The 47,608-nt window shown below is 69.4% G+C and carries 42 protein-coding genes (1 of these 42 running past the window's edge); 16 read left to right on the forward strand and 26 right to left on the reverse strand.

The window, feature by feature from the left end; genetic code table 11:
- The 3 genes in view from ACXMYJ_RS10895 to ACXMYJ_RS10905 are tightly spaced (each overlapping or abutting the next) and all read right to left on the reverse strand, a layout consistent with a single transcriptional unit that may run on beyond the window.
- Positions 1-197, reverse strand: the start of a protein-coding gene (locus ACXMYJ_RS10895) for a beta-ketoacyl [acyl carrier protein] synthase domain-containing protein (RefSeq protein WP_460356037.1). The gene continues 1,114 nt to the left of window position 1, outside the view; only the first 197 of its 1,311 coding nucleotides appear in the window; the start codon lies at positions 195-197; its stop codon lies off the left edge, out of view.
- Entirely contained in the window at positions 194-937 is a 744-nt protein-coding gene (locus tag ACXMYJ_RS10900; protein WP_460356040.1) for a thioesterase II family protein, read from the reverse strand. Before ACXMYJ_RS10900 ends, ACXMYJ_RS10895 begins: the two co-directional genes overlap by 4 nt.
- Positions 934-4,395 carry a non-ribosomal peptide synthetase gene (locus tag ACXMYJ_RS10905; RefSeq protein ID WP_460356042.1) on the reverse strand — a complete coding sequence of 1,154 codons (3,462 nt, stop codon included), beginning with the start codon at positions 4,393-4,395 and terminating at the stop codon, positions 934-936. Before ACXMYJ_RS10905 ends, ACXMYJ_RS10900 begins: the two co-directional genes overlap by 4 nt.
- 109 nt (positions 4,396-4,504) lie before the next feature.
- On the opposite strand from ACXMYJ_RS10905, the gene ACXMYJ_RS10910 reads away from it, so the two are divergent.
- Positions 4,505-6,166 carry a (2,3-dihydroxybenzoyl)adenylate synthase gene (locus ACXMYJ_RS10910; RefSeq protein ID WP_460356044.1) on the forward strand — a complete coding sequence of 554 codons (1,662 nt, stop codon included), beginning with the start codon at positions 4,505-4,507 and terminating at the stop codon, positions 6,164-6,166.
- Between the two features lie 55 nt (positions 6,167-6,221).
- On the opposite strand, the gene ACXMYJ_RS10915 is transcribed toward ACXMYJ_RS10910, so the two are convergent.
- The gene (locus ACXMYJ_RS10915) at positions 6,222-6,728 is read right to left on the reverse strand and encodes a putative immunity protein (protein WP_260758185.1); all 507 of its coding nucleotides are present in this window, start codon (positions 6,726-6,728) and stop codon (positions 6,222-6,224) included.
- 217 nt (positions 6,729-6,945) lie between these two features.
- On the opposite strand from ACXMYJ_RS10915, the gene ACXMYJ_RS10920 reads away from it, so the two are divergent.
- The gene (locus ACXMYJ_RS10920; RefSeq protein ID WP_460356046.1) at positions 6,946-8,346 is read left to right on the forward strand and encodes an HNH endonuclease signature motif containing protein; all 1,401 of its coding nucleotides are present in this window, start codon (positions 6,946-6,948) and stop codon (positions 8,344-8,346) included.
- Between the two features lie 58 nt (positions 8,347-8,404).
- Here the strand turns inward: ACXMYJ_RS10920 and ACXMYJ_RS10925 are convergent, their stop codons facing one another.
- Positions 8,405-13,585, reverse strand: a complete 5,181-nt coding sequence (locus tag ACXMYJ_RS10925) for a type I polyketide synthase (protein WP_460356048.1) — start codon at positions 13,583-13,585, stop codon at positions 8,405-8,407.
- Between the two features lie 78 nt (positions 13,586-13,663).
- Entirely contained in the window at positions 13,664-14,047 is a 384-nt protein-coding gene (locus ACXMYJ_RS10930; RefSeq protein WP_443187933.1) for a nuclear transport factor 2 family protein, read from the reverse strand.
- A gap of 48 nt (positions 14,048-14,095) precedes the next feature.
- On the opposite strand from ACXMYJ_RS10930, the gene ACXMYJ_RS10935 reads away from it, so the two are divergent.
- Positions 14,096-14,956 (forward strand): LLM class F420-dependent oxidoreductase, encoded by an 861-nt coding sequence (locus ACXMYJ_RS10935; protein WP_260754147.1) that lies wholly within the window; start codon positions 14,096-14,098, stop codon positions 14,954-14,956.
- Here the strand turns inward: ACXMYJ_RS10935 and hemW are convergent, their stop codons facing one another.
- Positions 14,957-16,096, reverse strand: a complete 1,140-nt coding sequence (gene hemW, locus ACXMYJ_RS10940) for a radical SAM family heme chaperone HemW (protein WP_443187960.1) — start codon at positions 16,094-16,096, stop codon at positions 14,957-14,959. It lies immediately after the preceding gene.
- Between the two features lie 351 nt (positions 16,097-16,447).
- Between hemW and ACXMYJ_RS10945 the strand changes: the two genes are divergently transcribed.
- The 5 genes from ACXMYJ_RS10945 to ACXMYJ_RS10965 all read left to right on the forward strand — a co-directional run bounded on the left by ACXMYJ_RS10945 (position 16,448) and on the right by ACXMYJ_RS10965 (position 22,041).
- The gene (locus ACXMYJ_RS10945; RefSeq protein ID WP_260754148.1) at positions 16,448-18,154 is read left to right on the forward strand and encodes a nitrite/sulfite reductase; all 1,707 of its coding nucleotides are present in this window, start codon (positions 16,448-16,450) and stop codon (positions 18,152-18,154) included.
- 6 nt (positions 18,155-18,160) lie between these two features.
- A complete protein-coding gene (locus tag ACXMYJ_RS10950) occupies positions 18,161-18,892 on the forward strand; it encodes a phosphoadenylyl-sulfate reductase (protein WP_260754149.1) in 732 nt (243 codons plus the stop codon).
- A 7-nt stretch (positions 18,893-18,899) separates the two neighbouring features.
- Positions 18,900-19,601, forward strand: coding sequence for a sirohydrochlorin chelatase (locus ACXMYJ_RS10955; RefSeq protein WP_260754150.1), 702 nt, complete (start codon positions 18,900-18,902; stop codon positions 19,599-19,601).
- Positions 19,602-19,691: 90 nt separating this feature from the next.
- A complete protein-coding gene (locus ACXMYJ_RS10960) occupies positions 19,692-21,053 on the forward strand; it encodes a hemolysin family protein (protein ID WP_260754151.1) in 1,362 nt (453 codons plus the stop codon).
- Complete coding sequence (locus ACXMYJ_RS10965) at positions 21,046-22,041, forward strand: CNNM domain-containing protein (RefSeq protein WP_260754152.1); 996 nt, start codon at positions 21,046-21,048, stop codon at positions 22,039-22,041. The genes ACXMYJ_RS10960 and ACXMYJ_RS10965 overlap by 8 nt, the downstream gene beginning before the upstream one ends.
- A 4-nt stretch (positions 22,042-22,045) precedes the next feature.
- On the opposite strand, the gene ACXMYJ_RS10970 is transcribed toward ACXMYJ_RS10965, so the two are convergent.
- The 7 genes from ACXMYJ_RS10970 to ACXMYJ_RS11000 all read right to left on the reverse strand — a co-directional run bounded on the left by ACXMYJ_RS10970 (position 22,046) and on the right by ACXMYJ_RS11000 (position 27,612).
- Positions 22,046-23,143, reverse strand: a complete 1,098-nt coding sequence (locus ACXMYJ_RS10970; protein WP_260754153.1) for a class I SAM-dependent methyltransferase — start codon at positions 23,141-23,143, stop codon at positions 22,046-22,048.
- Between the two features lie 148 nt (positions 23,144-23,291).
- Complete coding sequence (locus ACXMYJ_RS10975) at positions 23,292-24,314, reverse strand: sulfate/molybdate ABC transporter ATP-binding protein (protein WP_260754154.1); 1,023 nt, start codon at positions 24,312-24,314, stop codon at positions 23,292-23,294.
- Between the two features lie 19 nt (positions 24,315-24,333).
- Positions 24,334-25,146: a sulfate ABC transporter permease subunit CysW gene (gene cysW / locus ACXMYJ_RS10980; protein ID WP_260754156.1), complete on the reverse strand. Its 813-nt coding sequence runs from the start codon at positions 25,144-25,146 to the stop codon at positions 24,334-24,336.
- Complete coding sequence (gene cysT, locus ACXMYJ_RS10985) at positions 25,143-26,036, reverse strand: sulfate ABC transporter permease subunit CysT (protein WP_443187931.1); 894 nt, start codon at positions 26,034-26,036, stop codon at positions 25,143-25,145. Before cysT ends, cysW begins: the two co-directional genes overlap by 4 nt.
- Positions 26,033-27,058 (reverse strand): sulfate ABC transporter substrate-binding protein, encoded by a 1,026-nt coding sequence (locus tag ACXMYJ_RS10990; protein WP_443187930.1) that lies wholly within the window; start codon positions 27,056-27,058, stop codon positions 26,033-26,035. Before ACXMYJ_RS10990 ends, cysT begins: the two co-directional genes overlap by 4 nt.
- 114 nt (positions 27,059-27,172) lie before the next feature.
- A complete protein-coding gene (locus ACXMYJ_RS10995) occupies positions 27,173-27,265 on the reverse strand; it encodes an Ms4533A family Cys-rich leader peptide (RefSeq protein WP_356948658.1) in 93 nt (30 codons plus the stop codon).
- A 140-nt stretch (positions 27,266-27,405) separates the two neighbouring features.
- A complete protein-coding gene (locus ACXMYJ_RS11000; protein ID WP_443187929.1) occupies positions 27,406-27,612 on the reverse strand; it encodes a hypothetical protein in 207 nt (68 codons plus the stop codon).
- 85 nt (positions 27,613-27,697) lie between these two features.
- On the opposite strand from ACXMYJ_RS11000, the gene ACXMYJ_RS11005 reads away from it, so the two are divergent.
- Both ACXMYJ_RS11005 and ACXMYJ_RS11010 read left to right on the forward strand, forming a co-directional pair.
- Positions 27,698-29,704 carry a glycoside hydrolase family 15 protein gene (locus ACXMYJ_RS11005; RefSeq protein WP_443187928.1) on the forward strand — a complete coding sequence of 669 codons (2,007 nt, stop codon included), beginning with the start codon at positions 27,698-27,700 and terminating at the stop codon, positions 29,702-29,704.
- Positions 29,705-29,779: 75 nt separating this feature from the next.
- Positions 29,780-30,046, forward strand: a complete 267-nt coding sequence (locus tag ACXMYJ_RS11010) for an ANTAR domain-containing protein (protein ID WP_460356059.1) — start codon at positions 29,780-29,782, stop codon at positions 30,044-30,046.
- Between the two features lie 3 nt (positions 30,047-30,049).
- Here ACXMYJ_RS11010 and ACXMYJ_RS11015 read toward each other — a convergent pair whose 3' ends face one another.
- From ACXMYJ_RS11015 to lepA, 3 genes are all read right to left on the reverse strand, one after another.
- Positions 30,050-30,775, reverse strand: coding sequence for a sensor domain-containing protein (locus tag ACXMYJ_RS11015; protein ID WP_460356062.1), 726 nt, complete (start codon positions 30,773-30,775; stop codon positions 30,050-30,052).
- Between the two features lie 30 nt (positions 30,776-30,805).
- Positions 30,806-31,546: a sensor domain-containing protein gene (locus ACXMYJ_RS11020; protein WP_460356064.1), complete on the reverse strand. Its 741-nt coding sequence runs from the start codon at positions 31,544-31,546 to the stop codon at positions 30,806-30,808.
- Positions 31,547-31,655: 109 nt separating this feature from the next.
- The gene (gene lepA / locus ACXMYJ_RS11025; protein ID WP_260758187.1) at positions 31,656-33,560 is read right to left on the reverse strand and encodes a translation elongation factor 4; all 1,905 of its coding nucleotides are present in this window, start codon (positions 33,558-33,560) and stop codon (positions 31,656-31,658) included.
- Positions 33,561-33,620: 60 nt separating this feature from the next.
- Here lepA and ACXMYJ_RS11030 point away from each other — a divergent pair, with 60 nt between their 5' ends.
- Positions 33,621-34,232, forward strand: a complete 612-nt coding sequence (locus ACXMYJ_RS11030) for a type II toxin-antitoxin system PemK/MazF family toxin (RefSeq protein ID WP_260754165.1) — start codon at positions 33,621-33,623, stop codon at positions 34,230-34,232.
- A 7-nt stretch (positions 34,233-34,239) separates the two neighbouring features.
- Here ACXMYJ_RS11030 and ACXMYJ_RS11035 read toward each other — a convergent pair whose 3' ends face one another.
- On the reverse strand, positions 34,240-34,848 hold the full coding sequence (locus ACXMYJ_RS11035) for a GNAT family N-acetyltransferase (protein WP_260754166.1): 609 nt from the start codon (positions 34,846-34,848) through the stop codon (positions 34,240-34,242).
- A 5-nt stretch (positions 34,849-34,853) separates the two neighbouring features.
- Positions 34,854-35,282: a CBS domain-containing protein gene (locus ACXMYJ_RS11040; RefSeq protein WP_260754167.1), complete on the reverse strand. Its 429-nt coding sequence runs from the start codon at positions 35,280-35,282 to the stop codon at positions 34,854-34,856.
- A gap of 160 nt (positions 35,283-35,442) precedes the next feature.
- Between ACXMYJ_RS11040 and ACXMYJ_RS11045 the strand changes: the two genes are divergently transcribed.
- Complete coding sequence (locus ACXMYJ_RS11045) at positions 35,443-36,303, forward strand: ribonuclease Z (RefSeq protein WP_460356068.1); 861 nt, start codon at positions 35,443-35,445, stop codon at positions 36,301-36,303.
- Here the strand turns inward: ACXMYJ_RS11045 and ACXMYJ_RS11050 are convergent.
- From ACXMYJ_RS11050 to ACXMYJ_RS11060, 3 genes are read right to left on the reverse strand one after another with little or no spacing between them, the layout of a single operon-like run.
- A complete protein-coding gene (locus ACXMYJ_RS11050) occupies positions 36,287-37,126 on the reverse strand; it encodes a transglutaminase family protein (RefSeq protein WP_460356071.1) in 840 nt (279 codons plus the stop codon). The two genes, ACXMYJ_RS11045 and ACXMYJ_RS11050, sit on opposite strands and share 17 nt — an antisense overlap.
- Before the next feature lies 1 nt (position 37,127).
- Positions 37,128-38,102, reverse strand: coding sequence for an alpha-E domain-containing protein (locus ACXMYJ_RS11055; protein ID WP_260754172.1), 975 nt, complete (start codon positions 38,100-38,102; stop codon positions 37,128-37,130).
- 12 nt (positions 38,103-38,114) lie between these two features.
- A complete protein-coding gene (locus ACXMYJ_RS11060) occupies positions 38,115-39,746 on the reverse strand; it encodes a circularly permuted type 2 ATP-grasp protein (RefSeq protein WP_260754173.1) in 1,632 nt (543 codons plus the stop codon).
- A 197-nt stretch (positions 39,747-39,943) separates the two neighbouring features.
- On the opposite strand from ACXMYJ_RS11060, the gene rpsT reads away from it, so the two are divergent.
- Entirely contained in the window at positions 39,944-40,204 is a 261-nt protein-coding gene (gene rpsT / locus ACXMYJ_RS11065) for a 30S ribosomal protein S20 (protein WP_260754174.1), read from the forward strand.
- Between the two features lie 143 nt (positions 40,205-40,347).
- Here the strand turns inward: rpsT and holA are convergent, their stop codons facing one another.
- The 3 genes from holA to ACXMYJ_RS11080 are packed head-to-tail and all read right to left on the reverse strand — an operon-like array spanning position 40,348 to position 43,611.
- Positions 40,348-41,289: a DNA polymerase III subunit delta gene (gene holA / locus ACXMYJ_RS11070; RefSeq protein WP_260758188.1), complete on the reverse strand. Its 942-nt coding sequence runs from the start codon at positions 41,287-41,289 to the stop codon at positions 40,348-40,350.
- Between the two features lie 14 nt (positions 41,290-41,303).
- On the reverse strand, positions 41,304-42,761 hold the full coding sequence (locus ACXMYJ_RS11075; protein ID WP_460356074.1) for a ComEC/Rec2 family competence protein: 1,458 nt from the start codon (positions 42,759-42,761) through the stop codon (positions 41,304-41,306).
- Positions 42,762-42,765: 4 nt separating this feature from the next.
- A complete protein-coding gene (locus ACXMYJ_RS11080) occupies positions 42,766-43,611 on the reverse strand; it encodes a ComEA family DNA-binding protein (protein WP_260754176.1) in 846 nt (281 codons plus the stop codon).
- 113 nt (positions 43,612-43,724) lie between these two features.
- On the opposite strand from ACXMYJ_RS11080, the gene ACXMYJ_RS11085 reads away from it, so the two are divergent.
- The 3 genes from ACXMYJ_RS11085 to ACXMYJ_RS11095 are packed head-to-tail and all read left to right on the forward strand — an operon-like array spanning position 43,725 to position 46,494.
- Entirely contained in the window at positions 43,725-44,360 is a 636-nt protein-coding gene (locus ACXMYJ_RS11085) for a hypothetical protein (RefSeq protein WP_460356078.1), read from the forward strand.
- On the forward strand, positions 44,360-45,505 hold the full coding sequence (locus tag ACXMYJ_RS11090) for an acyl-CoA dehydrogenase family protein (protein ID WP_460356081.1): 1,146 nt from the start codon (positions 44,360-44,362) through the stop codon (positions 45,503-45,505). The genes ACXMYJ_RS11085 and ACXMYJ_RS11090 overlap by 1 nt, the downstream gene beginning before the upstream one ends.
- Positions 45,502-46,494 (forward strand): acyl-CoA dehydrogenase family protein, encoded by a 993-nt coding sequence (locus ACXMYJ_RS11095; protein WP_460356084.1) that lies wholly within the window; start codon positions 45,502-45,504, stop codon positions 46,492-46,494. Before ACXMYJ_RS11090 ends, ACXMYJ_RS11095 begins: the two co-directional genes overlap by 4 nt.
- A gap of 3 nt (positions 46,495-46,497) precedes the next feature.
- Here the strand turns inward: ACXMYJ_RS11095 and ACXMYJ_RS11100 are convergent, their stop codons facing one another.
- Positions 46,498-47,304 carry an SDR family NAD(P)-dependent oxidoreductase gene (locus tag ACXMYJ_RS11100; protein WP_460356087.1) on the reverse strand — a complete coding sequence of 269 codons (807 nt, stop codon included), beginning with the start codon at positions 47,302-47,304 and terminating at the stop codon, positions 46,498-46,500.
- Between the last annotated feature and the right edge of the window lie 304 nt (positions 47,305-47,608).

Genomic DNA, 47,608 nt, shown 5'->3' on the forward strand with positions numbered 1-47,608 from the left:
CCCAGATTGTGAATCGGTTTGAAGCCGTCCCGCCGCGAGCCGGCCAGCAGCGTCGGCAACGACCAGCCCCGGTCGGTCGGGAACGGGGTCAGCGCCTCCCGCTGTTCGGCGAGCAGGCTCCAGTAGTCGTCTGTGTCCTGCACACCGCCCGGCGCCTCGACCGCCATCCCGACGATGACGACGGGGTCATCGGTCATGTGCAGCTCACCAGCTCGGCGACCTCGTCCCGATGCTCGTCGAGGTAGAAGTGCCCGCCGTCGAACATCGTGAAGGTGTACGCGGCCGTGGTGTGAACCTCCCACTGCCGCAACAGGTTCTGTTCGACTCGATGATCGTCGTGGCCGCCGAGCACGTGGATGTCGGCGTCGATGCGCACGCCACGGCCGCAGGTGTAGCGGTTGAAAGCCTGGTAGTCCGCGCGCACCGCGGGCAGCAGCAGCTCGAGGAAGTCTTCGTCCTCCAGCAGTCGCGCGTCGGTGCCGCCGAGGTCGATGATGTCGGCCAGCATCTCCCGGTCGGTGGTGGGCACCGGTCGCGAACCTTCGACGGTCGACGGCGCCTGGCTCGCCGAGGCCCACAACTCGCGGACGGTGACGCCGCGCCGCGCAGCCAGTTGCGCGAACTCGAAGCCGACCAGAGCGCCCATGCAGTGCCCGAACAGCCGCACCTGCCCGAGCCGGGACCAGTCGGCGGCGCCCAGGACGTCCGCCGCCAGGTCGGTGATCGTCTCCGGCGCCGGATGGGCGAGCCGCTCGCCGCGCTGCGGATACTGCACGAGGTAGGTGTCGATGCCCCGGGCGGACAACGCCGACGCGAAACCGCGGTAGTCCGCCGCGGCGCCGCCCGCATGCGGAAACACGATCGTCGCGGTGCCGGTCTCCCCCGGGAACCTTTTGATCCACGGCGTGAGATCCAGCTGGTGGCGCTCGCCGATCATCGCCCGGAGTCCAGCGCGGAAAGCACCTCGGCACCGTCCATCCCGGAGATCTCCAGATAGAGCTCGGCTACTTCAGTCAGCCGCGTGCTGTCGTTCTCGCCGGCGATCAGCCTTGCCGCCAGTGCCGCGGCGGTGCGGGCCGCGAAGATGTCGGCGACCGCGACCGACGGGGTGTCGAGCCAGGTGCGGACGCGCGCGACCACCTGGGTCGCCAGCACGGAATCACCGCCCGAGGCGAAGAAGTCGTCGTCGGCGCCCACGGTGTCGCGCCCGAGGACCGACCCGATGAGCGCGCACAGCGCTGTCTCCAGCGAGGTGGCCGGCGCACGGAACCCGGCGCCGCCGTGCACCTCGGCTTCCCTGAGCCGACGCGTCACCGCTGCCCGGTCGATCTTGCCGCCGAGGGTGTAGGGGATTTCACCGGCGCCGACCACGATCTGCGGGATCATGTGCGGCGGAACGAGTTCGGCCATCGCCGCGGTGACCTTGGCCGGATCCGGCACGGCGTGGCCGGAGTCGGCGCTCACGAGTGCGGCGAGCATGTCCCGGCCGCCGTCGGCGGTCACGACGGCCGCCACCGCGGAGTCGACGCCCGGGACGCAGCGCAGAGCGGACTCCACCTCGCCGAGTTCGACACGGTAACCGCTGATCTTGATCCGGTGGTCGGCCCGGCCGACGAACTCGATGAGGCCGCCGGTTCGGTAGCGCACGAGATCGCCGGTGCGGTACCAGAGCGTGCCGTCATGGCGAACGAACCGCTCGGCGGTCAGATCGGGCCGCGCGCAATAGCCGCGGGCCACACCGCGGCCGCCGACCCAAAGTTCGCCGGGCACCCAGTCTGGGCAGTCCCGGCCGTCCGGTCCGACAACCCGGCAGGCGTTGTTGGGCAGCGGCACGCCGAGCGGAATGGACGCCCAGTCCGCCGGGATGTCGCCGACGACCTCGAAGATGGTGTTGTGCGTGGCCGTTTCGGTGGCACCGCCCAGGCCGGCGAACCGCATGTGCGGGGCCCGGTTCCGCAGCGCCCGCACCATGTCGGGTCGCACCCAGTCGCCGCCGGTGGGAACCACCCGCACCGAGGACAGGTCGCCGTCGACCTCCGAGAGCATCTCCAGCCAGCCCGGCATGAAGTGCAGAACGGTCACGCCATGCTCGGAGATGAGGCGGGCCCACGCGTCGGGATCGCGACGCTGGTCTTCGTCGACGACGACGATCGATCCCCCGGCCCGCAGCATGCCGAAGACGTCGAGTACGGACAGATCGCATTCCAGCGTCGACAGCGCCAGGCAGCGGTCGGCGGGGCCGATCTCGAAGTGGCCGTTGATGAACTCGACGGTGTTCATCGCCGCATCGTGGGTCATCTCGACACTCTTGGGTTCACCCGTCGAACCGGAGGTGAACAGGATGTAGGCCAGATCCGCCGGTTCGACGGCGGGCGGCGTGAACCCGGTTTCCCGGCGCCCCACCCGCAGGGCTTCCGTGATCGTCAAGGCCGGCAATGTGGTCGGCGGTTCGCCACCGCACACCAGCGCCATCCGCACCCGGCCGTTGGCCAGCATGCGGGCCGCGCGGTCGGCCGGATGATCCACGCCGACCGGCACATAGACCCCTCCGACGGCCGATATCGCGAGCAGCGCAATGACCTGTTCGTGGTTCTTGGGTCCCATCACCGCGACGGTGTCGCCGTGCCGGATGCCGGCGACGTGCAGCGCGGCCGCGACGGCGAGCACCTGTTCGCACAGTTGCCCGTAGGTGAGGTCGCCCGCTCTGGAGCACACCGCCGGCGCGTCGGGGTGGGTCTGGGCACGACGGAAGAAGCCGTCGTGCAGCACCTCCCCGCTCGGCGCGACGGAGACCGCGTTCACCCTGTCGCGCGCGGCCTGTTGTTCGGCCGTCACCGCGGCTACATCGACTGCTTCCCAGGCAGATTCGTCGGCGGCAAGGCGCGCGAGCTCGGCGACGTGATGGGCGAACATCGCGTCGGCCACACCGGGCCGAAACGCGTCCTCGCGTGTGTCCCAGTTGATCATCAGGCCTTCGGCCACGGGAGTGGCCTGCGCGTCGAGCAGCACCTGCGGCCCCTGCGAGATCGTCCACACCGGCTTGCCGAAGTGCTCGGTGACCTTGCCCGCGAACAGATCTCCGAGCCCCAGCGCACTGGTGTACACGATCGGGGCCAGCACGGGCGTGCCGTGGTGGCGGGTCAGGTCGCGCAGCACCGACAGACCCGAGTAGGAGGAATGGCGCGCCGTGGCGTGCAGCGTCTCCTGCAGCACTCGGCAGCGCGCGATCGGGGTGTCGGCGCAGGTGAGATCGACATCGAGCAGCAGCGACGACGTGAAGTCCCCGACGAGTTTGTCGACGTCGGGGTGGAACTGCTCGCGACCGAACATGGGCAGGTTGAGCAGGAAGCGCCGACTGGTCGACCACCGGGCCAGCGTGCCGGCGTAGGACGCGGCCACCGCCATCGCCGGCGTGATCCCCCGCCGTCGCGCAGCCGCGAAGAGAGCGTCCCGGGTGTCGACATCGAAGATGTGCCAGCGGCGCCGGGCGCGTTTCGGGTCGGCCTGTTCGGCGCGCGGCACCAGCGGCAGCGCGGGACCCTCCGGCAGCTCGGGCACGCGTTCGGCCCACCAGCGGCGGTCGTCCTCCGATTCCGCCGTCGTCGAGGTGAGCGCCGCGCGGTACTCGCGGTAGGTATAGCCGAGGTCGGGAAGGTTTCCGCCGCTGTAGAACTCGGCAAGATCAGCCATGAAGTTGCGGTAACTCACCGCGTCCGCGGCCTGCATGTCCATGTCGACGTGCAACCGGGACCGACCATCCGCGAGCAGCGACAGCGAGAGCTGCAGCACCTCGTCGTGCATCATCTGATGCGACTTCTCCTGCCGGATCTCTTCGAGACGTCGTTCGGCCGCCGGCACGTCGAGCGCGCGCAGGTCGTACACGGTGACGGGCAGACCGCGATCGCCGATGCGCTGGGTGCCGTCGGGCAGGATCTCGACGCGCAGCATCGGATGCCGTGCCGCGAGTTTGGCCGCCGCCTCGCGCAGCCGGTCCGGATCGACTCCGGCACCGTCGAATTCGACGTAGAGATGCGCGGCGACGCCACCGAGTTGCTGGTCGTCGTTGCGGCCCACCCACATCGCGTGCTGGATCGGCGCGAGCGGGAAGGTGTCGTCCATCGCGGGCTCCGCGGCCGGGGCCGTGTCCTGGCGGCCTCCGCCGGCGCCACCGGTCACCAACTCCGTCCACGCGGCCACGGTGGGATTCGCCGCCAGCGCCGCGAAACCGACGTCGATCCCCTGTCGGCGCCAGCGACCGGACAACGACATCATCCGGATCGAGTCCAGGCCGGACGCGATCAGATCGGCCTGCGGGTCGAGGTCAGCCGGGTTCACACCGAGCAGTTCGGCAACCTCGTCGCGGACAGACTGTGCAGTCGTCGACGCCAAACTCACCGAACCTCCTCGAACCACGCCGGATTAAGTGCAGGCTGCCCTAACTTAGTGGAGGCTACCTTATATTCGGGTCACCGAAAACTCCTACCCAGAGCGGCGATTTTGACTGATGAGCACCGGATTCTCGACCGAGCAGGGCGACAACCTCACGGACCTGGCGTACGGCTTCGTGCCGTTCCCCGAGGACAGAGCCGAGACCTACCGCAACGCCGGGTACTGGACGGGTCGGTCCCTGGACTCGATCCTGACCGACGCCGCGGCCTCGTGGCCCGACAAACCGGCGATCATCGACTCCGCCGAGAGCTATACGTTCGCCGAGCTCGACGCGATCGCCGACCGAGCCGCCGCCGGTTTGTCCGCTCTGGGCGTCCGTCCGGGCGACCGCGTGCTGCTGCAACTGCCGAATTCGTGCCAGTTCGCCGTCGCCCTGTTCGCCCTGTTGCGTGCCGGGGCGGTGCCGGTGATGTGCCTGACCGGCCATCGCACCGCCGAACTGGGTCACTTCGCGGAGGTCAGTGGCGCCGTCGCGATCATCGTCGGAGACCAGGCCGGCGGATTCGACTACCGGGGGATGGCCGCCGCCCTGGCCGCCGAACACCCGGCGTGGCGGCATGTGATCGTCGACGGCGCATCCGGACCGTTCGTCTCGTGGGCGGCGATCCGCGACCATGCCGGCCCACTGCTCGAGCGTCCGCGGATCGACCCCGGCCTGCCCGCGCTGCTGCTGGTCTCCGGCGGCACCACCGGCCTACCGAAACTCATCGCGCGCACCCACGACGACTACGTCTACAACGCCACCGCCTGCGCCCAGGCCTGCCAGATGAACGGGGACGACGCCTATCTGGTCGCGCTGCCCGCCGGACACAATTTTCCGCTGGCCTGCCCCGGCCTGCTCGGCTCGATGACGGTCGGCGCGCCGACGGTGTTTACCGCCGACCCCAGCCCCGAAAACGCGTTCGCGTTGATCGACAAGTACCGGATCACCGTCACCGGACTGGTCAACGCGCTGGCCAAGCTGTGGGCGCAGGCATGTGAGTGGGAGCCGGTACTGCCGAGTTCGCTGCGGTTCGTCCAGGTCGGCGGATCCCGCATGAGCCCGGAAGAGGCCCGATTCATCCTCGACCGGCTGACCCCTGGCATGTCGCAGATCTTCGGGATGGCCGAGGGGATGCTGAACTTCACCCGGCCCGGAGACCCGGAGGACGTCGTCGTCCACACCCAGGGCCGGCCGATGTCCCCACACGACGAGATGCGCGTCGTCGACGAGAACGGCGACGAGGTGGCACCCGGGGAGGAGGGCGAGCTACTGGTCCGCGGACCGTACACGCTCAACGGTTACTACCGGGCCGACGACGCCAACGCCCGCTCGTTCTCCCCGGACGGCTTCTACCGCACCGGCGACCGGGTTCGGATCTTCTCCGAGGGCGCACGCGCCGGGTACGTGGAGGTGACCGGCCGGGTCAAAGACGTGATCCACCGCGGTGGCGAGACAGTGTCGGCGACCGACCTCGAAGACCACCTGCACACCCACCCGGCGATCTACACGGCTGCCGCCGTGGCGCTCCCCGACGAGTATCTCGGCGAGAAGATCTGTGCGGCAGTGGTTTTCCTCGGTGCGCCGATCACGCTGGCCGAGCTGAACGCGTTTCTCGACGGGCGCGGTGCGTCCAAGCACGCACGCCCCGACGTGCTGACCCCGGTGCGATCGTTGCCGATGACGGCGGTGGGCAAGGTCGACAAGAAGCAGTTGGTCGCGCAGTTGACGTCCTGACACACACGTCGGCCCGGCATTTCTGGCCGTGCCAGGCCGCATCCGGCCGTGTCGTTCAGCGCGGGGCCCGCAGCGTCGCGTCCAAACTCGACATCAGCTGGGCGACGCGGCTCCTGCCGGCCGGCGCCGGAGGGTAACGACACAGGACGTCAATCAGCTCGGGCGTCGCACGCTGCCGCGCTCTCCGGATCGCGGAGATGGCAGCGTCAGGGTCGCCGCCGGCGTTGATCTCGGCTACCCGTGCGGCGTTCGCGGCGGCACGCAGAATGTGGCCCACCTGATGCGGTCGGGCGATGGGATGAAGATAGGCAGCGGATGCGGCGTCCCCTGCTGCCTGTGCGGCCAGGCGCGCCACCTCCTCGGATGCCTCCCGGCCCGCGCGGTGGGCTTCCAGCGAGGCGACGCGCTGCTGCTTCGTCCTGGGCGCGCCATGAACGAAGCGCCAGGCGGCAGCGATGGCGTTCCTCGGCCTGCAGTCGCGGGGATCGGCGTCCTCGAACATCGGCAGGAGCTCTTCGGCGGTCTCGGCGACGAAGCGAGCCACGCTACGCAATTCGCTCATCGACAGTTCGAAGTCGCCCGATGCCACGCCCGCGCCTTCCCCCACTTGCTACTTGTGACGTCCCGTCACCAGGACAATGCCACGTGGCGGTCCGTGGAACGGCTTTTCGTCGCCGATGATCACGGTTGCCGTAAGCGGCGCAAGAATCCTCCATGGATCTCTTTTTCGCACCCTGCCGGGACGTTTTTTGTCGGTGGTTCGCACTAGTGTTCGATATATGGAGCTGGTGTCCGAGGCAGTGGGGGCGATCGCTGAGCAGGTCGCCATCCTGTCGAAAGCCGCCGAGGAGCTGACCCATCGTGAGTTGGTCGGGCTGCTGGCCGAGCTGACCACGGTGCTGCGCACCGTGCCGGCCCTCGAGCACAAGGTGTTGGCCCGGTTGATCGACGAGACCGAACCCCACCGACTCGGGGAATCGTCGTGGAAGGGCGTGCTGACCACCGCGCTGCGGGTCAGTGGCGCCGAAGCGGGACGGCGGCTGCGACGGGCCAAAATGCTGGGGCCGCGGCGGGCGATGACGGGCCAGCCTCTTGCGCCGCTGTGGGAAGCCACCGCTGCCGCCCAGGCCCAGGGCCTGTTGGACGAAGAGCACATCACGGTGATCGCGAAGTTTCACCAGAAGCTACCCGCCTGGGTGGATGTGGACACCCGCGCCGCCGCCGATGCCCACCTGGCCGGCCTGGGCTCGGGTCTAGGCCCTGAGGAGCTCGATGCGGCCGCGGGGCGGTTGTTGATGATGATCGATCAGGACGGCCCCGAACCCACCGACGACGAGGTGGCCCGGAAACGGTGGGTGAGGATCGGCAAGCAGCAGCGTGACGGATTCAGCACAATCTCGGGCTACCTCGACGCCGAAACCCGCGCCTACCTGGAGGCCACCCTGGCCAAAGAAGCCGCCCCCGGGGCCAACATGCCCGACCCGCAGCCGGGCGAGGAGCCGGCCGAGGGGCCCGGCGAGGACGAGCCGGGCGGGGCCGGGGCGGGCCCGGAGACGGGTCGGGATACCCGCACCGAAGGGCAGCGCAATCACGACGGCCTCAAAGCCCTGCTGCGCCGCACCCTGGAATCCGGGACACTCGGCAGCCATAACGGGTTACCAGTGACCGTGATCGTCTCGACCAGCTTGCAGGAGCTGGAAAAGGGGGCCGGGGTGGCGGTCACCGGCGGCGGCTCGCTGCTGCCGATGCCCGATCTGATCCACATGGCCGCCCAGGCCCACCACTATCTGTACGTCTTTGACGAGCACACCGGTCAAAGCCTGTATCTGGGTCGGGCCAAACGGTTCGCCAACGCCGCCCAGCGGATCGTCCTGCACGGCCGTGATCGTGGCTGCACCCGGCCCGGCTGCACCGTGCCGGGGTACTGGTGTCAGGTCCACCACGCGGTCGCGGACTGGAAGAACGACGGCCAGACCGACATCGACGACCTCACCTTCGCCTGCGGGCCGCACAACCGGATGATCGAAACCACCGGCTGGACCACCACCAAAAACGCCGAGAACCAGACCGAATGGCACCCACCACCAGGGCTCGATACAGGCCGGCACCGCACGCAGCTGATCAATGGCTACCACCACCCCGAACGCCACCTACTCCCCGAAGACGACCAGGGACCGTAGCGCTCACCGAGGCAGGAGCCGAGCCTTGGTGCGACGGGATGATCTCGCTGCCGAAAGATCAGGCGACGTCGGCTTTTTCGGTGTGCGGCGCGAGCAGCTCGACGATCCGGTCGATCACAGCCGCTGCCGTCGGGTGCTCCCAGAGCAGTGTCGGAGGCAGCGACAGACCCGTGCGTTTCTCCAGCGCCCGCCGCAGCGCAACGGTCATGATCGAGTCGACACCGGCCTCCACCAACGGAACCCGTAGATCCACATCGGTGTCAGGCAGCCCGAGTTCAACGGCCACCGCTTCGACGACCTGCTCTGCCACCCACTCGCCCAGATCGGCTTCGCCGGGCCCGACCGGTACGGCATCACGTGTTTCCGCGACCCCGGTCGGTGCGACATCGGCCAGGATCGGCACCGCGGCGGCCTCGGGAAGCAGGGGTAGCACAACCACATTCGGGTCGTCGCCCCGCATGGCCGAATCCAGCGCCCGCATCGCGTCGTCGGCGCCGACAGTCCCCATACCGAGCGCTTCGAGCTGTGCTGCGACGAATCCCGACGTCGATCCCATACCCAGACCGCGCCACGCCGTCCACGCGACGCTGACCGTGTTGTCCCCGAGGCTGCGGCGATGTCTGGCCATAGCGTCCAGGAACGCGTTGGCGCACGCATACGCACCCTGCCCGGGGAAGCCGGCCAGGTAGCCGCACGACGAGTACAGCACCATCCAGTCCAACTGCTCGGGCGGGAACAACTCGTGCAACGCCAGAGTGCCCGACACCTTCGGGCGCATCGCGGTCCGCAAATCATCTGCAGACGTATTCAGCAGCAGCGCACCGGCTTCCACACCGGCCGCATGGACCACGCCCCGTACGGGCGGCAGGTCGGCCAGCACCGCACGCAGCTGATCGACGGCGCCCGAAGCCCCGATGTCGATCGAGGCGACGTGCACGGACACGCCGCGCTCCTCCAGCGCGGACACCGCGCGAACCGCTTCCGTCGGCGTCTTGGCCCACATTCTGCGATGCGGCATCCCTGAGCGCGACAACAACACCAGCCGGCGTGCGCCGAGGTCGGCGAGGCGTTGCGCGACCCGCAGCCCCAACGCCCCGGTGCCGCCGGTCACCAGATATGTTCCGCCGGGCGTGCACGTCATCGGCGCTCCGCCGGGCATGGACGTCTTCGGTGCACCGTTGGCCCGCGCATGCGTCAGTCGGGCGGTCAACGCGACACCATCGCGGACCACCACGACGCCGTGGCCGGGCAGCGACGCCAGCACACCGAGCGGCACCTTCCCGTCGGCGAGGTCGAGTACGCCGCCCCACAGATGCGGATGTTCGGCCGCGGCAACGCGCGACATGCCCCACAACGGTGCGTGCACCAGGTTGGTACCCTCGTGCACGTTTCGGGTGAGAACCCACAGACGCGCCTGAGAACCGTTGCCGTTGAGTCGTTTCACGGTGTCGAGCACCTGCTCGGCCGCAGCCTCCGGCGAATCTGCTCGCGGCAGCAGCAGCACCACCGAGCGCGGGCCGGCGTCGCCGGGCACCTGCTCGACGCTGTCGTAGACGCGATGCGCAACCCCGGCGTCATTGAGGGACCGCAGCACCGCGTCGCATTCGGAGCCCACGACGGCGACCTCAGCCGGTCGGTCGCCGACGTCGAACGCGGTTTCGTGCCATGCGATGTGGTGCAGCATCCGGGACGTGTCCGCACCCCCGGCGTTTTCCAGCTCCTCGAACGTCATCGCCGTCAGCGACGCACGCACCGCTCCCGACTCGTCGGCGATCGCGACGTCGGTCGTGGTGCCCTCCCGTCGACGCACATGCAGCAGGGCCACGGCCGGTGGCTCGCCACAGACGTGGACGCGGTCGATGCGTGCCGGCATCCGCAGCCGGGGCGGGCCGTCGAATACCGTGGATGCCGCCGACGTCGCCGCGTCCAGCAGCGCAGCCCAGGAACGCGGCGCCGAGCCGTCTGAGGTGGCGCTCACACGCACGAGCAGTTCGCCTGCACCACAGCGCATCTCGTGCACCTGCCAGTCGAAGCCCATCGCCGCCACACCGAGTGTCCCGAGCGTGTCGACGACGTGGCCGGGCGGCAGCTGCTCGGAACAGCGGTCCCAGGTGGCGGTGTGGATGCCGCCGCTCATCAACTCGTTGAGCTCGCCGGCGAAGTCCTCGTCGGTCGCCACGACGGCGCTGCTGTGGGTGAGCCATCCGGACTCGTCGCCGCTGTCGTCGTCGGTGAGTCGCGAGGAGATCCGCAGCGAGCGGTCCTGGAGCACCACCTGGATGTCGCGGGCCCGCCCCGGCGGCACGGGGGTGCGCAGCCGCACGTCGGTGAGGCCCGATCCCGCCGCGGTCAGGAAGGTGTTCAACAGCACGGCGGCGGGGATGATCTCGGTGTTCTGTACCGGATGGTCACCGGGGTAGGGCCGGTTGTCCATGTCGAGCCGGGTCTGCCACACCCGAGCAGGCACCTCCCCGGTCACGTCGACGGCGCCGCCGAGCAGCGTGTGGGACGCGGGATCGTGCAGCGCCCGGGTATTGGGCGGCGGAGTCGGAGTGCGCCAGAACCGGCGGTGCTGCCACTGCGTGCCCGGAAGGTCGGCCCACCGCATGGCCGGCGTGAACCCGTGCGCGATCGGTGCTCCGTGGCAGTACAGCGCGCCGACCGCGGCGCCGACGGCCTGCCGCTCGGGGTGATCACGCCGCATCATCGGCACCACGGCGTGGTCGTCCATGCCCAGGCTGGTCAGTGTCTCGACGATCGAGTGGGCGACCACCGGATGGGCCGACACCTCGAGGAACAGACGGTGCCCGTCCTGGCCGGCCGCCTGCACGGCTTCTGCGAAGCGCACCCGCCCGCGCAGGTTGGCCACCCAATAATCCGGATCACGCGCCGCATCCGAGCGGGGGTCCGGCAGCGCCGTCGTGTACAGCGGCACCCGGGCCCGGTCCGGCTCGGGCAGCGTCGCGACCAGTCGCGCGAGCTCACCGGTGAGAGCGTCCATCGCCGGGCTGTGGAACGCCACGTCGGTGTTGACTCGGCGCACCGTCATCCCTTCGGCCGTCCACGCCTCGACGATCTCGTCCACCGCGGCCACCGTCCCGGAGATCACGGTGGTCTCCGTCGACGCGCTGATCGCCGCAACCACATCGGTGCGTCTCGCCAGCCGGCGGTCGGCTTCACCGAAAGGCAAGCGCACCAACGCCATTGCGCCCTGCCCCGCGACCGCCCGGAATCCCCGGGCGCGGTAGCACGCGATCGACGCGCCGTGTGCCAGGCCGAACACCCCGGCGACGACACACGCCGCCACCTCACCCACCGAATGGCCGATCACCGCGGCCGGTTCGACCCCGCGCTTGCGCAGCAGCGCCGCGAGCCCGACCTGCATCGCGAACGTGAGCGCCTGCACCCGCGCGGTGTCCCCCAGCACTCCGGTGGTCAGCGCCTCGCGCGCGGAGAAGCCGAGTTCCCGGCCGAACACCCGGTCGACCTCGTCGACTGTCGCTGCGAAAACCGGTTCGGTGGCGATCAACTCGCGGCCCATGCCGGCCCAGTGCGATCCGTGCCCGGAGAACACCCACACCGCACCGTCCTGCGCATTGGGCACGACCGATCCCGTCACGACCCGCGGATCCCGCTGCTGGGCGGCCAGCGCATCCAGTGCGTCGACGGGCGCGTGCACGTCCTCGGTGAGCACCGCAGCCCTGACTTGTTCGTGGGCTCGACGGGTCCACAACGTGGCGGCCACTTCGTCGGTCGGGATCTGCGCGGTGCGCAGGTGCTCTGCCAGGGCTCCTGCCTGGGCGTGCAGACGCGGCTCCGAGCGCGCTGACAGCGGGATGAACTCCGCTGTGCCGCCGCTGGTTTCGCCGTCGGCAGCGGCGGGCGCCTCTTCGAGCAGGACGTGTGCGATGGTGCCGCCATAGCCGTAGCTGCACACCGCGGCGCGCCGCGGCTCGGGCCCCCGTGGCCACGGTTCGGCTTCGATGGGCACCCGCAATCCGCTGCTGCCCCAGTCGACGGCGGTGGTGAGCGTACGGACCCCTGCGGTGGGCGGCAGTTCTTCGTGGTGCAGCGCCAGCGTCGCCTTGATCAACCCGACGACGCCGGCCCCGCCCTCGAGGTGTCCGGTGTTGGGTTTGACCGAACCGATTGCGCATGGACGCTCACCCCGGCCTCGGCCGTAGACGGCCGACAGTGCCGAGATCTCGACGGGATCGCCGGTGGGCGTGCCGGTCCCGTGCGCCTCCAGGTAGTCGACACTGGCGGGGTCGATGCCGGCGGCGCGGCAGGCGAGCCGGAACAGGTCCGCCTGGGCCTGCCCGTTGGGCGACATGATGCCGACGGTCCTGCCGTCCTGGGCGACCGCGCCGCCGCGCACCACCGCGAGCACCCGGTCGCCGTCGCGGACGGCGTCGGACAGTCGCTTGAGCACGACCACCGCGGCGCCCTCGCCGCGGCCGTAACCGTCGGCGGAGTAGTCGAAGGTCTTGCAGCGTCCGTCGGGTGCGGTGGCGCCGGCGACGTCGAGCACCCGCGTCAGGCCGGGACCGATGAGGGCGCTCACCCCACCGGCGAGCGCCAGCGAGGTCTCCCCGTCGCGCAGTAGCTGGCAGGCCTGATGCACCGCCACCAGCGACGCCGCGCACGCCGCATCGAGCGCGACGCTGGGCCCGCGCAGATCCAGCAGATGGGACACCCGGTTGGCCACCCCGCACAGCGATGTGCCGATCCCGGTCCACGCCTCGATACCGGCGATGTCTTCCATCAGCAGCTTGCCGTAGTCGTCGGAGTTGACACCCATCAGCACCGCGGTGTCGCTGCCCGCCAGCGAACGCGGTGGGATGCCGGCATGTTCGAGCGCCTCCCATGACACCTCGAGGGCCAGACGTTGCTGCGGATCCATCAGCTCGGCTTCGCGCGGCGAGACGCCGAAAAACTCGGCGTCGAAGCCGGGGAGGTCGTCGAGGAAGGTCCCCCATCGCGTGGTCTCCCTCAGCAGCGCGGCGTTGCGCGGGTCGCGGTGCAGATAGGGCTCCCAGCGTTCGGCAGGCACCTCGGTGACCTTGCTGCCTCCTGCGAGCAGGAACGACCAGAAGTCCCGCGCCGTGGTGATGTCACCCGCAAGCCGGCAGCCGATGCCGACCACGGCGATCGGCGCGGGTGCAGCGGTCCCGTTCGGCGCCGCGGCCGGACTGGGGGCATAGGTGTGGGTAGCCTGCCCTAACCCTGGCGTCGACATGCCGGACATCCTGGCACAGCAGGTTTGCTCCCAGGGAGGTACCCGGACGTTTCGAGGCGATTCCCGGGGCGGGCTCGATCACCGATGCGGTGGTGGCTGCGCTCCCGGGTCCTCGGGATCGACCTCGACCGCGTACGACGTGATCGTCGTGATCTGCTCGCCGGCGAACTCGTAAACCGCGCAGCTGGCCACCGCGGTCACGCCGTCGGGCCTCACGTAGCGGGCGATGGTGTCGACGGCGACGACGTCACCACCGGCGGCCGTGACGCGGCGGTCGAACTCCACCGCCGTGCCCTTCAGGCTCTCCAGGGTGTCCTGGCAGGTGCGCCGGACCGCGTCGGCGCCTTCGAGCACCATGCCGCCGACGATCGTCCACCTGACGTCCCGGGCCAGGTGCTTGAGCGCGTGCTCGAAACGGTGCTCGGAGAACGCACGGGCCACCGCGGCGGAGTCGAAAGCCATGCGCACGACCGTAGCGGCCCGGGCAGTCGGCACGGTATGACTGGAGCTATGAAACTGTCCGGCGTCGGCCTGTGGAGTTCGCAACTGCGGTACGGAAATCCGGACGAGGCGGCCGAAGCCGCCGCCGAGCTCGACGAGCTCGGTTTCACGGCCCTGTGGATCCCCGACGTCGGTGGACCGGTGTTCGACTCGGTGGAGAATCTGCTGTCGGCCACCCAGAAGACGGTCATCGCCACCGGCATCCTGAACCTCTGGATGCACGAACCCGCCGAGGTCGCGGACCGCTACGCCACGCTCACCGAGGCCCACGGCGAGCGGTTCCTGCTCGGCATCGGTGTCAGCCACGCACCGCTGATCGACTCGAAAGAGCCGGGCCGGTACCGCAAGCCGCTGGCCGCCACCAAGGCCTTCCTCGACGGCATCGACGCCTCGCCGCGGCCGGTGCCGACGGCCAACCGGGTGCTGGCCGCGCTCGGCCCGAAGATGCTGCAGCTCTCTGCGACGCGTGCCGGCGGCGCGCACCCCTACCTGACCACGCCCGAGCACACCCGGCAGGCCCGCGGGGTGCTGGGCGCCGGGCCGATGCTGTTGCCCGAGCAGACCGTGATGCTGACCGAGGACCGCGACCAGGCCCGCGAGGTGGGCACCCAGTGGCTCACGTCGTACCTGGCGCTGCCGAACTACGCGAACAACCTGCTGCGGCTCGGCTTCACCGAGGAGGACCTGACCTCGGTGAGTGACCGGGTGTTCGACGCGCTGATCGCCTGGGGTGACGAGGACGCGGTGCGCCGGCGGGTGCGGGAGCATATGGATGCCGGCGCCGACCACGTCTGCGTGCAGGTGCTGACCGCGGATCCGCGGGAGTTCCCGCGCGAGCAGTGGCGCAGGCTCGCCGACGCGCTGCTGTAGTCAGCTCAGCAGGTCCCGCACCACCGCATCGGCCAGCAGCCGTCCCCGGTCGGTGAGCACCAGCGCCTCCCCGTCGGCGCGCAGCAACCCGTCCGCGACGGCGCGTTCGGCGCGGTCGCGTTCCTCGGCAGACAGCACGTGCACCGGCAGACCGGTGCGCAACCGCGCCCGCAGCATCACGTCCTCGACGTGCGAGGTGTCCGTGTCCAAGCGCTCGAAGTCCGCGACCGGCAGGCCGCCGTCGTCGAGCACGGCCGCATAAGCGTTGGGGTGCTTGACGTTCCACCATCTGGTGGAGTCGACGTAGCCGTGCGCGCCGGGGCCGGCACCCCACCACTGGCCGCCGGCCCAGTAGCCGATGTTGTGCCTGCACTCCCCGCCCGGGCGGCTCCAGTTCGACACCTCGTACCAGTCGAAACCGGCGTCGGCCAGCCGCCGGTCGAGTAGTTCGTAGCGGCGGGCAAGCACGTCGTCGTCGGGGGCCGGGAGTTCACCGCGACGCACCCGGCGGGCCAGCGCGGTGCCGTCCTCGACGATCAGCGAATAGGCCGACACGTGGTCGACGCCGGCCTGGACCGCCGCGTCGACCGAGTGCAGCAGGTCGTCGTCGGTCTCCCCCGGCGTGCCGTAGATCAGATCCAGGTTGACGTGGTCGAAACCCGCCTCGCGGGCCTCCCGGGCGGCGTCGAGCGCACGGCCCGGGGAATGCACCCGGTCAAGCGCGGCCAGGACGTGCGGCGCGGTGGACTGCATGCCCAGCGAGATGCGCGTGTAGCCGGCGCGGCGCAGGCCGGCGAAGAACGCCGGCGACGTGGACTCCGGGTTCGACTCGGTGGTGACCTCGGCCCCGGACGCCAGCGTGAACTGGTCGCGCACCGCGTCGAGCACGGCGCTCAGTCCCGCCGCACCGAGCAGCGACGGCGTTCCGCCGCCGACGAACACCGTCTGCACGTCCGGCGGGTGCCCGAGGTGCGCAGCAGCCAGGCGCAGCTCGGTGCGCAGCGCGGCCAGCCAACCGTCGGGGTTGGCGCCGCCCAGTTCAGCCGGGGTGTAGGTGTTGAAGTCGCAGTATCCGCAACGCGCCGCGCAGAACGGCACATGGATGTACAACCCGAACGGGCGGCCCGGTACCGCCGTCATCTCAGGCAGCAGGGGCCGCTGCGCGGTGTCGGAAAGCGGTGTCACCTGCCCAGTCTTCCAGAGCGGGGTTTCGCTCAGCCTGAGCGCAAATATCGGCCGGTTAGGGTCGGTGTGGGTGTCCGTGGCACAATGGCCGACGTGACTGCCCACAGCTTCCCCCGCCGGGTCTCGCTGGTGGTGCGCCGTCATGTCGACTTCAAGCGCGTGTGCACCTGTTGTTGTCTGCCCTAGCTTGCGGATTCTGTAGGACCCAGCCCTAACCAACATCAGCTGGCCGACGGATCTGCGCCGCCGGACAGCCACCGGACTGACGCGCGATCTGAACGCCGGCTCCGACCAGGAGCCCGATCCATGACCACGACAAATGAAGCCGGCTCGCCGGCGGCAGCCACCAAACCCGCCAAGCCCGCCAAGCGACCGCGCGGCGAAGGCCAGTGGGCGCTCGGCTACCGCGAGCCGCTCAATCCCAACGAGCAGTCCAAGAAGGACGACAACCCGCTCAACGTGCGGGCGCGCATCGAGAACATCTACGCCAAGAACGGCTTCGAGAGCATCGACAAAGGTGACCTGCGCGGCCGGTTCCGCTGGTGGGGCCTCTACACCCAGCGCAAGCCGGGGTACGACGGCACCTGGACCGGCGACGAGAACACCGACATGCTTGAGGACTCGTACTTCATGCTGCGGGTCCGCAGCGACGGCGGCGCGCTGACGGCCAAGGCGCTGCGCACCCTTGGCGAGATCTCCACCGAGTTCGCCCGGGACACCGCCGACATCTCTGACCGGCAGAACATCCAGTACCACTGGATCCAGGTGGAGAACATGCCGGAGATCTGGCGGCGGCTCGACGAGGTCGGGCTGCAGACCACCGAGGCGTGCGGCGACTGCCCGCGCGTGGTGCTCGGCTCGCCGCTGGCGGGTGAGTCGCTCGACGAGGTGATCGACGGCACGCCGGCGGTCAACGAGATCGTCAAGCGCTACATCGGCAAGCCGGAGTACTCCAACCTGCCGCGTAAGTTCAAGACCGCGATCTCGGGCCTGCAGGACGTCGTGCACGAGGTCAACGACGTCGCGTTCATCGGCGTCAACCACCCTGAGCACGGTCCGGGCTTCGACCTGTGGGTCGGCGGCGGGCTGTCGACCAACCCGATGCTGGGCCAGCGGGTCGGGGTGTGGGTGCCGCTCGACGAGGTGCCCGACGTGTGGGAGGGCGTGGTCAGCGTCTTCCGCGACTACGGCTACCGGCGGCTGCGCTCCAAGGCCCGGCTGAAGTTCCTGATCAAGGACTGGGGCGTGCAGAAGTTCCGCGAGGTCCTGGAGACCGAGTACCTGAAGCGCCCGCTGATCGACGGGCCCGCTCCCGATCCGGTCACCCGGCCCATCGATCACGTCGGTGTGCAGAAGCTCAAGAACGGCCTGAATGCTGTCGGCGTCGCGCCGATCGCCGGCCGCGTCTCGGGCACCATCCTGACCAGGGTGGCCGACCTCGCCGAGGCGGCGGGCAGCGACCGGATCCGGTTCACGCCGTACCAGAAGCTGATCATTCTCGACGTTCCCGACGACAAACTGGACGAGCTGCGCGCCGGGCTGGACGCGTTGGGCCTGCCGTCGAGCCCGTCGCACTGGCGGCGCAACCTGATGGCGTGCACCGGCATCGAGTTCTGCAAGCTGAGCTTCGCCGAGACCCGCAGCCGCTCCCAGGTGCTGGTGCCCGAGCTGGAGAAGCGTCTGGAGGACATCAACGCCCAGCTCGACGTGCCGGTCACCATCAACATCAACGGCTGCCCCAACTCCTGCGCCCGCATCCAGATCGCCGACATCGGCTTCAAGGGCCAGATGGTTGACGACGGAAACGGCCCTGAGGAGGGCTTCCAGGTGCACTTGGGCGGCAGCCTGGGCCTGGACAGCGGTTTCGGCCGCAAGCTGCGCCAGCACAAGGTGCTCGCGACCGAGCTCGGTGACTACATCGAGCGTGTCGTGCGCAACTTCGTGAAACAACGCGAGGACGGCGAGCGTTTCGCGACGTGGGCGCTTCGCGCCGACGATGCGGATTTGAGGTGATGTGAGGTGACCGACCTGTTGACCGAAACCGATCTGCAGCAGCTGGCCGAGCGCGGTGCCGCTGAGCTCGGGCCGGACGCCACCGCCGAGGAACTGCTGCGCTGGACCGACGAGCACTTCGGATCCGCCGGCGGGGCGGCCGGTCGATCCGGCTACATCGTCGCCTCCAACATGCAGGACGCGGTGCTCGTCGATCTCGCGTCCAAGGTGCGTCCCGGGGTCGATGTGCTGTTCCTCGACACGGGCTACCACTTCGTCGAGACCATCGGCACCCGCGATGCCGTCGAGGCGGTCTACGACGTCAACGTCGTCAACGTGCGCCCCGAGCGCACGGTCGTCGAGCAGGACGCGGTGCTGGGCAAGAACCTGTTCGAGCGCAACGCCAACGAGTGCTGCCGGCTGCGCAAGGTGGAACCGCTGTCCAAGGCGCTGCAGGGCTACTCGGCGTGGGTGACCGGCATCCGCCGAGTGGAGGCGCCGACCCGCGCGAACGCGCCGCTGATCAGCTGGGACAAGGCGTTCGGCCTGGTGAAGATCAACCCGCTGGCGGCGTGGACCGACGAGGACATGCAGGCCTACATCGACGCCCACGGCATTCTGGTCAATCCGCTGGTCGACGAGGGATACCCGTCGATCGGCTGTGCGCCGTGCACCAACAAGCCGGTCGAGGGTGCCGATCCGCGCAGCGGTCGCTGGGCGGGCCAGTCCAAGACGGAATGCGGACTGCACGCATCGTGAGGTTCCGGTGACGCTGGTCCTGACCGCGCACGGCAGTGCCGACCCCCGGTCGGCGGTGACGGCGCGCGCGATCGTCGAATGCGTGCGGTGGCTGCGTCCGGGCCTGGATGCCCGAATCGCGTTCTGCGAGCAGAACTCTCCGAATCTGCGTGACGTGCTGTGCACGCTGCGCCGGCCCTCGGTTGTGGTGCCGCTGTTGCTGGCCGACGCGTACCACGCCCGGGTGGACATCCCCGAGATGATCGCGGACTCGGGCGCGAACGTCTGTCAGGCCGACGTGCTCGGCGAGGATGACCGACTGATTCACGTGCTGCGGCAGCGCCTGGAGCACGCGGGGATCTCGCGGCTGGATCCGAGCGTCGGGGTGCTGGTGACCGCGGTCGGTTCGTCCCGCGCGCAGGCCAATGCCCGCACCGCGACGGTGGCACGTGAGCTGACGCTGACCACCCGGTGGACCGCGACGACGGCGTTCGCCACCGGCCCGCAACCCACTCTCGCCGAGGCGGCCGACGAGTTGCGCCGCCGTGGCGCCACCCGGCTGGTCATCGCGCCGTGGTTTCTCGCGCACGGCCGGATCACCGACCGGGTCGCCGAATTCGCTGCGGCTCAGGGCATCCCGATGTCGGCGCCGCTTGGCGCGCACCGGCAGGTCGCCGCGACGGTGCTGGACCGTTTCGACGCGGCTCTCGCGGTGCACGCGGCCGCCTGACTCACAGCGCTTTCCCAGAGTCGGTACTGTGGGGGCGTCATCCCACCCGAGCAAGGACACGATGCCACCTCATAGACCCGGGGCGGTCGCATGCTGACCGCCGTTCTCGGAATTCTCATCGGCTTCCTGGTGGTGCTGGCGATCACCGCGCTGACCGGATACTTCGTCGCGCAGGAATTCGCCTACATGGCCGTGGACAGGTCGCGGCTCAAAGCTCGGGCCGAGGCCGGTGACCGCGCCGCCGCCCGTGCGCTGGCCGTCACCCGGCGCACCTCGTTCATGCTCTCAGGCGCGCAACTCGGCATCACCGTCACCGGACTGCTGGTGGGCTATGTCGCCGAGCCGCTGATCGGGCGCGGTTTCACGGTGTTGCTCGGCGGCGCCGGGATCCCGACGGCGATCGCCGTGGCGATCGGCGGCCTGGTTGCGATCACGGTGTCCACCGTCGTGCAGATGGTGTTCGGCGAGCTGTTCCCGAAAAACCTCGCGATCGCCCGCCCGGAACCGTTGGCTTGCCGGCTGGCGCTGTCCACCACGCTGTACCTGAAGCTGTTCGGCTGGCTCATCTGGCTGTTCGACCAGTCATCGAACCTGCTGCTGCGCGCTCTGCGCATCGAGCCCGTGCACGACGTCGAGCACTCCGCCACCCCGCGCGACCTCGAACACATCGTCGCCGCGTCCCGCGACGCCGGCGAGATCCCCGACGAACTGTCGGCGCTGCTCGACCGGATCCTCGACTTCCCCACCAGCACAGCCGAACACGCGATGATCCCGCGCTCGCGTGTGGACACCGTGTCCGCCGACGAACCGGTGGCCACCGTGCTGGCGCGGATGGCCACCGGCCACACCCGTTACCCCGTCACCGGCTCGAGTCCCGATGACGTGGTGGGCGTGATCGAGCTGCTGGACCTGCTGGGGCCGGTGCCCGCCACCGACACCGCGCAAGCACATTGCCGGCCGCCGGTGGTGGTGCCCGAGACGTTGCCGTTGCCCAACGTGGTGCGTCATCTTCAGCGGGCCGGGGCGGAGATGGCCATCGTCATCGACGAGTACGGCGGCTTCGCCGGCATCGTCACGATCGAGGACATCGCCGAGGAACTTGTCGGCGAGATCGACGACGAACACGACACCGACACCGAGGCCGACGTGATCGCCGACGGCGACGGCTGGCTTCTCGCCGGAGATCTCCCGCTGGACGAGGCCGAACGTACGCTCGGCGTCACCCTGCCGCCCGGTGACTACGAAACGGTTGCCGGCATGGTGATCGCACATGCGGAAGGACTGCCCGCCGTCGGCGACGAGGTCGTGATCCCGTTGCCCGCCGACCCGGCGGATCTGCGCGGCGACGGAGTGCCCCCGAAACGGTTGTTGAAGGCGCAGGTCCGCTCGATCGAGCGGCGCGTCCCGGCATCGGTGTTCGTGACCGTCTCCGAGGAGGCCGGCGATGAGTAGTCCGTGGGTCGTCGCCGCAGTCACGGTCGCGCTGATCGGCCTGAGCGCCTTCTTCGTCGCGGTCGAGTTCGCACTGATCGCCGCGCGGCGCAACCGGCTGGAGGATGCCGCGGCCACCAGCGCCGCCGCCCGCGCCGCGCTACGCAGCGCCGGCGAGCTCTCCCTGCTGCTGGCCGGCGCTCAGCTCGGGATCACCGTGTGCACGCTGCTCCTCGGTGCGATCACCAAACCCGCTGTGCACCACGCCATCACACCGCTCATTCGCGGTCTTGGCGCCCCGGTTTGGGCGGCCGATGTCGGCGGCTTCGTGCTGGCGTTGCTCATCGTGACGTTCCTGCATCTGGTGGTCGGCGAGATGGCGCCGAAGTCGTGGGCCATCGCCCATCCGGAACGGTCCGCGACGCTGCTCGCCCTGCCTATGCGGGGGTTCATGTTCGCGACCCGGCCGCTGCTGCGGGCGCTCAACCACGCCGCGAACTGGTGTCTGCGCCGCGTCGGTGTCACCCCGGTCGACGAACTGGCCGACAGCCAGGACCCCGACGCGCTGCGTCAGCTCGTCGAGCACTCGGCCACCGTCGGCACCCTCGACGAGCGCTATCACGCGAACCTGACCAGCGCGCTGGAACTGGAGGCGCTGACCGTCGGCGAACTGGCCCGCCGCGATGCCCAGTACAGCGAGGTGCCTGCCGACGCGACGCCCGCCGAGATTCAGCAGACCGCGTACAGGTCCGGCCATCTGCGGCTCCTGGTCCGCGACGGCGCAGCGGTGGTGGGCGTGGTCCATGTCCGGGACAGCCTGTCCACCACGGCCACCGCCCGCGAGCTGATGCGGCCCGTGCTGTCAGTTCCGGAGAGCACCCCGGTCTATGAGGCGCTGCGCCTGATGCGGGAGACCCGCAACCACCTGGTCGTGGTCGACGGCCCGTCGGGACGGGGGCTGCTGACGCTCACCGATCTGCTGTACCGGCTGTTGCCTGACGCCGCGTAAACGGTCAGGGCTGGACCTGGAAGATGTTGTTGAACGGTGTCTGTGCCGCCGCCCGGAACCGGCTGAAGCCGGCCTCCCGGACCACGTCCCGGATGCGTGCCGGACCGGCCTGGGTGCCCAGCGCCATCCCCACCGGCTGCGCCAACGACGACGGTGTGCACAGCAACGTCGAAAACCCGTAGTAGGCACGGCCGATCGGGTTGAGGTTGTCTTCCACCCGGTCGCCGGCCGCTGGTTCGACGATCATCCAGGTTCCGTCCTCGGCGATCACCTCGCGGACCCGGCGAGCCGCGCCGACCGGATCGCCCATGTCGTGCAGGCAGTCGAACATCGTCACCAAATCGTATGGCCCACCGCTGATCTCGTCGGCTGCGGCAACCTCGAAACTCACCTGCAGATCGGCGTGTGCCGCGCCGGCCCGCTGCCTGGCGGTCTCGATGGAGCCGGCGTGCACGTCGGTGCCGACGAAGACCGAGTTGGGGAACGCTTGTGCCATGAGCAGCGTCGAACCACCGTGGCCGCAGCCGACGTCCGCGACTCGGGCGCCGCCGGCAAGCTTGTCCGCCACCCCTTCCAGGGCCGGAATCCAGTCGTTGACGATGTGGCTCGCGTAGGTCGGCAGGAAGAACTTCTCGCAGCCGACGTGTACGTCGGAATTGTGTTCTCCCCAGCCCATTCCCGCCCCGGTGCGGGCCGCGTCGACGATTGTCAGGGCGTCGCGCAACGTCCCGTAGGCGAGTTGGAACAGCCCACCGACGAATGCGGGGCTGGTCTCGTCGTGTAGTGCCGTGGCCTGTTCCGGCGGGAGATGGTAGCGCCCTGTCGCCGGGTCGTACGCGACGAAACCACCGGCAGCCTGGGCGTTGAGCCATTCGCGGGCGTAGTGCTGGTCGGTGTGTGTGCGCTCGGCGAGTTCTGCTGGCGTGCTCGGTCCGTTCTTGACGAGGCTGCGGTAATAGCCGAGGCGCTGCCCCATCACCACCAGCGCGCAGTTCAGCGCCGCACCGGTTTCGTCGACCGCGCGCAGCACGAAACTCATCAGCCGGTCCGGATCGACCGAGGGCGTGGGCGTGGCGGGCGGAGATAGCGGAGATGTAGTCATCGTGGTGTCCTTTCTCCGGAGGGCTACACCACTCAGCATGAACCTGCGGACGCCGCAGCGGATCAGGGATGACTACCTGTTTCCAAGCGACCTTCCAGCCAACGGGCCTCCCCCGGCCGACGTGTCGGTTCGGCACGCGAGAGCCCGTTCAGCCGACGGGAACCGGGACGTCGTCGGGCAATGAAGGCACCCGGGTGGCGCGCACGTAGACGGTGTCGCCTTCCTTGAGTCCCAGCGCCTCGGCGTCACCGCGGGTGATCTGCGCCGTGAACGGCGTGTGCGTCGCGGCGTTGGTCAGCTCGACGCGGACCTCGAAGCCCAGCACCACGATCCGGTCGATGGTCGCGCGCGTCACGCCGGTGGACTGGGCGGAGCCGTCCGAGGTGGCGATCGCCATCTCCGGGTTGCGGCCCACCCGGATGTCGTGGGGCCGCACCAGCACCCCGTTGAGTGACGAGACCGCACCCAGGAAGGACATCACGAACGCGTTGGCCGGCCTGTCGTAGACCTCCGTCGGCGACCCGACCTGCTCGATGCGGCCCTTGTTGAGCACCGCGATCCGGTCGGCGACGTCGAGGGCCTCCTGCTGATCGTGGGTGACCAGCACGGTCGTCACGTGCACCTCGTCGTGCAGGCGGCGCAGCCAGGCCCGCAGGTCTTCACGGACCTTGGCGTCCAGCGCGCCGAACGGCTCGTCGAGCAGCAGCACCTCGGGATCGACGGCCAATGCGCGGGCCAGCGCCATGCGCTGGCGCTGCCCGCCGGAGAGCTGGTTGGGGTAGCGGCTCTGGAAGCCCGCCAGCCCCACCACCTGCAGCAGGTCGTCGACCCTGGCCTTGATCTCGGCCTTGGGCTTCTTGCGGATCTTCAACCCGAACGCGACATTGTCGCGCACCGTCAGGTGCTTGAACGCGGCGTAATGCTGGAACACGAAGCCGATTCCGCGCTTCTGCGGCGGGATGTGCGTGACGTCGCGGCCGTTGATGGTGATGGTTCCGGTGTCGGGCTCGTCGAGTCCGGCGATGGCGCGCAACAACGTCGACTTGCCCGATCCGCTGGGCCCGAGCAGCGCGGTCAGCGAACCCGCGGGCACCTCGAAGTCGATGTTGTCGAGCGCGGCGAAGTCGCCGTACCGCTTGTTGGCGCCGGTGACGGTGATCGCGTGGGTCATGCTGTCTGCTCCTATGGGCCTATTTTGCGGCGCGTGTCCGGCGGGCGTCGAGGATCACCTGGGCGATCAGGACGAGGACAGCCACGGTCATCAACAGGGTGGAGATCGCGTAGGCGCCGTATTCGGCGCCGCGGGTATACCGGTCGTGCACCAGCAGGGTGAGAGTCTGGGAAGAGCCGGGCAGGTTCGCCGCGACCATCAGCACCGCACCGAACTCGCCGAGGGTGCGGGCGATCGTCAACACGATGCCGTAGGTCAGCCCCCACCGGATCGACGGAAGCGTGATCCGCCAGAACGTCTGCCACCACTGTGCGCCGAGGGTGGCCGAGGCTTCCTCCTGGTCGGTGCCGATCTCATGGAGCACCGGTTCGACCTCGCGGATCACAAACGGGACCGTGACGAAGATGCTGGCCAGCACGATGCCGGGGAAACCGAAGATGATCTTCCAGCCGAAGCCGTTCTCCAGGAAACCGAAGAGTCCCGCCGACCCCCACAGCAGGATCAGCGCGACGCCGACCACGACCGGAGACACCGCGAACGGGAGGTCGATTATCGCCTGCAGGATGCTCTTGCCACGGAACCTGTTGCGGGCCAAGACCAATGCGGTCGGGACGCCGAACAGCACGTTGAGTGGCACCACGATCGCGACGACGAGCAGAGACAGATTCAGCGCCGAGATCGCCGCCGGGGTGCCGACCGACGCGAGAAACTCGCCGATGCCGGGTGCGAACGTCCGCCACAGGATCAGTCCGACCGGCACGACCACCAGCACGGCGACGTAGGTCAGCGCAACCCAGCGCAGCACATGGCGGACCAGCGGCGAGAGCGTCATGGCGCCAGAGCCTCCCGTTTCGCGGCCCGCGCACCGATGGCGCGCAGGATGAACAGGATCACGAAGGAGATCGCCAGCAGCACGATCGAGATCGCGGCGGCGCCGACCCTGTCGTCGTTCTCGATCAGGGTGCGGATCCATTGCGAAGACACCTCGGTCTCCCCGGGCACCGCGCCGCCGATCAGCACCACCGAGCCGAACTCACCGATGGCGCGGGAGAACGCCAGACCCGCACCCGACAACAACGACGGCAGCAGGGCAGGCAGGATCACCCGCGCCAGGATCGTGACGTTGTTCGCGCCCAATGAAGCCGCGGCCTCCTCCACCTCCCGGTCGAGTTCGAGCAGCACCGGCTGCACCGAGCGCACCACGAACGGCAATGTCACGAACAGCAGTGCGATACCCACACCCCACTTCGTGTGCTGCAGGTGGATGCCCACCGGGCTGGCGGGACCGTACAGCGCGAGCATCACCAGGCTGGCGACGATGGTGGGCAGCGCGAACGGCAGGTCGATCACCGCGTCGACCAGACGCTTGCCGGGGAACTCGTCGCGGGTCAGCACCCAGGCGACGATCAGGCCGAAGAAACCGTTCACGACGGTGACGCCGATGGAAATGGTGAGCGTCACCCGCAGCGACGCGAGCGCGGACGGCGACGTGACCGCCGACCAGAACGCCCCGAACCCACCCTCGGCGGACTGCCACACGATCGCGGCCAGCGGCAGCAGCACGATCAGCGACAGCCACATGGTGGCCGCCCCGACACGCAACGACGTGGAACCGTGGCTGCGATACCGCAGCCGCGAGGGCGGGCCCGAGCCACCGTCACCGGTGAGCTCGGGCCGGATCGATTCGGGATTCGGATCGACCACCCCGGAGGATGAGGTCATCCAGTGGCCTGCTTGTAGATCTTGGTGATGGTGCCGTTGTCCTTGTCGAACAGCTCGGCGTCGACCTTGGACCAGCCGCCGAGATCCTCGATCGTCCACAGCTTCTCCGGGGCCGGGAACTTGTCGGCGTATTCGGCGAGAACGCCCGGGTCAACCGGCCGGAAGTTGGCCTCGGCCCACAGCTTCTGCCCCTCCGGAGTGAACTGGAAGTCCACGAACGCCTGCGCCTTGTCCAGATGCTTGCTGGTGTTGACCACCGCGGTGGGGTTCTCGATCTTGAACGTCTCGGCCGGGTTGACATGCTCGAGGTCGAAGTTCAGCGCCTCGTTCTCGTAGGCCAGCAGCACGTCGCCGCTGCCCTGCCGGAACACGTCGGTGGCCTCGCGGCCCGAGCCGGGACGCAGCTTGACGTGCTCGGTGACCAGCTTGTTGACGAAGTCGATGCCGGCCTGCGGGTCCTGGCCGCCCTTGCTGGCGTACGCGTACGGCGCGAGGAGGTTCCACTTGGCCGCACCCGAACTCAGCGGGCTCGGCGTGATGACCTCGACGCCCGGCTTCAGCAGGTCGTCCCAGGTGCGGATGTTCTTGGGATTGCCGGGACGCACCGCGAAGCTGACCACCGAACCGAACGCGATGCCCTTGTTCGGACCGGCGTCCCAGTTCTCGTCGACCTTGCCGGCCTTGACCAGGCGGGTGATGTCGGGTTCGACGGAGAAGTTCACGATGTCGGCGGGCTTGCCGGCCTCCACCGCGCGCGATTGGTCACCGGACGCGCCGTAGGACCCGGTGACCGCGACGCCCTTGCCCTCCTCGGTGGCCGCGAAAGCCGGCGAGGTCTTCGACCAGCCCGGCTCCGGAACCGCGAACGCGACCAGGGTGAGCGTGGTCTCGGCGTTGGTGTCGGCGCCTTCCCCGCCGGGCACGTCGCTGGCGCCGCCGGCGCAGGCGGCCAGCACTGTCGCCGATACGGCCAACGCGGCGGCGGTGCGCCAGCGCTTCGTCGATTTCAGGGTGTTGTGCATGGATGGCCTTCCGGTGTCGGATTTCGGGGGTGGACCGTTCCGGAAAGGCGGGTTCAGCGCTGAGACAGGTGCGCCACAGCAGTCACCGACACCGAGCCGTGAACGGGCAGAAAGTCAGCGACAACAACAGACATCAGCAACGGCACACAGACCCACGGCAATGAGAGCCACGATGTGGCCGCTCTTGTTGCCGGACGCCGATTGCATGGCGCGAAGCGTAACAGAGTTGCCGGACAGCGGCCGTGCGGGTCTTTTGGCACCCCGTCAGCGCGTGAGCAACCACATCACGATGACGAACACGATCAAAGCCACCAGGACCAGGGTGACCCGCGAACGCGGCATGCCGCTCATGCGTCGCCACCCTCTCTGTCGTCGTCGATGTGTCGGATCCGGTGCAGAATGCGGATGCCGTTGCCCAGCAGGCCGTCGAGCACCACGGCCACCACGTAGGCCAGCGCCAACACCACCGGCATCACGACCACGGTCTGCGCAACGAACGGCAGACCGGACAGCCACAGCTCCACTCCGTCCCACCAGCTGAGGAAGCCGTCCATCCGGCCAGACTATGCGTCCGGGGGCCCGGCGAAACACCGGGTGGTCGAGTAGACGCCGGGGCGCCCGGCAGTCGATGATGAGCAAATGGTTCTGCCGCAGACCGAGACCTCTGCAGAGTTGTCCTCCGACGGGGATTCCGGAGCGTTCGCGCTGGCCGCCCCGCCGGCCTATCCACACCAGAGCGCGCTGCGCAATCCGTTCCCCCCGATCGCAGACTATGCGTTCCTGTCCGACTGCGAGACCCAGTGCCTGATCTCGTCGGCGGGCTCGGTGGAGTGGCTGTGTGTGCCCCGGCCGGACTCCCCCAGCGTGTTCGGCGCGATCCTGGACCGCGGCGCCGGTCATTTCCGCCTCGGCCCCTACGGAGTGTCGGTGCCGGCAGCGCGGCGCTACCTGCCGGGCAGCCTGATCCTGGAGACCACGTGGCAGACCCACACCGGCTGGGTGATCGTGCGCGACGCCCTGGTGATGGGTCCGTGGCACGACCTGGAGACCCGGTCGCGCACGCACCGGCGCACCCCGATGGACTGGGATGCCGAACACATCCTGCTGCGCACCGTCCGGTGCGTCAGCGGCACCGTCGAGCTGGTGATGAGCTGCGAACCGTCGTTCGACTACCACCGCACCAGCGCGCACTGGGAGTACTCGGCGCAGGCGTACGGCGAGGCGATCGCCCGCGCGACCAAGAACCCGGACTCGCACCCGACACTGCGGCTGACCACCAACCTGCGCATCGGTCTGGAGGGTCGCGAGGCGCGGGCGCGGACCCGGCTCAAGGAGGGCGACAACGTCTTCGTCGCGCTCAGCTGGTCCAAGCATCCGGCGCCGCAGAACTACGAAGAGGCCGCCGACAAGATGTGGAAGACCAGCGAGTGCTGGCGCCAGTGGATCAACGTCGGCGACTTCCCCGACCACCCGTGGCGGGCCTACCTGCAGCGCAGCGCGCTCACGCTGAAGGGCCTGACCTACTCGCCGACCGGTGCGCTGCTCGCCGCGCCGACCACGTCGCTACCGGAAACCCCTCAGGGGGAACGCAATTGGGATTACCGGTATGCGTGGGTGCGTGACTCGACGTTCGCGCTGTGGGGTCTGTACACGTTGGGCCTGGACCGCGAGGCCGACGACTTCTTCGCGTTCATCGCCGACGTGTCGGGCGCCAACAACGGCGAGCGGCATCCGCTGCAGGTGATGTACGGGGTCGGCGGGGAACGCAGCCTGGTCGAAGAGGAGCTCAATCACCTGTCGGGCTACGACAACTCGCGCCCGGTGCGCATCGGCAACGGCGCCTACAACCAGATGCAGCACGACATCTGGGGCACCATGCTGGATTCGGTGTATCTGCACACCAAGTCGCGTGAGCAGATCCCCGAGACGCTGTGGCCGGTGCTCAAGGAACAGGTCGAGGAGGCCATCAAGCACTGGCGGGAACCCGACCGGGGCATCTGGGAGGTCCGCGGCGAACCGCAGCACTTCACGTCCAGCAAGATCATGTGCTGGGTGGCGCTGGACCGGGGCGCCAAGCTCGCCGAACTGGAAGGCGAGAAGGCCTACGCGCAGCAATGGCGCGCGATCGCCGAGGAGATCAAAGCCGACATCCTCGAACACGGCGTGGACGAACGCGGAGTGCTGACGCAGCGCTACGGCGACCCGGCGCTCGACGCGTCGCTGCTGCTGGCCGTGCTCACCCGGTTCCTGCCGCCGGACGACCCGCGCATCCGTGCCACGGTGCTGGCCATCGCCGACGAGCTGACCGAGGAAGGTCTGGTGCTGCGCTACCGGGTGGAGGAGACCGATGACGGCCTGTCCGGCGAGGAGGGCACGTTCACGATCTGCTCGTTCTGGCTGGTGTCGGCGCTCGTCGAGATCGGCGAGATCCACCGCGCCCGGCATCTGTGTGAGCGGTTGCTGTCATTCGCCAGCCCGCTGCATCTCTACGCCGAAGAGATCGAGCCCAGCACCGGGCGGCACCTGGGCAACTTCCCGCAAGCGTTCACCCACCTGGCGCTGATCAACGCCGTCGTGCACGTGATCCGCGCCGAGGAGGAGGCCGACAGTTCCGGCGTCTTTCAGCCGGCCAACGCCCCCGTGTAACGACAACATCGCGATTTTGCGTCTGCCCGCGCAGAATGCTGCCGTCGAAGGCCGGCACGATGGACCATCGGTGCCATGAGTTCTCGTGTGGCAGACGACACCTCGCGTCAAGTGATCGACATCGCCATCGGCATTCTGATCGGTCTGCGTGGCTACTCGCGCGGCGAGGCGTTCGACGAACTGGTGCGCGTGGTGCGCCAGACCGGAATCGGGTTGGGCGCCATCGCTTCCGGGTTGGTCGCAGTCGCCAGCGGTTCGGCGTCGGCCGACCATGCCGAGGCGTTCAACGCGTGGGGTGAGCTGATTATGACCGGTCGTGGGGCGGCGCTCGCCGCGCGGTGAGCGCTACCTGGCCGCGGCGTTCTCGACCATCGCGCTCGCGATCTCGGCGGCCTCGTCGGTGATGCTGTAGCCGCAGGCCCACACCTCGGCGGTCAGGTTGGACACCACCGACAACGCATGCTGGCAGGCCCACCCGTCGGCGCCCTCCTGGGTGGTCAGCTGGGTGATCAGCGTGTCACCGGCCTCGACATCGTCGAGCTCCCACAGGTAGTCGCCGTCCCCAACCGTGATCGCGGCGTTGGCGCACTCCTGCCACGTCGCCGACGAGCGGTCGAAGAACTGCCGCGCGTTGCCTGCCGCCGGGTACAGCACGGCCGTCTGCTCCACCCAGTGGTCGTTGTCGTCGTCGGGTTCGCGGGCGACCTGGTCGCGCATCGCCGTCCAGCCGGTGCCTTGATACACCGGCGCCTCCGCGCCGTACACCGCGCCAAGGCACGCCGGATCCGACACCTCGGCCGAGTGGTCGGTCATCTCCTCGAGTTCGCTGGTGACCTTCATCCGGGTCGAGCCGACGATCGCGTTCAACTCCTCGACGGTCAAGAGCACGTCGTCCAGCCTGGCCTCGTCGAGGGGTGGCACATTCAGCGGCGCCGCGCCGCGGCCACGCACCGCGGTTCCGTCCACGCTGCTCACACACCCGGTCAACAGCACCGAGAGCGCGATGGCGACACCTGCAGCGCAGGCACGAGGAATCGCGCCGAGATTGTTCACACGATTATTGTCGGCCATCACCGCCGGTCGGCCCACTGCGGCGCGGGTTCAGCGGGCCGCGACGATCTTGTCGAGAATGACGTCGGCGACCGCGACCGCCGGCCGAGCGTCCGCCGCGGCGCGCGGGTCGACGAGCTCGACCTCGACGATGCAGTCGCCGGCCAGCCCGACGGCCCGCACGCCCGTCGGGGACTCGGTGCCACCCGAGGCATGGAGCACACTCGCCGAGACCACGCGTTCGCCGAACGAGACTCCGGTGATCCGGCTCATCTCGCCGCCGCCCGGCACCGAGGACTGCAACGCGACGGTCCGCCCGTCACAGCGCCGCCACTGTGTGGTGAGCGACGCGAAAAAAGCTTGGGCGGCAACAGGATCCGCCATCTGCACGACACCGAAGAACCCCGACACCGGCGGTGCGTCGAAACCGCCACCGGCCCAAGTGTTGCTGGCCACCGACTGTACCGGGCTGGTGTCGTAGACGACCTTCTGCATGCGGTAAGCGGCGCTCACGCACTCCGCGGGCGTCACCTGCGCATCGGCGACGCTGCGCAACAGCACGTCGGCGTTCCCCTCGACCGGCCGGCCAAGCAGACCGTTCGGACCGGTGGCCAGCAGCGCGGACAACTCCTGCGCGGTGGGCAGGAGCTGTCCAAGCGGCCGCGTGGGCGAGGGCTGTGCGGCCTCGGCGATGCGCACCGTGGGGCGCTCGTCGACGGGAACACCTGCACAACCCGACAGTGTGACAGCCACGCACGCCGCCCCCAGCGCCCCCGCCACCCGCATCGCCATCCCCCTTCGATAGCACGCCCAGCGCGGCCGCGCGACCGGTTCGGGAGATGGACGCCGTATCAGAGGCAGCCGTTGACAGTCGGGGCCCGGCCATGCAGACCCGCGCGCGTCACTTCTTCGGCTTGTCCGCGCCTGCCTCGGTGGACAGCGCGGCGACGAACGCCTCCTGCGGCACGTCGACGCGGCCGATGGTCTTCATCCGCTTCTTGCCTTCCTTCTGCTTTTCCAGCAGCTTGCGCTTACGGGTGATGTCACCGCCGTAGCACTTGGAGAGCACGTCCTTGCGGATGGCCCGAATGTTCTCGCGCGCAATGATTCTCGATCCGATGGCGGCCTGCACCGGCACCTCGAACTGCTGCCGCGGAATCAGTTCCTTGAGCTTGGTGGTCATCTTGTTGCCGTACGCCGACGCGCCGTCCTTGTGAACAATCGCCGAAAACGCGTCGACGGCCTCGCCCTGCAGCAGGATGTCGACCTTGACCAGGTCGGCCTCCTGCTCTCCGGCCTCCTCATAGTCCAGGCTGGCGTAGCCGCGGGTGCGGGACTTCAGCGAGTCGAAGAAGTCGAAGATGATCTCGCCGAGCGGCATGGTGTAGCGCAGCTCGACGCGTTCGGGCGACAGGTAGTCCATGCCGCCGAGCTCGCCGCGCCGGGACTGGCACAGTTCCATGATGGTGCCGATGAACTCGCTCGGCGCGATCACCGTGGTCTTGACCACCGGCTCGAACACCGACCGGACCTTGCCTTCGGGCCAGTCCGACGGGTTCGTGACGATGATCTCGGTGCCGTCGTCTTTGATCACGCGGTAGACGACGTTCGGCGCGGTCGAGATCAGGTCGAGGTTGAACTCACGTTCGAGCCTCTCCCGGGTGATCTCCATGTGCAGCAGCCCGAGGAACCCGCAGCGGAACCCGAACCCGAGCGCCACCGAGGTCTCGGGTTCGTACGTCAGCGCCGCGTCGTTGAGTTGCAGCTTGTCCAGCGCTTCGCGCAGCACCGGGTAATCCGACCCGTCCACCGGGTACAGGCCCGAATAGACCATCGGCTTGGGCTCGCGGTAGCCCGTCAGCGCCTCCTTGGCGCCGTTGCGGGCCCTCGTCACCGTGTCGCCGACCTTGGACTGGCGGACGTCCTTCACGCCGGTGATGAGGTAGCCCACCTCCCCGACTCCGAGCCCGTCGGAGGCCTTGGGTTCGGGTGAGACGATGCCGACCTCAAGCAGTTCGTGGGTGGCGCCGGTGGACATCATCGCGATGCGCTCGCGCGGGGTGATCTTCCCGTCGACCACCCGCACGTAGGTGACGACGCCGCGGTAGATGTCGTACACCGAGTCGAAGATCATCGCGCGCGCGGGCGCGTCGGGGTCGCCCTGCGGCGGCGGGATCTCGCGCACCACGTGGTCGAGCAGGTCGGCCACGCCCGCACCCGTCTTGCCCGACACCCGCAGCACATCCTCGGGCTCGCACCCGATGATGTGGGCGATCTCGGCGGCATACCGGTCGGGATCGGCGGCGGGCAGGTCGATCTTGTTCAGCACCGGGATGATCGTCAGGTCCCGGTCCAGCGCCAGGTACAGATTGGCCAGCGTCTGCGCCTCGATGCCCTGGGCGGCGTCGACCAGCAGCACCGCGCCCTCGCAGGCCTCCAGCGCGCGGGACACCTCGTAGGTGAAATCGACATGGCCGGGGGTGTCGATCAGATGCAAAACGAACTGCTCACCGTCGACCTCCCACGGCAAGCGCACGTTCTGCGCCTTGATGGTGATGCCGCGCTCGCGCTCGATGTCCATCCGGTCCAGGTACTGGGCCCGCATCGAGCGCTCGTCGACGACGCCGGTGAGCTGCAGCATCCGGTCGGCCAGGGTGGACTTGCCGTGGTCGATGTGAGCGATGATGCAGAAGTTCCGAATCTGCGCCGGCGCAGTGAACGTCTTGTCAGCGAAACTGCTGATGGGAATCTCCTGGTGAGCGGGGTGTGGCAGCCGAAACCGGCCCTTCCAGAGTATCGAGAGCAGGCCCCCGCGGCCCAATCGAGCCCCGATCGGGCCGTCATGCACCACCTATGCTTGGCGGGTATGGCGTCCTCGTCGTCGTATCTGAAGGCGTTCCAGCGTCTCCTGGTGAAAGGCACCGAGAACCTCGTGTTCAACGAGGCCCCCAAACTCGTTCGCCAGCTGCAGAAATCGGAGACATTGCAGCGCGGCATCCAGCAGGGCATCCGCATCGGACTGGACGTGCTGTCCGGACCGGCTGAGTCCGCCCCGCCCGCACTGCCCGCGGGGCGGCCGGTGTCCAGCCGGTTCGTCCCGACCGCCCAGCGCGCCCGGCGGGTGTCCTATGCGCCCGACCTGGACGGCCGCGCCGATCCCGGCGAGATCGTCTGGACCTGGGTGGCCTTCGAGGACGATCCGAACCGCGGCAAGGACCGTCCGGTCCTCGTCGTCGGCCGCGACCGCAACATCCTGTTCGGGCTGATGCTGTCCAGCCAGGACCATCACCGCGACCAGCCGAACTGGGTGGGCATCGGCAGCGGCACCTGGGACTACGACGGAAGACCCAGCTGGGTCCGTCTCGACCGGGTGCTCGACGTGCCCGAGGAGGGCATCCGACGGGAGGGCGCGATTCTGGAACGCCGGGTGTTCGAGGTCGTCGCGGCGCGGCTGCGCGCCGACTACTCCTGGAGCTGAGCCGGCACTACTGCGGACGCCGCCACATCTGCCACATCGTCGGCCCACCGCCGGGCACGGTGAGCTCACCGGTCACCTCGAAACCGAACCGCAGGTAGTACGGCACGTTGGATTCTTTGGTGGACTCCAGATAGGCGGGCGCGCCCTCGGCGTCGCAGCGGTCCAGCCGGGACCGCATCAGCGCGTGCCCGAGGCCGGCGCCGCGCATGTCCGGGTCGGAACCGATCACGCCGAGGTACCAGTGCGGCTCTTCCGGATGGTGCTCCTTCATCAGGTCGGCGACGCCCTGGCCACGGCCCACATACCGACCCATCGCCAGCAGGAACGCCGGCATCATCCGCAGTTCCTCCCGCGGGGTCTGCTTCCACCGTCCGGGCGGGTCCCACAGCGCCGCCGCGCCCAGCGCGCCGGCCCAGGACGACACCTCGACCGCGTCGCCGCCCAGGAAGTGGTGCCGTGTCATCGCGCCGAACACCCGCGGCAGGGCTTTGGCGCGTTTGGCGTCGTCGGGCACCATCCACATCATCACCGGATCGTCGAAGAACGCCCGGCCGAGCACCCGCGCCAAAGCCTTGACGTCCGGCTTCTGCGCGAAGCGGACCTCGATTCCGGGCACCGGCGTCAACCCTGGGTGATGTAGGCCTGAAGGTGCTCGTGCTCGCGCTCGAGTTCCTCCATCCGGGTCTTCACCACGTCCCCGATGCTGACGATCCCGGCCAGCCGGCCGTCCACCACCACGGGGACATGCCGAACGCGGTTGTTGGTCATCAGCGCGCTCAGGCTGTCCACGGAATCCTCCGGTGTACAGGTGGCCACCATCGACGTCATGATCTCCGACACCGGGCGGCGCAACAGGTCAGCACCCACGTCATGGAGTTTACGGACGACGTCGCGCTCGGAGACGATGCCGAGCAGCCCGTCGGGCGACACCACGACCATCGCCCCGATGTTGTGCACCGACAGCTCGGTCAGCAGGCCGGCCACCGACGTCTCGGGCGTGATCGTGGCCACGGCCGAGCCCTTGTTTCGCAGCACGTCGGAAATCCGCATCGACTACCCCCTGGTGACGTAGCTCACATCAGGGTACCTCGCGCGCCCAGGCCGCGGAGCAGTTCCGCTGCCCTGTCCAATCACCCTGTGTGGCACGATTTTTCACCGCGGTTCACCGATATCTCACCGCTCGGCGGGGCCCGCAGGTACGTTCTGGCTCATGATCGAAGTCACCCTGCTGGGCACCGGAAGCCCGATCCCCGACGCCCGGCGCGCCGGCCCGTCGACCCTCGTGCGCGCCGGCGGGCAGACATTCCTGATCGACTGCGGCCGCGGGGTGCTCCAACGCGCGGCCGCCGTCGGCGTCGGCGCCAACGCCATCACCGCGCTGCTGCTGACCCACCTGCACAGCGACCACATCGCCGACCTCGGTGACGTCCTGATCAGCCGGTGGGTGTCGAACTTCGCCCCCGACCTGCCGCCGCTGCCCATCATCGGACCGCCCGGCACCGCCGAGGTCGTCGAGAACATGCTCACGGCGTTTAGCTTCGACATCGGTTACCGCATCGCCCATCACGCCGACCTGACCGCACCACCGCAGGTCGAGGTGGAGGAGGTGACAGCCGGGGTGGTGTGGGGCCGCGACGAGGTCCAGATCAGCGTTGGCCCGACCGACCACCGTCCGGTGGCTCCGACCGTCGGCTTCCGCATCGAACACCACGGCGCCTCGGTCGTGCTCGCCGGCGACACGGTGCCGTGCCGAGGCCTCGACGAACTTGCCGCCGGCGCAGGAGCGCTGGTACACACCGTGATTCGGCCCGACCTGGTCCACGCGTTGCCGATGCAGCGGATCCGGGACATCTGTGACTACCACTCGTCGGTGGAGCAGGCCGCCGAGACCGCGTCCCGCGCCGGAGTCGGCATCCTGATCCTCACCCACTACGTGCCGGCGCCGCAGCCCGGCCAGGAGGAGGAGTGGCGCGCGCTGGCCGCGTCGAAGTTCGACCGCCAGATCGAGATCGGCGACGACCTGCACCGAGTGGAGGTCCACCCGGGAGTGGCTGCTAGGCCAGCCGGGTGATCTCGACGATGACGTCGAGGTCGGTGGACCCCTCCCCGGAGTAGATGCCCTTGAGCGGGGTGACGTCCGAATAGTCGCGGCCCACCCCGACGCTGATGTACTGCTCGTTGATCTCGGCGTCGTTGGTGGGGTCGTAGTGCCACCACTGTCCCGTCCAGGCCTGAATCCAGGCGTGGCTCTGCCCGTCGACGGTGTCGCCGATCTTCGCGTCGCGCGCAGGATGCAGGTAACCCGACACGTACCGCGACGGAATCCCCATGCCGCGCAACAGCATCAGCGTCAGATGGGCGAAGTCCTGGCACACGCCCTTGCCCTCGCGCAGCGCGTCGACACCCGAGGTGTGCACCCCGGTGGTGCCCGGGACGTACTTGAGTTCACCCTGCACCCAGCGGGCGGCCTCGATCACCGCCTCGGCCGGTTCGTGGTACTTCGCGATACGCCGGCCGACCCGTTCGATGCGCTTGCTCGACGGCACATAGTGCGTCGGGGCGAGCACCTCGTCGTACTTGTCGATCACCGCCTCGGAGGCGAGATCGGTCCAGGTGACCTTGGTCTCGGGTTCCTCGGGGGTGTCCGTCTCCACCACCGAGGACGCGGTGACCTCGAGTTCGGTGTGCGGAGCGTGCAGGTCGAAGGCCGTCACCGCGGTGCCCCAGTAGTCGACGTAGCGGTAGGACCGCGTCGCGGGCACCGTCTCCACCCGGTTGAGGATCACGTTCTGCCGGGAGTCCGAACGCGGGGTCAACCGCACTTCGTTGAACGACGCGGTGACCGGCGACTTGTAGGCATAGCCGGTCGAATGCACCACGCGCATGCGCCACATATCAGATCTCCCCTTCTTCGATCACCAACGCGTTGCGGCCCGCGTCCGTCCACGCCACCCACGGAGCGGAGTGGAAGTACTGCAGCGCCAACGCTTCTCCGACGTCGAAGCAGGTCTTCTGCAGATTGGCCAGCCGCTGTTCCAGCGAGTCGAGCAGAGCGCCCGGCTGAAGGAACTCCAACTCACTGCGCGCCCTACCGAGCAGTCGCTGCGCCTCGGCGGTGGCGCCGAGCCGGTTGTGCGGCCGGTTCATCAGCTCGTCGAGGCTGTGCTCGGCCAGGCGCAGCGAGAAGAAGATCGACCGCGGGAAGAGCCGGTCGAGCAACATGAACTCGACCACCCGGCCCGCGTCGAGCACACCTCGGTAGGTCCGCAGGTAGGTGTCGTGGGCGCCGGCCGACCGCAGCAGGGTGACCCAGGCCGGGGACGACGCGCTGTCCCCGACCCGGGACAGCAGCAGACGCACGGTCATATCGACCCGTTCCAGCGCTCGGCCGAGCACCATGAACCGGTAGCCGTCGTCGCGGCTGAGGGTGGAATCGGCCAGGCCGGCGAACATCGCCGCCCGGCCCTCCACGTAGGACAGGAATTCGTGCGGGCCCAGGCGTTTGGCCGCGCGTTCCCGCTCGGCCAGGGCGTTATAGGTGGTGTTCAGGCACTCCCAGATCTCGGTGGACGTCACTTCCCGTGCGCCCCGGGCATTCTCGCGAGCCGCCGAGATGGCCTCGACGATCGAGCAGGCACCGTCGGTCTCCCGGCTGAACGCGACGATGTCGGTCAGCGACCACACATCCAGGGACTGCTCGGGAGGGTCGATGCCCAGCACGCGCAGCAGGGTGCGCGACGCCTGGTCGGGGTCGACACTGGAGTCTTCGAGCAGCTGGTGCACCGTGACGTCGAGGATCCGGGCGGTGTCGTCGGCCCGCTCGACGTAGCGGCCGATCCAGTACAGCGATTCCGCGTTCCGCGCCAACAATCGAATCGCCCCCTACTGCTGTTGCTGTTGCTGTTGATCCTGGGTGCTGTCGGCCTTGCCGCTCTTGCTGACGCCCTTCCCGGTGGCCGCCTTCGGCAGCGAGCGCACCACCTCGGCGGCGCCGAGCTCGCGGTCGGCGGCCGAAGTTCGCGACGCCAGCACCCAGGTGTCCTTGGATCCGCCGCCCTGGCTGGAGTTCACCACCAGCGACCCCTCGGGCAGCGCGACCCTGGTCAGCCCGCCGGGCAGCACCCACACCTCGTCGCCGTCGTTGACCGCGAACGGGCGCAGGTCCACGTGGCGCGGCGCCAGCTTGTCACCGATCTGGGTCGGCACCGTGGACAACTGCATGACCGGCTGGGCGATCCAGCCGCGGGGGTCGGCGGTGATCTTCTTGGTGATCGTGGCCAGCTCCTTCTCCGACGCGTCCGGACCGAACACGATGCCGTAGCCGCCCGAACCCTCCACCGGTTTGATCACCAGCTCGTCGATGCGGTCCAGGACTTCTTCGCGTTCGTCGTCGAGCCAGCAGCGGAAGGTGTCGACGTTGGCCAGCAGCGGCTTCTCCCCCAGGTAGTACTCGATGATCGTCGGCACGTACGTATACACGAGCTTGTCGTCGCCGACCCCGTTGCCGACCGCGCTGGAGATCACCACATTGCCGGCCCGGGCGGCGTTGAGGATGCCGGCGACGCCGAGCACCGAGTCCGGCTTGAACTGCATCGGGTCCAGGTAGTCGTCGTCGATACGGCGGTAGATCACGTCGACCTGGCGTTCACCCTCGGTGGTGCGCATATAGACGGCGTTGTCGCGGCAGAACAGGTCGCGGCCCTCCACCAGCTCCACGCCCATCTGCCGGGCCAACAGCGAATGCTCGAAGTACGCGGAGTTGTAGACGCCGGGGGTCAGCACGACCACCGTCGGGTCGGCGACGTTGTTGGCCGCGGCGTTGCGCAGCGCCCGCAGCAGGTGCGACGAGTAGTCGCCGACCGCGCGTACCCGGTGGGTGGCGAACAGGTTGGGGAACACGCGCGCCATGGTGCGGCGGTTCTCCATCACGTAGGAGACACCCGACGGCGACCGCAGGTTGTCCTCCAGCACCCGGAAGTTGCCCTGGTCGTCGCGGATCAGGTCGATCCCGGCGACGTGGATGCGCACCCCGTTGGGCGGGACGATGCCGACGGCCTCGCGGTGGAAGTGCTCGCACGAGGTCACCAGCCGACGCGGGATGACACCGTCGCGCAGGATCTCCTGCTCGCCGTAGATGTCGTCCAGATACATCTCCAGTGCCTGCACCCGCTGCCGGATGCCGCGTTCCAGGCGCGTCCACTCGGCCGCGGAGATCACCCGCGGCACCAGGTCCAGCGGGAACGGCCGCTCCTGACCGGACAGCGAAAACGTGATGCCCTGGTCGATGAACGCCCGGCCCAGTGCGTCGGAGCGGGCCTCCAGGTCGGCGACGTCCGACGGGGCGAGTTCCTTGTGGATGCCCTTGTACGGGCCGCGAACGTTGCCCTGCGCGTCGAACATCTCGTCGAACGCCTTGACGTAGGAACCAAGCTGGTTGTAGCCACCGAAGATGCCGTCGTGCCGCTTCGCCGGTTTCGCGGCGGTACGGGTCGTTCGTACCGTGTCGGTCGCCAAGATGTCCCCTATTCTTTGCCGGACGCACGTTGCGCGAGCATTCGAATGCCATGCTGCAGCATTCCGGCCGTTTCAGCAGGCCAGCGGAGCTCGCTTTGGGACATTTACCCACTCGCTGCTACCCTGAACAGTCGCTGCCCCAGGACGGGCGCCCACAGACTCAAGTAACCCAGTCGAGATTTAGAAGGAATACACGCGTGGCCAACATCAAGTCGCAGGAGAAGCGGAACCGCACCAACGAGCGCCGCAGACTGCGCAACAAGTCGGTGAAGTCGTCGCTTCACACGGCGGTCCGCGGATTCCGTGCGGCTGTTGATGCCGGCGACAAGGACAAGGCCGGCGAGCTGCTGGTCGCGACCAGCCGCAAGCTGGACAAGGCCGCCAGCAAAGGCGTGATCCACAAGAACCAGGCCGCCAACCGTAAGTCGGCGCTGGCCAGGGCCCTCAACAAGATCTGAGCCCCGCACTCGATCTCCCGGCTCCTGCCGGATTTCGACTTTCCTCTCGCTTCAGCCACTGGCCGGCACACGCCGCCCGGTGGCTGAACGGTTTCCTCGGCCGGTCGACCCGCGCCCACAGCTGAGCCCGGGTCCCGGTCAGCTCAGTCGCTGACCAGCTCGGCGACCGAGCGGACTGCCCTCTCCAGCGCGTAGTCGGCGTCGGCGGCCGCGCCCTTGACGTCGGCGTTCAGCGCGGCCACCAGCCGAACGGCCTGCGCCACCGACTCCCGCGACCACCGTCGCGCCTGTTTCTGTGCTTTCTGGACCCGCCACGGCGGCATGCCGAGTTCACCGGCCAGCCGGTACGGGTCGCCGGACAGCGGCGCGACCCGTGCGATGGTGTGCACGGCCTCGGCCAGCGCATCGGCGAGCACCACGTGCGGCTCGCCGGCCATCATCGCCCAGCGCAACGCCTCCGCGGCGCCGGCCACGTCACCCACGACCGCCTTGTCGGCGATGTCGAAACCTTTCACCTCCGCCCGCCCGGAGTGGTAGCGGCGGACGGCCGCGGCATCGACCGCGCCTCCGGTGTCGGCGACGAGCTGCGAGCACGCCGACGCCAGCTCGCGGATGTCCGACCCGACCGCGTCCAGCACGGCGGTCACCGCCGCGTCGTCGACCTTGACGCGCAGCGCCCGGAACTCCTTGCGGACGAAGTCGGCGCGCTCGGCGGCCTTGGTGATCCGCGCGCAGGCATGCACCTCGGCGCCGAGTTTCTTGAGCTGCTCGGCCAGCGTCTTGGCCCGGCCGCCGCCGGAGTGCAGCACCACCAGCAGGGTGCCGGGAGGCAGATCGGCGGCGGCATCCTGGATCAGCGCCACCGCGTCCTTGCCGGCCTCGGCGGCCGCCTCCAGCACCACGACCCGTTCATCGGCGAACAGCGACGGGCTGAGCAGCTCGGCGAGCTCACTGACACTGACCTCCCCGGCACGCAACCGGTCGACCGGGACGTCGGCGGTGCCTGCGGCGGCGCGGGCGGCCCCCAGCACCGCACCGACGGCGCGCTCGACCAGAAGTTCCTCGTCACCCAGAACCAGGTGCAGCCCCGTCAACTCACTCACCGCACGATGGTGTCACGTCGCGCCGACAGCGCCCAATGCCACACCACCGCAACGACGACGGCCGCCACCGCCACACACAGCACCCCGCCCGCGCCGGACGGAACGGCCACCGCGGCGGCCGGCAACCGCGCGGCACACCGCGCCACCGCCAGCAACCACCACACCTCCGGACCGGTGAAGCGGATCAACAACTCCGCTCCCGGCGGCCACAGCGGGCTCAGCGCCGCCGCGGCCGACCCCAGCACGGTGATCGGCGGGATCACCGGCGCCACGACCAGATTCGCAACCACTGCGACCAGGCTCACCGAACCCGAGATGCCGGCGATCAGCGGCGCTGTGACCAGTTGCGCGGCGACGGCGACGCTGACCGCGTCGGCGAGGGGCTTCGGCCAGCCCCGCCCGGCCAGGCGCTGTGACCATGCCGGCGCGAGGACGACCAACGCGGCAGTGGCCGACACCGACAGCGCGAACCCGGCGTCCACGGCGAGCCTGGGCGCGCCGACCATCAACGCGATCACCGTGGCCGCCAGCGCGGGCACGGCCTGTCTGCGCCGGTGCGACAGCACCGCCAACAACGTGATGGCGCCCATCAGGGCGGCCCGCAGCACGCTGGGCGAGGGTTGCACGACCACGACGAACGCGACGAGTGCGAGCGCGGCGAGCGCGACCGCGGCCCGCGGTCCGATCAGCGCGGCCGACAACAGCACCGCCCCGCACACGATCGTCACGTTCGCACCCGACACCGCGGTCAGATGGGTGAGCCCGGCGGCCCGGAACTCCGCGGCGGTCTGCGCCGGGACCGCGGACATGTCGCCGAGCACCAGCGCCGGCAGCATTGCGGCCTGGTCGGGCGGCAACGCCAGGCGCGCGGCGGCGGCGAACCCGGCGCGCAGCCGGTGAGCCGACCGGTGGATCGGCGCTGCCTCGCCCACCACCGGCGCACCGTGCGCCGCCAGCACCGCCACGGTGAGGTCGCGGCGCTTCGGAGCGCTGACTCGCGCGCGGAACCGCGCAGGCTGCCCGGCCGTGAGGCTCGCATAGGCCGCGCCGGACGCGAACACCACCACATCGCCCGAGGACGGGCCGCCGTCGAGCTGCACCAGCGCGCCGCGGATCAGCGTGCGGCCTCCCTCCAGCACCCGCGGTGTCTCCGACGGCGTCACGGTCACCGTGACGTCCGAGCCCATGTAGCGCGTGATCGGATGGCCGGCCACGGCGTCGACGCGGACCGCGATCGCGACCCCGAATCCGCCGCCGACCAGCGCCACCGCGGCCACCCCGGCCGCGATCGGCTTCCGGTCGCCGCCCGCCCGCCGGGTCCCCCACCAGCCGGCGGCGAAGGCGGCCCCGACCGCGGCCACCGCGGCAGCCGCCGCACCCGCCTGGAGCCACAGGATCCCCGCCGCCGTGACCGCCCAACTGGTCAGCGCGGCCGGCACCAGGCGCAGGTCCACCGGGTCACACCCGGACCAGCGTGCGCAGCTTGTCCAGCCGCGCCGGGCCGATGCCGTCGACGTCGCCGAGTTGATCAACGCTGTCGAACCGGCCGTTGGCGTCGCGCCACGCGATGATCGCCGCCGCGGTGACCGGACCAATGCCCGGCAGGGTGTCGAGTTGCTCGGCGGTGGCCGTGTTCAGGTCGACCAATCCCGTTGTTGCCGAACCGGATTCGCGGGCGGACGGCGTCCCCGGCGAGGAGGGCTCGGACACGATCGAGCTGCCCATCTCGGCCGGCTGACCGGGCGCCGCAGCGATCCCGACCACGATCTGTTCGCCGTCGGCGACCCTGCGCGCCATGTTCAGCCCGAGCACGTCGGCGCCGTCGAGGGCCCCGCCGGCCGCATCCACCGCGTCGGCGATCCTGGCGCCCGGCTTCAGGGTCACCAGACCCGGGGTGTGCACCAGACCCACCACGCTGACCACCACAGGTTCGGCGGGCCCGGGTGACGCCGGCCCCGCGGTGGGGGCGGCCGAGGACACCATTTTCACCGGCGGGAGTTTGGCCGACACCACCGCCGGTGGACTGTCCCGGATCAGGGTCACGACGGTGACCAGCACCGCGGCCACACCGACGACGAAGAGCGCCAGGACCCCGGCCCGGCCGGGATCGGCGCGGATCCTCGCCAGCAGCGTCGACGGCCCGTCCTGCGCCGCTGCGGGCAACCACCGTGACAGCAGCGTGTCGGGCGGATCGTCGTCGTCCTCGGCGTCGTCCTCGGCGTCGGGAGCAGCGTCGGGAGCGGCGGCGTCCTGCGCGGCGCCGATCCGCCGTCGCAGCCGCTCGGCGGGCGTTTCGGTGGACATGGCGCGACCGTATGCGCCCGTGGCGACAGCACTGCGCCGATGCGGGGGCGTTGGGCCCAACCTGGGGATGAACTCCGCTTTGGGGACAACGGTGGCTAGCATTGCTCTTCGATATGAACCGCCGAGCCCCGTTGATCGCAGGTGTGGCGTTCGCGGTGCTCTACGCGACGGCAGTGCTGCTGCTCCCCGCCCTGCCCGGCCCCGACGCCGGCGTCGCCCGGATCGAGGCCCTGCTGCTGGTGGCCTCGGCGCTCACACTGGTCGTGGTACTCGCCTTCGCCCGGGACCGGCTGACGGGTCCGCCCGCTCATCTGTTCACCATCGGATCGGCACTGCTGGCCGCCCAGCTGTGCGTGGCGGCGTGGTTCGCCGCCGGGCCCGAACTGAGGCCCGGTCAGGTCACCGCCGGCACCGCGCGCGCCCTCGACGACATCGGGGCGATGTGGCTGCCGGTCGCCACGATCGCCAACATCCTGGTGGCCGTCCCGATCCTGTTGACCGCCAACGAGGGCCGTCTCCCCCGCTGGCTGGGAACCGCCGCGGCGGTGTTCACGGTGGAACAGATGATCGAGACGATCACCATCATCGGCCCGCCCGGCAGCTTCATCTCCCCCGGCGGCCCGATGAACCACTATCTGGGAGGAACCCTGACCGCCGCCTTCTTCCTCGCTCTCGGCGTCGCGCTTGTCCTGCCCGCGTCTGCGGCTGCGCCCGTCGACGCACCCGCCGACGAGACCCCGGTGGACTGATGGCCCCGCCCCGCCTGGTGCCGGCCTGCACCGCCGACACCGCCGCGGCCGACAGTCTGCGCGCCGAGGTCCGCGCGTTCCTCGCCGAACAGCTCGCCGCCGGCGCGTTCACCCCGACCGCGGACGCGTGGTTGTGCGCATGGGACGAGAACTTCACCGCCGCGCTCGCCGCGCGCGGCTGGCTCGGCATGACCGTCCCGGTCGACTACGGCGGGCACGGCCGCAGCTTCCTGGAACGGTTTGTCGTCACCGAGGAATTGCTTGCCGCCGGAGCGCCGGTGGCCGCACACTGGATCGCCGACCGGCAGATCGTGCCGTCGCTGCTCAAGTACGGAACCGAGGCGCAGAAGACGGAGTTCCTGCCCCGGATCGCGCGCGGGCAGTGCTTCTTCGGCATCGGGATGAGCGAGCCGGATTCCGGGTCAGATCTGGCCAGCGTGCGCACCCGCGCCGAACGGGTCGACGGCGGCTGGCGGCTGTCCGGCACCAAGGTCTGGACGTCGGGGGCCCACCTGGCGCACGCGTTCATCGCGCTGGCGCGCACCGCCCCGGTGGATCCGCAGCACCGGCATGCCGGTTTGAGCCAGTTCATCGTCGATCTGCGCGGTGACGGGGTCGAGATCCGCCCGATCGTCTCGATGAACGGCTCCCATCACTTCAACGAGGTGATCCTCGACGGCGCCTTCGTGCCCGACGACATGGTGTTCGGCACCATCGGCGAAGGCTGGACACAGGTCACCTCCGAGCTGAGCTTCGAACGCAGCGGGCCGGAACGGTTCCTGTCGACGTTCGTCCTGCTCGACGCCTGCGCCGAAGCCGTCGCCTCACAACGGGTTTCCCGCAGCGACGAGTTGGGACGGCTGGTGGCCCGGGTCGCCGGGCTGCACCAGATGTCGTCCGCGGTGGCCGGCGCGCTGCAACGCCACGAATCCGCGGACGTGGCGGCGGCCGTGGTCAAGGTGCTGGGCACCACCACCGAGGGCGACATCGCCGAGTACGCCCACCTCTCGCTGGATGACGCTGCGCCGCAACAGTTCACGGCGATGGCGAACCTGGCGGTCGATCAGCGTCCCGGCTTCACCCTGCGCGGCGGCACGAACGAGGTGTTGCGCGGAGTCATCGCGCGCGGATTGGGGATCCGATGACGATGCCCGGGGTCGACCCCGCACTGGCCGAGATGATGGACGCCGTGTTCGCCGAACACGGCACCGACGAGGACCTGTGGAGCCGGCTCGACGCGCTGGGCCTGGTACGCCTCACGGGCCCCGAGGAGTCCGGCGGCAGTGGCGCCGGGTGGCACGAGGCCGCCGAACTGCTGTCGGCGGCGGTGCGGCACGGCGTGCGGGCACCGCTGGCGGAGAACGATCTGCTGGCGAGCTGGGTGCTGGACGCCGCCGGGATCCGATATGACGCCGCGGTGCGGACGGTGGCCGTGCTGGACGGGACGGGAACCGCCGGCACGGTGCCCTGGGCGTCACGGGCCGACCGTGTGGTCGTCATCTGGCCGGACGACGCCGGCTGGCTGGCCGCCGATGTGGCCGTCGAAGCGGTGACCATCGCGCCGGGAGCCAACCTGATCGGTGAGCCCAGAGACGATGTGGCAGTGGATATCTCGTCGCTACAGGGGGTTCGTGTCGGTGCCGGGCTGGTCGCACAGCTGCAATTGAGGTCGGCGCTGACCCGGGCCATCCAGGTCTGTGCGGCGCTCGACGGTGCGCTGGAACTGTCGATCGAGCACGCCTCGGCGCGTGTCCAGTTCGGCCGGCCGCTGGCGAAGTTCCAGGCAGTTCAACACCTGATCTCTGACATCGCCGCCGAGGCCGCGCTGGCCCGGTCGGCCACCGAGGCGGCCCTCGCCGTCGCCGTCGACAGCGACTGGTCCTCTCCCCGGGTGGAGTTCCTGGTCGCCGCGGCGCGGTCATGCACCGGGCACGCCACGTCGGTGGTCGTGCGGAACGCCCACCAGGTGCTCGGTGCGATCGGCACCACCCGTGAGCACCGTCTGCACGAATTCACCCGCGCCGCGCTGGCATGGCGTTCGGAGTTCGGATCGGTCCGCCACTGGGACGGGCTGCTCACCGACATGGCGACCCAGACCGGACCGCACACGTTGTGGAACCTGATCGCCCCGTAGCGCTCAGCGCACGATCACCGAGCTGGGTTCCCTTGGTGCTCCGAGCATCTCGCGATGCGACGGTGGGGTGCGGCCGCCCTCGTCGATGATGCCGTAGCGCGCAGCGGCTTCGGCGGCGATCAGGGTGTGCCCGCTGAGGCCGTCCAGATCCGGATCGCGGTACAGCGCGTCGATCACATGACCGGTGAACTCCGGCGTCTCGGCCTGCTCGGCGAACGCCGCCAGCGCGTCGGGGTTGCCGTCGAACGCCGAGCGCAGCTTCTCGGTGAGCAGGATCCCCATCCACACCGAGACGGTCGCGACGCCGGTACCGCGGAAGTCGACCGCCATGTCCGCGGCCATCTTGTCCACCCCCGCCTTTTGTGCGCCGTAGGCCGGGCCGTGCATGTAGCAGACCGAGCCGGGCGAGGACGTGAAGGCGATCAACCCGTGCCGCTGGGCGATCAGCAGCGGCGCGGCGTGCCACGACGCGACGTACGCCGACCGCAGTCCCACGTCGAGCACGTCGGCCAGGTCGCGGGGTTTCTGCCAGAACGGCTTCGGACTGACCAGCCCGTCGGCGATCACCGCGGCGTTGTTGACCAGCAGGTCCAGCCTGCCCGCCTCGGCGCCCACCCGGTCGAACAGCGCCCCCACGGCGTCGTCGTCGCGATGATCGACGCGCACCCCGGTGCCCCACGGCGCATCGTCGGCCACCGTGCGCCCGGTGCCGTAGACCCGCCATCCCCGGCCCGCCAGGGCCGTCGCGATCCCCAGTCCTGCGCCGCGGCTGGCACCCGTCACCACGGCCACCGGCGCCATCTCACCCATTCCGCCACCTTAGCCCGGATTTTTCGTGGTAATTGGTGTGGGCTCGGTTTGATGTCGAGTTATGTTGCTGGGTAGTGGGTTTCGTGTGGTGGCGTGGTTGATCGGTCCCGTGTCGCCGGGCGGGCGGGCTTTCCAGGGCCAGTTGGTCTTTCATAGTCGATCGGTCAGATGGGCCGGGGTTCTATCCGAAGGCGGTGCGGATGCGTTGCCAGGCGGCCGCGATCTGCGATGCCCACCGCCAGGTGACATCGATACGTAGTCGCAGTTGGCGTGCGCCGCGGGTGACACGGGCCGCGACGTGCAG

This window comes from Mycobacterium sp. ZZG (assembly GCF_054786995.1).

Excerpts from the sequence above, each read along its gene's own strand:
- ACXMYJ_RS11015 (WP_460356062.1), bottom strand. The coding sequence starts at position 30,775 with ATGGCCGACAATAATCGTGTGAACAATCTCGGCGCGATTCCTCGTGCC.
- ACXMYJ_RS11030 (WP_260754165.1), top strand. The coding sequence starts at position 33,621 with ATGGCGTCCTCGTCGTCGTATCTGAAGGCGTTCCAGCGTCTCCTGGTG.
- ACXMYJ_RS10925 (WP_460356048.1), bottom strand. The coding sequence starts at position 13,585 with ATGTCGACGCCAGGGTTAGGGCAGGCTACCCACACCTATGCCCCCAGT.
- ACXMYJ_RS11085 (WP_460356078.1), top strand. The coding sequence starts at position 43,725 with ATGAACCGCCGAGCCCCGTTGATCGCAGGTGTGGCGTTCGCGGTGCTC.
- ACXMYJ_RS11095 (WP_460356084.1), top strand. The coding sequence starts at position 45,502 with ATGACGATGCCCGGGGTCGACCCCGCACTGGCCGAGATGATGGACGCC.
- ACXMYJ_RS10975 (WP_260754154.1), bottom strand. The coding sequence starts at position 24,314 with ATGACCCACGCGATCACCGTCACCGGCGCCAACAAGCGGTACGGCGAC.
- ACXMYJ_RS10970 (WP_260754153.1), bottom strand. The coding sequence starts at position 23,143 with ATGACTACATCTCCGCTATCTCCGCCCGCCACGCCCACGCCCTCGGTC.
- ACXMYJ_RS10995 (WP_356948658.1), bottom strand. The coding sequence starts at position 27,265 with ATGCAATCGGCGTCCGGCAACAAGAGCGGCCACATCGTGGCTCTCATT.
- hemW (WP_443187960.1), bottom strand. The coding sequence starts at position 16,096 with ATGACGGCGGTACCGGGCCGCCCGTTCGGGTTGTACATCCATGTGCCG.
- cysW (WP_260754156.1), bottom strand. The coding sequence starts at position 25,146 with ATGACGCTCTCGCCGCTGGTCCGCCATGTGCTGCGCTGGGTTGCGCTG.
- ACXMYJ_RS10945 (WP_260754148.1), top strand. The coding sequence starts at position 16,448 with ATGACCACGACAAATGAAGCCGGCTCGCCGGCGGCAGCCACCAAACCC.
- ACXMYJ_RS11005 (WP_443187928.1), top strand. The coding sequence starts at position 27,698 with ATGGTTCTGCCGCAGACCGAGACCTCTGCAGAGTTGTCCTCCGACGGG.
- ACXMYJ_RS11100 (WP_460356087.1), bottom strand. The coding sequence starts at position 47,304 with ATGGGTGAGATGGCGCCGGTGGCCGTGGTGACGGGTGCCAGCCGCGGC.
- ACXMYJ_RS10900 (WP_460356040.1), bottom strand. The coding sequence starts at position 937 with ATGATCGGCGAGCGCCACCAGCTGGATCTCACGCCGTGGATCAAAAGG.
- ACXMYJ_RS10915 (WP_260758185.1), bottom strand. The coding sequence starts at position 6,728 with ATGAGCGAATTGCGTAGCGTGGCTCGCTTCGTCGCCGAGACCGCCGAA.
- ACXMYJ_RS11000 (WP_443187929.1), bottom strand. The coding sequence starts at position 27,612 with ATGGACGGCTTCCTCAGCTGGTGGGACGGAGTGGAGCTGTGGCTGTCC.
- ACXMYJ_RS10935 (WP_260754147.1), top strand. The coding sequence starts at position 14,096 with ATGAAACTGTCCGGCGTCGGCCTGTGGAGTTCGCAACTGCGGTACGGA.
- ACXMYJ_RS11040 (WP_260754167.1), bottom strand. The coding sequence starts at position 35,282 with ATGCGGATTTCCGACGTGCTGCGAAACAAGGGCTCGGCCGTGGCCACG.
- ACXMYJ_RS11050 (WP_460356071.1), bottom strand. The coding sequence starts at position 37,126 with ATGTGGCGCATGCGCGTGGTGCATTCGACCGGCTATGCCTACAAGTCG.
- ACXMYJ_RS10920 (WP_460356046.1), top strand. The coding sequence starts at position 6,946 with ATGGAGCTGGTGTCCGAGGCAGTGGGGGCGATCGCTGAGCAGGTCGCC.
- ACXMYJ_RS11080 (WP_260754176.1), bottom strand. The coding sequence starts at position 43,611 with ATGTCCACCGAAACGCCCGCCGAGCGGCTGCGACGGCGGATCGGCGCC.
- ACXMYJ_RS10930 (WP_443187933.1), bottom strand. The coding sequence starts at position 14,047 with ATGGCTTTCGACTCCGCCGCGGTGGCCCGTGCGTTCTCCGAGCACCGT.
- ACXMYJ_RS10960 (WP_260754151.1), top strand. The coding sequence starts at position 19,692 with ATGCTGACCGCCGTTCTCGGAATTCTCATCGGCTTCCTGGTGGTGCTG.
- ACXMYJ_RS11010 (WP_460356059.1), top strand. The coding sequence starts at position 29,780 with ATGAGTTCTCGTGTGGCAGACGACACCTCGCGTCAAGTGATCGACATC.
- ACXMYJ_RS10990 (WP_443187930.1), bottom strand. The coding sequence starts at position 27,058 with ATGCACAACACCCTGAAATCGACGAAGCGCTGGCGCACCGCCGCCGCG.
- ACXMYJ_RS10910 (WP_460356044.1), top strand. The coding sequence starts at position 4,505 with ATGAGCACCGGATTCTCGACCGAGCAGGGCGACAACCTCACGGACCTG.
- ACXMYJ_RS11045 (WP_460356068.1), top strand. The coding sequence starts at position 35,443 with ATGATCGAAGTCACCCTGCTGGGCACCGGAAGCCCGATCCCCGACGCC.
- ACXMYJ_RS11020 (WP_460356064.1), bottom strand. The coding sequence starts at position 31,546 with ATGGCGATGCGGGTGGCGGGGGCGCTGGGGGCGGCGTGCGTGGCTGTC.
- cysT (WP_443187931.1), bottom strand. The coding sequence starts at position 26,036 with ATGACCTCATCCTCCGGGGTGGTCGATCCGAATCCCGAATCGATCCGG.
- ACXMYJ_RS10965 (WP_260754152.1), top strand. The coding sequence starts at position 21,046 with ATGAGTAGTCCGTGGGTCGTCGCCGCAGTCACGGTCGCGCTGATCGGC.
- ACXMYJ_RS11090 (WP_460356081.1), top strand. The coding sequence starts at position 44,360 with ATGGCCCCGCCCCGCCTGGTGCCGGCCTGCACCGCCGACACCGCCGCG.